61 protein-coding genes, 1 tRNA gene and 2 pseudogenes (2 of these 64 cut by a window edge) are annotated in these 53482 nt (G+C 68.2%); 29 read left to right on the top strand and 35 right to left on the bottom strand.

Annotation, left to right across the window (positions count from 1 at the left end):
- A protein-coding gene (locus ACIBG8_RS45420) for a GNAT family N-acetyltransferase (protein ID WP_397349495.1) crosses the window boundary here: on the top strand, window positions 1-263 show its 3' end. The gene continues 355 nt to the left of window position 1, outside the view; the window shows 263 of its 618 coding nt (coding positions 356-618); the start codon falls outside the window, past its left edge; its stop codon occupies window positions 261-263.
- Between the two features lie 388 nt (window positions 264-651).
- On the opposite strand, the gene trxA is transcribed toward ACIBG8_RS45420, so the two are convergent.
- The 8 genes from trxA to ACIBG8_RS45460 form a co-directional block, all read right to left on the bottom strand.
- Window positions 652-966, bottom strand: a complete 315-nt coding sequence (trxA, locus tag ACIBG8_RS45425; RefSeq protein WP_397349496.1) for a thioredoxin — start codon at window positions 964-966, stop codon at window positions 652-654.
- Window positions 967-977: 11 nt separating this feature from the next.
- Window positions 978-1910: a thioredoxin-disulfide reductase gene (gene trxB, locus ACIBG8_RS45430; protein ID WP_397349497.1), complete on the bottom strand. Its 933-nt coding sequence runs from the start codon at window positions 1908-1910 to the stop codon at window positions 978-980.
- 115 nt (window positions 1911-2025) lie between these two features.
- Window positions 2026-2871, bottom strand: a complete 846-nt coding sequence (locus ACIBG8_RS45435) for an anti-sigma factor family protein (protein WP_397349498.1) — start codon at window positions 2869-2871, stop codon at window positions 2026-2028.
- Window positions 2861-3478: an RNA polymerase sigma factor SigM gene (sigM, locus tag ACIBG8_RS45440; RefSeq protein ID WP_397349499.1), complete on the bottom strand. Its 618-nt coding sequence runs from the start codon at window positions 3476-3478 to the stop codon at window positions 2861-2863. Before sigM ends, ACIBG8_RS45435 begins: the two co-directional genes overlap by 11 nt.
- Before the next feature lie 15 nt (window positions 3479-3493).
- Window positions 3494-5002 (bottom strand): serine/threonine protein kinase, encoded by a 1509-nt coding sequence (locus ACIBG8_RS45445; protein WP_397349500.1) that lies wholly within the window; start codon window positions 5000-5002, stop codon window positions 3494-3496.
- Window positions 5003-5132: 130 nt separating this feature from the next.
- The gene (gene murJ, locus ACIBG8_RS45450) at window positions 5133-6719 is read right to left on the bottom strand and encodes a murein biosynthesis integral membrane protein MurJ (RefSeq protein WP_397349501.1); all 1587 of its coding nucleotides are present in this window, start codon (window positions 6717-6719) and stop codon (window positions 5133-5135) included.
- Window positions 6716-8767, bottom strand: coding sequence for a DUF6049 family protein (locus ACIBG8_RS45455; RefSeq protein ID WP_397349502.1), 2052 nt, complete (start codon window positions 8765-8767; stop codon window positions 6716-6718). The genes murJ and ACIBG8_RS45455 overlap by 4 nt, the downstream gene beginning before the upstream one ends.
- Before the next feature lie 47 nt (window positions 8768-8814).
- Window positions 8815-9336, bottom strand: coding sequence for an aminoacyl-tRNA deacylase (locus ACIBG8_RS45460; RefSeq protein WP_397349503.1), 522 nt, complete (start codon window positions 9334-9336; stop codon window positions 8815-8817).
- Window positions 9337-9484: 148 nt separating this feature from the next.
- Here ACIBG8_RS45460 and ACIBG8_RS45465 point away from each other — a divergent pair, with 148 nt between their 5' ends.
- Window positions 9485-10873 (top strand): CCA tRNA nucleotidyltransferase, encoded by a 1389-nt coding sequence (locus tag ACIBG8_RS45465; protein WP_397349504.1) that lies wholly within the window; start codon window positions 9485-9487, stop codon window positions 10871-10873.
- Here ACIBG8_RS45465 and ACIBG8_RS45470 read toward each other — a convergent pair.
- Window positions 10818-12128 (bottom strand): MFS transporter, encoded by a 1311-nt coding sequence (locus ACIBG8_RS45470; protein WP_397349505.1) that lies wholly within the window; start codon window positions 12126-12128, stop codon window positions 10818-10820. The genes ACIBG8_RS45465 and ACIBG8_RS45470 overlap by 56 nt on opposite strands.
- A gap of 98 nt (window positions 12129-12226) precedes the next feature.
- Between ACIBG8_RS45470 and idi the strand changes: the two genes are divergently transcribed.
- Entirely contained in the window at window positions 12227-12811 is a 585-nt protein-coding gene (gene idi / locus ACIBG8_RS45475) for an isopentenyl-diphosphate Delta-isomerase (RefSeq protein WP_397349506.1), read from the top strand.
- A gap of 46 nt (window positions 12812-12857) precedes the next feature.
- Here the strand turns inward: idi and ACIBG8_RS45480 are convergent, their stop codons facing one another.
- Together ACIBG8_RS45480 and ACIBG8_RS45485 are read right to left on the bottom strand one after the other, a co-directional pair.
- Entirely contained in the window at window positions 12858-13937 is a 1080-nt protein-coding gene (locus ACIBG8_RS45480; RefSeq protein ID WP_397349507.1) for an inositol-3-phosphate synthase, read from the bottom strand.
- A gap of 13 nt (window positions 13938-13950) precedes the next feature.
- The gene (locus ACIBG8_RS45485; RefSeq protein WP_397349508.1) at window positions 13951-14517 is read right to left on the bottom strand and encodes a helix-turn-helix transcriptional regulator; all 567 of its coding nucleotides are present in this window, start codon (window positions 14515-14517) and stop codon (window positions 13951-13953) included.
- Window positions 14518-14650: 133 nt separating this feature from the next.
- On the opposite strand from ACIBG8_RS45485, the gene ACIBG8_RS45490 reads away from it, so the two are divergent.
- From ACIBG8_RS45490 to ACIBG8_RS45505, 4 genes are read left to right on the top strand one after another with little or no spacing between them, the layout of a single operon-like run.
- The gene (locus tag ACIBG8_RS45490) at window positions 14651-15037 is read left to right on the top strand and encodes a DUF5318 family protein (protein ID WP_397349509.1); all 387 of its coding nucleotides are present in this window, start codon (window positions 14651-14653) and stop codon (window positions 15035-15037) included.
- A 34-nt stretch (window positions 15038-15071) separates the two neighbouring features.
- On the top strand, window positions 15072-17639 hold the full coding sequence (locus tag ACIBG8_RS45495) for a transglycosylase domain-containing protein (RefSeq protein WP_397349510.1): 2568 nt from the start codon (window positions 15072-15074) through the stop codon (window positions 17637-17639).
- A complete protein-coding gene (locus tag ACIBG8_RS45500) occupies window positions 17636-18964 on the top strand; it encodes a glycosyltransferase family 87 protein (protein WP_397349511.1) in 1329 nt (442 codons plus the stop codon). Before ACIBG8_RS45495 ends, ACIBG8_RS45500 begins: the two co-directional genes overlap by 4 nt.
- Entirely contained in the window at window positions 18961-20022 is a 1062-nt protein-coding gene (locus ACIBG8_RS45505; protein ID WP_397349512.1) for a mannosyltransferase family protein, read from the top strand. Before ACIBG8_RS45500 ends, ACIBG8_RS45505 begins: the two co-directional genes overlap by 4 nt.
- A gap of 59 nt (window positions 20023-20081) precedes the next feature.
- On the opposite strand, the gene ACIBG8_RS45510 is transcribed toward ACIBG8_RS45505, so the two are convergent.
- Window positions 20082-20825: a deoxyribonuclease IV gene (locus tag ACIBG8_RS45510; protein ID WP_397349513.1), complete on the bottom strand. Its 744-nt coding sequence runs from the start codon at window positions 20823-20825 to the stop codon at window positions 20082-20084.
- A 96-nt stretch (window positions 20826-20921) separates the two neighbouring features.
- Here ACIBG8_RS45510 and ACIBG8_RS45515 point away from each other — a divergent pair, with 96 nt between their 5' ends.
- Entirely contained in the window at window positions 20922-21074 is a 153-nt protein-coding gene (locus ACIBG8_RS45515; protein WP_397349514.1) for a hypothetical protein, read from the top strand.
- Here ACIBG8_RS45515 and ACIBG8_RS45520 read toward each other — a convergent pair.
- Window positions 21071-21379 (bottom strand): hypothetical protein, encoded by a 309-nt coding sequence (locus tag ACIBG8_RS45520; protein ID WP_397349515.1) that lies wholly within the window; start codon window positions 21377-21379, stop codon window positions 21071-21073. The genes ACIBG8_RS45515 and ACIBG8_RS45520 overlap by 4 nt on opposite strands.
- Window positions 21380-21556: 177 nt before the next feature.
- Here ACIBG8_RS45520 and rpsF point away from each other — a divergent pair, with 177 nt between their 5' ends.
- From rpsF to ACIBG8_RS45555, 7 genes are all read left to right on the top strand, one after another.
- A complete protein-coding gene (gene rpsF / locus ACIBG8_RS45525; protein WP_026214314.1) occupies window positions 21557-21847 on the top strand; it encodes a 30S ribosomal protein S6 in 291 nt (96 codons plus the stop codon).
- Window positions 21848-21928: 81 nt separating this feature from the next.
- Window positions 21929-22495, top strand: a complete 567-nt coding sequence (locus tag ACIBG8_RS45530; protein ID WP_397349516.1) for a single-stranded DNA-binding protein — start codon at window positions 21929-21931, stop codon at window positions 22493-22495.
- A 62-nt stretch (window positions 22496-22557) separates the two neighbouring features.
- Window positions 22558-22794 (top strand): 30S ribosomal protein S18, encoded by a 237-nt coding sequence (rpsR, locus tag ACIBG8_RS45535; protein WP_020543048.1) that lies wholly within the window; start codon window positions 22558-22560, stop codon window positions 22792-22794.
- 14 nt (window positions 22795-22808) lie between these two features.
- On the top strand, window positions 22809-23255 hold the full coding sequence (gene rplI, locus ACIBG8_RS45540; protein WP_397349517.1) for a 50S ribosomal protein L9: 447 nt from the start codon (window positions 22809-22811) through the stop codon (window positions 23253-23255).
- A gap of 428 nt (window positions 23256-23683) precedes the next feature.
- Window positions 23684-24529 (top strand): ABC transporter substrate-binding protein, encoded by an 846-nt coding sequence (locus ACIBG8_RS45545; protein WP_397349518.1) that lies wholly within the window; start codon window positions 23684-23686, stop codon window positions 24527-24529.
- A complete protein-coding gene (locus tag ACIBG8_RS45550; RefSeq protein ID WP_397349519.1) occupies window positions 24526-25368 on the top strand; it encodes an amino acid ABC transporter permease in 843 nt (280 codons plus the stop codon). The genes ACIBG8_RS45545 and ACIBG8_RS45550 overlap by 4 nt, the downstream gene beginning before the upstream one ends.
- On the top strand, window positions 25365-26108 hold the full coding sequence (locus ACIBG8_RS45555; RefSeq protein ID WP_397349520.1) for an amino acid ABC transporter ATP-binding protein: 744 nt from the start codon (window positions 25365-25367) through the stop codon (window positions 26106-26108). Before ACIBG8_RS45550 ends, ACIBG8_RS45555 begins: the two co-directional genes overlap by 4 nt.
- Here the strand turns inward: ACIBG8_RS45555 and ACIBG8_RS45560 are convergent.
- Window positions 26105-27550: an amino acid permease gene (locus ACIBG8_RS45560; RefSeq protein ID WP_397349521.1), complete on the bottom strand. Its 1446-nt coding sequence runs from the start codon at window positions 27548-27550 to the stop codon at window positions 26105-26107. The genes ACIBG8_RS45555 and ACIBG8_RS45560 overlap by 4 nt on opposite strands.
- A gap of 69 nt (window positions 27551-27619) precedes the next feature.
- Entirely contained in the window at window positions 27620-28921 is a 1302-nt protein-coding gene (locus tag ACIBG8_RS45565; protein WP_397349522.1) for an MATE family efflux transporter, read from the bottom strand.
- A 266-nt stretch (window positions 28922-29187) separates the two neighbouring features.
- On the opposite strand from ACIBG8_RS45565, the gene dnaB reads away from it, so the two are divergent.
- Window positions 29188-30543 carry a replicative DNA helicase gene (gene dnaB, locus ACIBG8_RS45570; RefSeq protein ID WP_397349523.1) on the top strand — a complete coding sequence of 452 codons (1356 nt, stop codon included), beginning with the start codon at window positions 29188-29190 and terminating at the stop codon, window positions 30541-30543.
- On the opposite strand, the gene ACIBG8_RS45575 is transcribed toward dnaB, so the two are convergent.
- Window positions 30540-31001 carry a MarR family winged helix-turn-helix transcriptional regulator gene (locus ACIBG8_RS45575; RefSeq protein ID WP_397349524.1) on the bottom strand — a complete coding sequence of 154 codons (462 nt, stop codon included), beginning with the start codon at window positions 30999-31001 and terminating at the stop codon, window positions 30540-30542. The two genes, dnaB and ACIBG8_RS45575, sit on opposite strands and share 4 nt — an antisense overlap.
- 91 nt (window positions 31002-31092) lie before the next feature.
- Between ACIBG8_RS45575 and ACIBG8_RS45580 the strand changes: the two genes are divergently transcribed.
- From ACIBG8_RS45580 to ACIBG8_RS45590, 3 genes are read left to right on the top strand one after another with little or no spacing between them, the layout of a single operon-like run.
- A complete protein-coding gene (locus ACIBG8_RS45580) occupies window positions 31093-31902 on the top strand; it encodes an NAD(P)H-binding protein (RefSeq protein ID WP_397349525.1) in 810 nt (269 codons plus the stop codon).
- Complete coding sequence (locus ACIBG8_RS45585) at window positions 31899-33224, top strand: MFS transporter (RefSeq protein WP_397349526.1); 1326 nt, start codon at window positions 31899-31901, stop codon at window positions 33222-33224. The genes ACIBG8_RS45580 and ACIBG8_RS45585 overlap by 4 nt, the downstream gene beginning before the upstream one ends.
- Window positions 33221-33607 carry a hypothetical protein gene (locus ACIBG8_RS45590; RefSeq protein ID WP_397349527.1) on the top strand — a complete coding sequence of 129 codons (387 nt, stop codon included), beginning with the start codon at window positions 33221-33223 and terminating at the stop codon, window positions 33605-33607. The genes ACIBG8_RS45585 and ACIBG8_RS45590 overlap by 4 nt, the downstream gene beginning before the upstream one ends.
- Here ACIBG8_RS45590 and ACIBG8_RS45595 read toward each other — a convergent pair.
- From ACIBG8_RS45595 to ACIBG8_RS45620, 6 genes are all read right to left on the bottom strand, one after another.
- Window positions 33596-34318, bottom strand: coding sequence for a class I SAM-dependent methyltransferase (locus ACIBG8_RS45595; RefSeq protein ID WP_397349528.1), 723 nt, complete (start codon window positions 34316-34318; stop codon window positions 33596-33598). The genes ACIBG8_RS45590 and ACIBG8_RS45595 overlap by 12 nt on opposite strands.
- Window positions 34306-34590, bottom strand: coding sequence for a DUF2218 domain-containing protein (locus tag ACIBG8_RS45600; protein WP_397349529.1), 285 nt, complete (start codon window positions 34588-34590; stop codon window positions 34306-34308). The genes ACIBG8_RS45595 and ACIBG8_RS45600 overlap by 13 nt, the downstream gene beginning before the upstream one ends.
- Window positions 34587-35828 carry an MFS transporter gene (locus ACIBG8_RS45605; protein WP_397349530.1) on the bottom strand — a complete coding sequence of 414 codons (1242 nt, stop codon included), beginning with the start codon at window positions 35826-35828 and terminating at the stop codon, window positions 34587-34589. Before ACIBG8_RS45605 ends, ACIBG8_RS45600 begins: the two co-directional genes overlap by 4 nt.
- Complete coding sequence (locus tag ACIBG8_RS45610) at window positions 35825-36289, bottom strand: ArsR/SmtB family transcription factor (RefSeq protein WP_397349531.1); 465 nt, start codon at window positions 36287-36289, stop codon at window positions 35825-35827. The genes ACIBG8_RS45605 and ACIBG8_RS45610 overlap by 4 nt, the downstream gene beginning before the upstream one ends.
- Before the next feature lie 78 nt (window positions 36290-36367).
- Window positions 36368-37078 (bottom strand): SDR family NAD(P)-dependent oxidoreductase, encoded by a 711-nt coding sequence (locus ACIBG8_RS45615; protein WP_397349532.1) that lies wholly within the window; start codon window positions 37076-37078, stop codon window positions 36368-36370.
- On the bottom strand, window positions 37063-38073 hold the full coding sequence (locus ACIBG8_RS45620) for a hypothetical protein (protein ID WP_397349533.1): 1011 nt from the start codon (window positions 38071-38073) through the stop codon (window positions 37063-37065). The genes ACIBG8_RS45615 and ACIBG8_RS45620 overlap by 16 nt, the downstream gene beginning before the upstream one ends.
- Window positions 38074-38170: 97 nt before the next feature.
- Between ACIBG8_RS45620 and ACIBG8_RS45625 the strand changes: the two genes are divergently transcribed.
- Complete coding sequence (locus tag ACIBG8_RS45625; protein ID WP_397349534.1) at window positions 38171-38599, top strand: MarR family winged helix-turn-helix transcriptional regulator; 429 nt, start codon at window positions 38171-38173, stop codon at window positions 38597-38599.
- 56 nt (window positions 38600-38655) lie between these two features.
- Window positions 38656-39036 (top strand): annotated as a pseudogene (locus tag ACIBG8_RS45630) (universal stress protein); the annotation flags it as partial.
- Here the strand turns inward: ACIBG8_RS45630 and soxR are convergent.
- Genes soxR through ACIBG8_RS45645 form a run of 3 tightly spaced genes read right to left on the bottom strand, consistent with a single transcriptional unit; the run spans window position 38977 to window position 40688 of the window.
- Window positions 38977-39540 carry a redox-sensitive transcriptional activator SoxR gene (gene soxR, locus ACIBG8_RS45635; RefSeq protein ID WP_397349535.1) on the bottom strand — a complete coding sequence of 188 codons (564 nt, stop codon included), beginning with the start codon at window positions 39538-39540 and terminating at the stop codon, window positions 38977-38979. The pseudogene ACIBG8_RS45630 and the gene soxR sit on opposite strands and share 60 nt — an antisense overlap.
- The gene (locus ACIBG8_RS45640; protein ID WP_397349536.1) at window positions 39537-40256 is read right to left on the bottom strand and encodes a metallophosphoesterase; all 720 of its coding nucleotides are present in this window, start codon (window positions 40254-40256) and stop codon (window positions 39537-39539) included. Before ACIBG8_RS45640 ends, soxR begins: the two co-directional genes overlap by 4 nt.
- Before the next feature lie 9 nt (window positions 40257-40265).
- On the bottom strand, window positions 40266-40688 hold the full coding sequence (locus tag ACIBG8_RS45645) for an Lrp/AsnC family transcriptional regulator (RefSeq protein ID WP_397349537.1): 423 nt from the start codon (window positions 40686-40688) through the stop codon (window positions 40266-40268).
- Between the two features lie 42 nt (window positions 40689-40730).
- Between ACIBG8_RS45645 and ACIBG8_RS45650 the strand changes: the two genes are divergently transcribed.
- Window positions 40731-41639, top strand: coding sequence for an SMP-30/gluconolactonase/LRE family protein (locus ACIBG8_RS45650; RefSeq protein WP_397349538.1), 909 nt, complete (start codon window positions 40731-40733; stop codon window positions 41637-41639).
- On the opposite strand, the gene ACIBG8_RS45655 is transcribed toward ACIBG8_RS45650, so the two are convergent.
- The gene (locus ACIBG8_RS45655) at window positions 41617-42351 is read right to left on the bottom strand and encodes an ABC transporter permease (RefSeq protein ID WP_397349539.1); all 735 of its coding nucleotides are present in this window, start codon (window positions 42349-42351) and stop codon (window positions 41617-41619) included. The two genes, ACIBG8_RS45650 and ACIBG8_RS45655, sit on opposite strands and share 23 nt — an antisense overlap.
- A complete protein-coding gene (locus ACIBG8_RS45660) occupies window positions 42348-43253 on the bottom strand; it encodes an ABC transporter ATP-binding protein (protein ID WP_397349540.1) in 906 nt (301 codons plus the stop codon). The genes ACIBG8_RS45655 and ACIBG8_RS45660 overlap by 4 nt, the downstream gene beginning before the upstream one ends.
- 110 nt (window positions 43254-43363) lie before the next feature.
- Between ACIBG8_RS45660 and ACIBG8_RS45665 the strand changes: the two genes are divergently transcribed.
- The 3 genes from ACIBG8_RS45665 to dnaN all read left to right on the top strand — a co-directional run bounded on the left by ACIBG8_RS45665 (window position 43364) and on the right by dnaN (window position 46676).
- Window positions 43364-44791 carry a histidine kinase gene (locus tag ACIBG8_RS45665; protein ID WP_397349541.1) on the top strand — a complete coding sequence of 476 codons (1428 nt, stop codon included), beginning with the start codon at window positions 43364-43366 and terminating at the stop codon, window positions 44789-44791.
- Window positions 44785-45450: a response regulator gene (locus ACIBG8_RS45670; RefSeq protein WP_397349542.1), complete on the top strand. Its 666-nt coding sequence runs from the start codon at window positions 44785-44787 to the stop codon at window positions 45448-45450. The genes ACIBG8_RS45665 and ACIBG8_RS45670 overlap by 7 nt, the downstream gene beginning before the upstream one ends.
- Before the next feature lie 125 nt (window positions 45451-45575).
- Window positions 45576-46676, top strand: coding sequence for a DNA polymerase III subunit beta (dnaN, locus tag ACIBG8_RS45675; protein ID WP_397349543.1), 1101 nt, complete (start codon window positions 45576-45578; stop codon window positions 46674-46676).
- 215 nt (window positions 46677-46891) lie between these two features.
- Here dnaN and ACIBG8_RS45680 read toward each other — a convergent pair whose 3' ends face one another.
- The 5 genes from ACIBG8_RS45680 to upp all read right to left on the bottom strand — a co-directional run bounded on the left by ACIBG8_RS45680 (window position 46892) and on the right by upp (window position 50883).
- Window positions 46892-47569, bottom strand: a complete 678-nt coding sequence (locus tag ACIBG8_RS45680; RefSeq protein ID WP_397349544.1) for a FadR/GntR family transcriptional regulator — start codon at window positions 47567-47569, stop codon at window positions 46892-46894.
- A 102-nt stretch (window positions 47570-47671) separates the two neighbouring features.
- A complete protein-coding gene (locus ACIBG8_RS45685; RefSeq protein WP_397349545.1) occupies window positions 47672-49012 on the bottom strand; it encodes a helix-turn-helix domain-containing protein in 1341 nt (446 codons plus the stop codon).
- Between the two features lie 119 nt (window positions 49013-49131).
- Window positions 49132-49662, bottom strand: coding sequence for a PH domain-containing protein (locus ACIBG8_RS45690; protein ID WP_214318985.1), 531 nt, complete (start codon window positions 49660-49662; stop codon window positions 49132-49134).
- Window positions 49663-49916: 254 nt separating this feature from the next.
- Window positions 49917-50141 carry a hypothetical protein gene (locus ACIBG8_RS45695; protein ID WP_397349546.1) on the bottom strand — a complete coding sequence of 75 codons (225 nt, stop codon included), beginning with the start codon at window positions 50139-50141 and terminating at the stop codon, window positions 49917-49919.
- A gap of 103 nt (window positions 50142-50244) precedes the next feature.
- The gene (upp, locus tag ACIBG8_RS45700; protein ID WP_397349547.1) at window positions 50245-50883 is read right to left on the bottom strand and encodes a uracil phosphoribosyltransferase; all 639 of its coding nucleotides are present in this window, start codon (window positions 50881-50883) and stop codon (window positions 50245-50247) included.
- A gap of 129 nt (window positions 50884-51012) precedes the next feature.
- Between upp and ACIBG8_RS45705 the strand changes: the two genes are divergently transcribed.
- From ACIBG8_RS45705 to ACIBG8_RS45720, 4 genes are all read left to right on the top strand, one after another.
- Window positions 51013-51522, top strand: a complete 510-nt coding sequence (locus ACIBG8_RS45705) for a tRNA adenosine deaminase-associated protein (RefSeq protein WP_397349548.1) — start codon at window positions 51013-51015, stop codon at window positions 51520-51522.
- A gap of 17 nt (window positions 51523-51539) precedes the next feature.
- Complete coding sequence (locus ACIBG8_RS45710; protein WP_397349549.1) at window positions 51540-52019, top strand: tRNA adenosine deaminase-associated protein; 480 nt, start codon at window positions 51540-51542, stop codon at window positions 52017-52019.
- A gap of 14 nt (window positions 52020-52033) precedes the next feature.
- Window positions 52034-52471, top strand: coding sequence for a tRNA adenosine(34) deaminase TadA (gene tadA / locus ACIBG8_RS45715; RefSeq protein WP_397349550.1), 438 nt, complete (start codon window positions 52034-52036; stop codon window positions 52469-52471).
- Window positions 52472-52481: 10 nt separating this feature from the next.
- Window positions 52482-52571: transfer RNA gene (locus ACIBG8_RS45720), tRNA-Ser, on the top strand.
- Window positions 52572-52612: 41 nt separating this feature from the next.
- Here ACIBG8_RS45720 and ACIBG8_RS45725 read toward each other — a convergent pair.
- From ACIBG8_RS45725 to ACIBG8_RS45735, 3 genes and pseudogenes are all read right to left on the bottom strand, one after another.
- A complete protein-coding gene (locus ACIBG8_RS45725; RefSeq protein WP_397349551.1) occupies window positions 52613-53035 on the bottom strand; it encodes a DUF6294 family protein in 423 nt (140 codons plus the stop codon).
- 80 nt (window positions 53036-53115) lie between these two features.
- Entirely contained in the window at window positions 53116-53247 is a 132-nt protein-coding gene (locus ACIBG8_RS45730; protein WP_397349758.1) for a hypothetical protein, read from the bottom strand.
- A gap of 53 nt (window positions 53248-53300) precedes the next feature.
- Window positions 53301-53482: pseudogene (locus ACIBG8_RS45735) on the bottom strand (nitroreductase/quinone reductase family protein) (its annotated part continues 4 nt past the right edge of the window); the annotation flags it as partial.

The following is a 53482-nucleotide window of genomic DNA, read 5'->3' on the forward strand; positions in this document are numbered from 1 at the left end:
TCCAGGGGGTGGCCAAGGACCTCACGCGGCGGGGCGTCAAGGCGATCGAGGCCTTCGGGGACCTGAAGTGGGAGGAACCGAGCTGCGTGGTGCCGGCGGAGTACCTGCTGTCGGTGGGGTTCAAGACCGTCCGGCCGCATTTGCGCTTTCCGCGGTTGCGCCTGGAGCTGAAGACGGCCGTGTCGTGGCGTGAGGACGTCGAGGTCGCCCTGGAGCGCCTTCTCGGCTCCATGTCCCCAGAGCGCGCCCTACGCCCGGTGTGAGGCACTTCAAGGGCTTTTAGGGGTACGGCGGAGCCGGCAGACACCCAGTCGCCGTAGACGGCTGGCGTCTGTCCAGGGACACGGTCGACGAGCGTGCCCCTGACCCGCCGCAACGCCCGCCCGCCCACCGCCGAGCACGTAAACCCATAAACCCAAAGGACCGCATGGGGCGTGCGGCAGGGCCGCTCGGGTGCTGCGCCCGAAATGGCCGCGCTGGGCTGCGCCACTAGGGGGTGCGCCAATAGGCCGCTCCCTGAGAAGGGACGCCCGCCCAAGAACACACCCGCCCGAAGATCACACCCGCCCACGAACGTGCCCGCCCCAGAATGCGCCCGTCAAAGGAAACGCCCGCTCAGGAGGCCTGAGCGGGCGGAAGGGCGTGCACCGGTTAGATGATGCCCTCGAGCTCCCGCAGGAGCATCGCCTTGGGCTTGGCGCCGATGATCTGCTTGACGACCTCGCCCCCCTTGTAGACGTTCATCGTCGGGATCTGCAGCACCCCGTAGTCCCGCGGCACCCCAGGGTTCTCGTCGATGTTCAGCTTGACGATCTCCAGCTTGTCGCCGTGCTCCGCCGCGATCTCCTCGAGGATCGGAGCCACCTGGCGGCACGGGCCGCACCACTCCGCCCAGAAGTCGACAAGCACCGGCTTGTCGCTCTTGAGGACGTCTGCCTCGAAGCTGGCGTCGGTTACAGCCTTCACAGGTGCGCTCCTTAGTTCTCAGTGTCAGCGAGCCAGCGCTCGGAGTCGAGCGAGGCCGCGCAGCCGGTGCCGGCCGCGGTGATGGCCTGGCGGTAGGTGTGGTCCACGACGTCGCCCGCCGCGAACACGCCCTCGATGTTGGTCCTGGTGGACGGCGCGTCCACCTCGATGTACCCCTCGTCGTCGAGCGTGATCTGCCCCTTGACGAGCTCGGTACGCGGGTCGTGCCCGATCGCGATGAACAGCCCGTCGGCCGCGAGCTCGCTCTCCTCGCCCGTCTTGAGGTTGCGCAGCTTGACCGCGGTCACCTTGTCCTCGCCGAGCACGTCGACGACCTCGGAGTCCCAGACGAAGCGGATCTTCTCGTTGGCGAACGCCCGCTCCTGCATGATCTTGCTGGCGCGCAGCTCGTCGCGACGGTGCACGACGGTCACCATGCGGCCGAACCGGGTCAGGAAGAGCGCCTCCTCCATGGCCGTGTCGCCGCCGCCGACGACCACGATCTCCTTCTGACGGAAGAAGAACCCGTCGCAGGTCGCACACCAGGAGACGCCGTGGCCGGACAGCCGCTTCTCGTTGGGGATCCCCAGCTCGCGGTAGCCGGAGCCCATCGTGAGGATGACGGACTTGGCGTAGTAGGTGTCGGTGTGGGTCTTGACGACCTTGGGGTTGGCGGCCAGGTCGACCTCGACCACGTCGTCGGCGACCAGCTCGGCGCCGAACCGCTCGGCCTGCTTGCGCAGGTTGTCCATGAGGTCGGGGCCCATGATGCCGTCGGGGAAACCGGGGAAGTTCTCCACGTCGGTGGTGTTCATGAGCGCGCCACCCGCGGTCACCGAACCCTCGAAGACCAGCGGCTTCAGTTCGGCGCGTGCGGAGTAGACGGCCGCGGTGTATCCAGCCGGGCCCGACCCGATGATGATCACATTACGGACGTCGCTCAACGCTCCACGCCTTTCGGTATCTGCTTGGCTAGTGCCGTCAACAGATCCTAGGCGTCTGTGATTCCCCGCTGCTCACCGAAACGTCAAGGGCCCGCCTAAGCGGGCCCTTGAAGAGTCAGTTCCAGCGACCGACGCTGGGTTTGCGCAGGTTCTTGCAGTTGAACGGATCCACCACATCGACGCGGACGCGGTTCTTGCCCTGGTCCTTCCAGGAGGCGATGATCGCTGCCTCCTGGCCGTTGTAGAGGCCCTGGTCGACGGCGAACGGCCGCAGATGGCTCCGGTTGGTCACCGTGGTCACACACCTGGCCAGCCGTGGATCGACCGACGACGCTCCCTCGACGATCGGAGCGGGCGCGAAGTAGCCCTGCAGCGGCTTCTTGAAGTCGGAGTCGCTGTAGGTCCAGTCGCTGTTGGTCAGGCTGTAGCCGAGGCCCAGGAGGTGCTCAGGCTGCGAGGGCTTGGCCACCGCGACGTTGCCCGTGCCCTTGGAGGAGCTGTCGCCCCCCGCCAGCAGGCCGACGGTGGCGACCGACGTCCCCACGACCACAGCGGCGGCCGCCGCTGCCACAGCGGGCATCGCCCATCTGCGCTGCCGTGCCGTACGCCGCCTGGCCGGAACAATGGTGCCGTCATCGGAGACCACCCCGAGAGCGGCTGGGGCTGTTTCCCACGGGGCGTCCCGCGAGAGCTCGTCCCAGTCCGGCATGGGCGGGTCCGCGAGCGCGAGGCCGCCCTCCCTGGCCAGTGCCTTGTCGATGCGCATAGCGACACCCATCGGCATAGCCGGGGTCGGTGTCGCCGCGAGCACCTCGCGAACCGCTGCCAGGTCGGCCAGGAGCTCCCCACATGGGTCGCATACCGCGAGATGCTCGCGTACCCGGCTGGCCGTGCCAGCGTCCAAGAGACCCTCGGCCAACTCGGCCAGGATCTCAAGATCGTAGTGCGTATCACCCGTCACGAAGTTCTGCTCCCTTCGCGGATGAGACGCGACTGAGGTCCGAACGGTTCCGCAGATGGGAAAGAATTGGGGCAAGTTTCGCGCGACCCCGTGCGCATCGGCTCTTCACCGTGCCGCTCGGGACCTCCAGCACCTGAGCTGCGTCTTCGACGGAATAGCCCATCATGTCGACCAGCACGAGCGCGGCGCGCTGGTCGGGAGGCAGCAGTTTCAGGGCGGCCGAAACCTCCATTGAGACCTCGCGCTCGACCGTCTGGTCGGGCATCGGAGTCTCGCGCTCAGCAGCCTCGATGAGCTCGTCGTCGGCTACCGGCCTGACAGATTTCCGGCGCATCCTGTCGAGGCAGGCGTTGACCACGATGCGGTGCAGCCAGGTGGTGACGGCCGCCTCTCCGCGAAAGCTGCCGGCTTTCCTGTAGGCGGAGACGAAGGCGTCCTGCACGGCGTCGGCCGCCTCGTCGGCGTCGCCCAGCGTCCGCAGGGCCACCGCCCACATACGGTCGCGGTGCCTCTTGACGATCTCGCTGAAGGCATGCGGATCCCCGTCGATGTGCGCGGCGAGCAACTCGGCGTCCGACGCTGAAGGTGTCTCGGGTGGGGAGTTCACAAGTGAGGTTCCTGATTATGCCGATCCGGGAGAATGCACCACTACGTCATAGATGGTGCCACGAAACTTGCCTTCGTCTGCCGGAAGACGCGTAAACCAGATCAAAACGTACTGACCGCTTGCGGCTTGCTCCGGTGTCAGGGTGATCTTCCCCGCGACGTTCTTCGCCTTCGCGACCGTCTTCAGCGCGGCCAGGTCAGGGGCGTCCCCGACCTTGAGCTCCACGCTCGCGCCCGGCGCCTGGGAGAGCGTCGCGACGACATCGGCGATCTTCGTGGACTTGCCCATGTCGACCAGCAGCCCCACGCCCTCCTTCAGCCTGCCGAGCTCCGAGCTGTTGTAGTTGGTGGTGTGCCAGAAGGTGTCCGGCTTGCCGTCGATGGCCAGCCCGGCCATCTCCGGGTGCTCGGCGCGGTCGTCGCCCAGGGGGTCGAACCCGTCCGCGCTCGCCGGCTTGACCACTTCAGGAGCGACGGCGGCCGAGGCCGACTGCGAAGGAGTGCTCTCCGCCTCGGTGACGCCGGGGGTGCCGAGGCTCCTGCCGATGGTCCAGGCGCCGACGCCCACGGCCGCGATCACCAGCAGCACGACGATCGTCATCAGCGCCCGGTTGAGCATGCTGGGCCTGGACTGCGGGCGGTGATGGTGGTGGTGGATCGGCTGCGGCGGGTGCGAGGAGGGCCGTTCCTTGGTGGTCAGCCCCTCGGAGTGCGAGGCAGCCGTTACGGCCGGAGCCGGGGTGTAGGACATCGGGATCGGCAGCGGCCTGGCCACGTCGCCCAGCGCCTCGGCCATCTCGGCGGGGCTGGCCAGCGGCTGCTGGCCCCTGCGCGACTCGGGCAGCGCCGCCCTGACGGTGATGGTGTCGAGGTAGCCGGGAACCCCGGCGGTCACCTGGCGCGGCGTGCAGAAGTGGCCGTCGGTCATGGGGGCGGCGGGCAGGCCGCCCTCCTCCTCGTCGCCGAGCCAGTGGCCGGTCAGCCCCGCGTAGAGGAGGCGGCCGAGCCCCTCAGCGTCGTCGAGCGCGGGATTGTCGGTGGTGAGCCCGGCGAGCGCGGCGTCGACGGCCAGGCCGAGGACCTTGACCGTGTTGCCCGAGGTCCAGATCAGGTGGCTGGGGCGCAGGCACAGGTGGTGGAGGTCGGCCTCGTGGGCGTGCGCGAGAGCTTCGGCCGCCTCGGCGACCAGCCCGGCGGCGCGCTCGGGCTCCAGCGGACCGGCGGCGAGCAGGTCGACGAGGCTCTCGCCGGTCACCCACTCGCTGACGACATAGGAGCGGCCGTCGTCCTCAGCGGCGTCGAACACCTGGGTCAGCCGGGGGTCGGTCAGCCGGGAAGCGGCCCGCGCCGCGGTGACCACCTCTTGCACGCGCGGGAAGTCGGGGGCGAAGGTGTGCACGGCCACCGGCCGGGCGAGGATCTCGTCGATGGCCTTCCACAGCGTGGCGCCCTCCGACTCGCTGACGCGGTCTTCGAGGCGGAAGCGTTCCGCCAGTCTGGTGCCTGGTTCAACCGCTGTGCTCATGACTCCATCACCTGCGTGGTGTCCCACGAAGGCGCGCTATGCCGGGTGGATCCGCCCACGCCCCTCCTGCTTCCATTCGCCGGGTGTCGCGCACCATGGTAGTGCCGTATTTACCAGAGGCGCGGTCGCATTAGCGGCCTACCCTCCCAGCGACCATTCCAACGATCGAGTTCACCTCGGGGATGCGCATGCGGTGCGCGACCGCCAGATAGAGCAGCCCGCCGAGCCCGCCGCCCACCGCGAGGATGATCAGCGCGTTGACGAAGTCCAGGTCGCCGAGCACCTGGCCGACGATCCACACGGTGCCGAGCGCGAGCAGGGCCATGGGCAGCGCGGCGACGTACATCCTGCTCAGCGCCGATCCGACCGCCCAGCCGCCGAGCCCGTGCACACGCCGGGAGGCGAGCATCCAGGCGACGATTGCGCCGAGGGCGTAGGCGATCGCGTAGGCCAGCGCGAGCCCCATGACGAGGTACTCGCCGGGCAGCGTCCAGTAGGCGACCAGCATCAGCAACGCGTTCACCGCGGTGGTGCCCGCACCGGCGTAAACCGGCGTGCGGGTGTCACCGAAGCTGTAGAAGACCCGCAGCAACATCTGGAAGATCGCGAACGGGACCAGCGCCAGCCCGTACACCTGCAGCACGTTGCCCATGTACATGGCGCTGTCCGTCGAGCCGGACCCGTGGCTGTAGAGCGGCACCGTGATGGCCGGGCCGAGCACCATGAGCATCAGCGACACCGGCACCATGACGGACCCGATGAGCCGCACGCCGGAGCCGAACTCCGACCGCACGTCGTCGAGGCGGCCCTCGCCCACGGCCCGGCTCATCCTGGGCAGCATGGCGGTGATCACCGACACGCCGACGATGCCGTAGGGCAGCTGGAAGAGCTGGAAGGCGATCGTGTACGCGGTGAAGCCGCGCTCGTCCGGCGCGGTGCTGGCCAGGTTGGTGATCAGGAGGAAGCCGAGCTGGGTGATGACGACGTACCCGATGGTCCAGATGCCCGCCCTGCCCATCTCGCCGAGCCTGGCGTTGCGCAGGTCGAAGCGGGGGCGGAAGGAGAAACCGACCCGCTTCAGCGCGATGATCAGCACGATCGCCTGGGCCACGATGCCGACCGTGGTGCCCACACCGAGCAGGGCCAGGTCGCGCGTGGTGACCTGCTCGATGTCGCTCGTACCCACGGCCACGTAGACCAGCAGCACGACGATGACGACCAGGTTGTTGAGCACCGGCGCCCACATCGGCGCGGCGAACCTGTCCTTGGTGTTGAGGATGGCGCCCGCGACCGCCCCGACACCGAAGAAGGCGAGCTGCGGCAGGATGAACCTGGCCAGCGTGACGGCCACGTCGTACTTGTGACCGCTCCAGTCGGTGTAGGCGTCGATGAGCAGGGGCGCGCAGAACACGGCGATCACCGCGACGACCGTCAGCGCGACCGCGGCGAGCGTCATCAGCCGCTGCTCGTAGGCGCGGCCGCCGTCGGGGTCGCGCTGCTGTGCCTTCACCACCATGGGCACGACGACGCTGCTCAGGACCCCAAGGAGCAGCAGGTCGAGGATGCTGTACGGAATTCCGTACGCGACGTTGTAGGCGTTGCCGAGGGCGGCGCTGCCGATCGCGTACACCAGCACCATCGACCGCACGAAGCCGGTCGCCCTGGAGACCATCGTGCCGGCGGCCATGATCGCACTGGCCCGCAACATCCTGCTCATACCGGCTCGCTCTCCCTCACCCTGACCGGCCGCGCGGCGCGCCGCTGGGATCTACGGCGCAGCACCCGGGTTACCACGGCCGCCAGCATGACCGTCAGAGCCGCGCCCACGATGACCAGCGCGATGCCCGTGTAGCCCGTCGTCCGTACGGTCAGCTTGACCGGATCGTCGTACTTGAGGCCGTCCCGCGTCTTGAGCTGGACGGTCACACTGGCGTCACCACTGCTGGTCGCCACGACCGGCAACTGCAGCGTGCCGTTCTGCTTGGCGCCGATCCGCAGCTCGTTGGTCGGGTTGTTCTCGATCTTGCCGATCTTCAGCACGTCGGGGTTGTTGGAGGTCACCTCGACCTTGACGATGATGTCCTGGTTGCTCTTGTTGCGCACGCTGATCGGCACGACGCCCTCGGATCCGGCGAGCGTGCGCACCTGGTCATGGCCGGGGACGGAGACCTGGTCGATGGAGTCGCCGAGCTTGTCGCCGACCTTCGCGGTGGCCGCCCTGGCCGCGGTGAGGCGGTTGCGCCACGCCGAGGAGGTCAGCCGCAGGACGGCCGCGTCCCAGTTGCCGCTCACCCGCTTGGTGGTGATCTGCGTCGTGAGCTTGGCCTGGTTGGCGACCTTGCGCACCCGGTCGAGGTACTTCTTGCCGAGCTCCTTCTCGCGGTTCTGCTCGGGGTAGGTCAGCTCGCCCCTGAGCGCGGGCGTCTTGCTCGGCTTGACCGAGGCGAGGTCCGTCATGCTCAGCCAGGGGAGCGTGCCGGCGACCTTGAGCAGCGAGGAGACGAAGGCCGGGTTGGGGTTCCAGCGCCGGGAGGGCGCCACGACCAGCGTCTTGGGCTTGGTCTGCCCAGGTTCCGCTGCGATGAGCGCGGTCTCGGCGATGAAGCGCTGCTTGTTGAGTGCGGGCGTGGTCGTCGAGTCGAGCTCGAACGCCTGGCTGAGCGCCTTGTCCGCGACGAGCGCCGTGACCGGCCCCGCGACGGTGTCCAGCGTGGTGGACGCGTCAGGGGTGGTGGTGACCGTGGGGTCGAGCGGCAGGTTGTCCGGGTTGAGCAGGACGGTGTCGACCTTGCCGATGCCCAGCAGGTCGAGGCCGTCGGCGTCGATCATCCCGTCGACCGGCCAGTACGCCTTGGTGGAGGCGTCCGCCTTGATGGTGGTCCTGGCCTGCTTGCCGCCCAGCTCGATGGCCTTGCCGGTCTGCTCGTCCAGGCCCTGGTGCGCGAGGGCGGCGATGTCAGGATCTGCGTACGGCAGAGCCACCACGGGCGAGTCGCTCAGCGCCTCCTTCATCCCGCTGATCCACTTCGCGGCCTCGGGCACGGCGGTGGTCGAGGCGGTCACGTCGTCGAAGAGCGACGGGTCGACGAACCAGGTGACGCTCTTGGGCGCGGTCTCGGCGATCTTCAGAAGGTCGGCCAGCCGGCCCTCGCCGGTGAGGTCGGCGCGCAGGTCGTCGTCCAGGAAGGTGTCGTCGGCGGCGCGGTGCGGCGGCCGCTTGTCGATCACCGGGAGCGCGACGGCCAGTTTGTTGCGCGGCAGCTTCGGCATCGTCTCCGGCGCGTAGGTGACGACCGTGTGCTGCACCGCGACCGAAACGCCGTTGGCCACGACCTCGACGCCCAGCGGGTAGACGCCGAAGTTGGTCATGCGCAGCTGGACAGGGGTGGCGGTGAGCGTCCAGGAGACTTGGCCGCCGGTCTCCACGACGGGGATGTCCATGACGGAGGTCTGCGACGCGTAGTCGCTGACCGGCCCGCCTTGGAGATAGGCGGCCATTTCGGTCCTGCCCAGGAGTGGGGAGCTCGAAGGGCGCAGTCGAACCTGCACGGTGCTCAGCGGTGCGCCGGTGCCGTTCTTGAACGTGCCGCTGAGCTTCAGCTCCTGGGTGGGCCCCGTGGGGATCTCCGGCGTGATCGACTGCACGGTGAGCCTGGTCGTGTCGCGGCTCACCCGTGTGGCGGCAGCCGTACCTGCCGTCGTCGCCACAACGGGGGCGAGCAACGCGGCGGAGAGGAGGGCGACCAGCGTGGCCTTTCCGATCACGCGTCAGCCCGGGGTGGAGTACGGCGCACGCCCGCAATGGTACGGGCTCAATATGGCAGCGCGACCGCCTCGCGCGATCCACGCTGGCTGGGAATCCTGAGATCCACCGTCTTTCCGGTAAGCACGCTGGCCAGATCGAGCGCGCGCAGTCGCAGCGCGGTGAAGCGCTCGCCGGTGGCGATGTACACGTGGTCGTCGTCGGCCGGCAGCCGGTCGTCGAGCAGGACGCGCAGGTCCTCGGGCAGCAGCAGCGGACCGACCAGGCCGGCCGCGTAGTCGGTGACGGCGTTGACGACGAAGGCGGAGGCGGGCCGCACGTTCCTGGCGCCGAGCTGGCCACCCACCACGCCGGGCAGCGGCGGAGACGACACGGGCGCGACCACGGCGACGGCCCCGCGGCCCATCCTGGTGGTGACCTCGAACACGGTGACGGCCACGCATCGCCCGGGAGCGGCGGAGATCATCCGAGGTAGCTCGTCCACGCACGTCATGGGGCGGGGAAGGCGTACGATCTCATGATGGACCTGGTGTGCGAGGAGCCAGCGGTGGATCGCGAGGGCGTCCTTCATATGCGCTCCTTTGCCTCGTTCCATGGCCCCCGACGGTCCTCTGACCGACGGTAACCCGGACCTGTACTGGCTCGGGGGATATGTTCCGGAATCGAAGGACCTACCCAGCTTGTCCGACTCAAATCTGACAGAGAACCAGCAGCGCGCCATGAGCGATCTGTTCCGCAAGATCGCCCCGGTGGCCGACGAGCTCGGCGAGCTTTTCGCAGCTCGCGGGCACGAACTCGCGCTCGTGGGCGGCTCGGTCCGCGACATCCTGCTGGGGCGCATCGGCAACGATCTCGACCTGACCACGGACGCCCGCCCTGAGCGGGTGCTCGAGATCGTCAGGGACTGGGCGGACTCGGTCTGGACCATCGGCATCGACTTCGGCACCGTCGGCGTGCGCAAGGGCGGCTGGCTGCTGGAGATCACCACCTACCGCAGCGAGTCCTACGACCCCAAGTCGCGCAAGCCGGAGGTGATGTACGGCGACACGCTCGAGGCAGACCTGGAGCGCCGCGACTTCGCCGTCAACGCGATGGCCGTGCGCGTCCCGGCGCACGAGTTCGTCGACCCGTACGGCGGGATGGCCGACCTGGCCGCCAAGCGGCTGCGCACGCCGGGCACGCCGGAGCAGTCGTTCGACGACGACCCGCTGCGCATGCTGCGCGCCGCCCGCTTCGCCTCCCAGCTCGGCTTCACCGTCGACCCCGGGGTGACCAGGGCGATGACCGCGATGGCCGAGCGCATCGAGATCGTCTCAGCCGAGCGCATCCGCGACGAGCTCGACAAGCTGATCTGCGGCGACAACCCGCGCGAGGGCCTGCGGCTGCTGGTCGAGACGGGCCTGGCCGACTACGTGCTGCCCGAGCTGCCCAAGCTGCGGCTGGAGATCGACGAGCACCACCGCCACAAGGACGTCTACGAGCACACCCTGATCGTCCTGGAGCAGGCGATGTCCCAGGAGGAGGACGGCAAGGCCGACCGCATCCTGCGCTGGTCCGCGCTCATGCACGACGTCGGCAAGCCCAAGACCCGCCGCCACGAGGAGGGCGGGCGCGTCTCCTTCCACCACCACGAGATGGTCGGCGCGCAGCTCACCAAGAAGCGCATGGCGGAGCTGAAGTTCCCCAAGGACGTCGTCGCCGACGTCTCCCGGCTGGTCGAGCTGCACCTGCGCTTCCACGGCTACGGCACGGGCGAGTGGACCGACAGCGCCGTGCGCCGCTACGTGCGCGACGCCGGGCACCTGCTCGACCGGCTGCACAAGCTGACCAGGGCCGACTGCACCACGCGCAACAAGCGCAAGGCGCAGGCGCTGTCGCGCACCTACGACCAGCTCGAGGAGCGCATCGCCAGGCTCGCCGACGAGGAGGAGCTGGCAAAGATCCGGCCAGAGCTCGACGGCAACGAGATCCAGGAGATCCTCGGCGTCGGCCCTGGGCCGCAGGTGGGCAAGGCCTACAAGTTCCTGCTGGAGCTCCGCCTCGACCAGGGCGTCATCGGGAAGGACGCGGCTCGTGAGGCGCTGCTGAAGTGGGCCGAGTCCGAGTGACCACGCGATAGACCAGGGCGGCGAGCAGGTAACCGCCCGCGATGATGCCGACGGCGAGATATGACTTGCCGTCGGCGGGCAGGATCAGCGCCGACAGGGCGGCGGCCAGCACGTACATGCCGTTGAACAGCATGTCGTAGATGGAGAACGCGCGGCCGAGGTAGGCGTCCTCGACGTCGCGCTGCACGCTGGTGTCCGCGCAGATCTTGATGGACTGCCCGGTGATGCCCAGGAAGAACCCGCCGACCCACAGGCCCCACACCTGGAAGGGCGCGATGAGCACGGCGGCGATCACGCCGGACGTGACGAGCATCGCCGGGACCCAGCGCTCGATCGGGAAGCGCGCGGTCGCCCAGGGGGTGACGAACACCGCGAGGAAGAAGCCGACTCCCGAGGTGATGACCACGATGCTGACGCCGCGCAGCGCCGCGTCGGTGTCGCCGGGGAAGAAGTAGTAGCGGTAGAGGATGATGCCGAGCGCGGTGGCCATGCCGTACATGAAGCGGTGTGAGGCCATGGCGCCCATCGCGGCCGCGGCCTTGCGGTGGCGCACCAGGTGGACGGCGCCGTCGGCCAGCCCGCGCAGCACGTTGCGCAGGGCCTCGCGCGTCTGCGGCCGGTCGGGGTCGTAGGAGGGGCCGAGCAGGTCGCGCTTCATGGTGCGGGCGATGAGCGCGCTCACCCCGAACACCACGCCTGAGGTCACCAGCAGCACCGCGACGCCGCCGTCGCCGCCACCGAAGATCTCCCGCAGCAGGAAACCGGCGCCCGCGCCGATGAAGGTCGCCACCGTGCCCGAGGTCGGCGTCACCGCGTTGGCCGCCATCAACCGCTCGCGCGGCACGACGTGGGGGAGCGAGGCGCTCAGCGCGGCCAGGAAGAAGCGGTTCACGCCGAGGACGCAGAGCGCGGCCCCGTAGAAGACCTCGTCGGGCACGTGCGCCGCCACGAGCACCGCGGTGACCAGCAGCAGCGCGCCACGCACCAGAGGCGCGACCACGAGGATCTGGCGGCGCGACCAGCGGTCGATGAAGACGCCGACGAACGGGCCGAGGATGCTGTACGGCAGCAGCAGTACGGCGAAGCCGGCCGCGACGGCCAGCGCGGTGGTCTTCTGGTCGGGGTTGAAGAAGGCGAAGCCCAGCGTGGCGAACTGGAAGATGCCGTCGGAGAACTGCGAGACCAGGCGGGTGGCGAACAGCCGTCTGAAGTCGCGGCCTTCCAGGACGACGCGGAGATCAGCGGCAAAAGACACGTTCGTCAGCCTAGCCGGAGTCATTCGAGCCGATACCTGGTGTGACAGGTGAGTAAACGTATTCCGGGGGAGACGAATGATCACGTACGCTACGTTGCGTGACTCCTGACGAACACGTGGTGCTGGTCGACGGCGAGGGAAATGCGATCGGCACCGCGCCCAAGACGTCGGTGCACGGCCTGGAAACCCCTCTCCACCTGGCGTTCTCGAGCTATGTCTTCGACGAGAACGGCCGGGTGCTGCTCACCCGCCGGGCCTCACACAAGATCACCTGGCCGGGGGTGTGGACGAACAGCTGCTGCGGCCACCCGCTTCCCGGCGAACCGCTCGACCACGCGGTCATGCGCAGGCTGTCCTACGAGCTCGGCCTCACGGTGGAACGTGCCGACCTCATGCTGCCCAGCTTCGCCTACCGGGCCGCCATGTCCAACGGCGTCGTCGAGCACGAGCTGTGCCCGGTCTACCGGGTGGTGGTCACGGGTCCGGTGCGGCCCAACCCCGAGGAGGTGGGGGAGGTGCGCTGGATGCCGTGGAAGGAGTTCGCCGACGGTGTCATGAGCGGGCTGCTCAACATCTCGCCGTGGTGCAGGGAGCAGATCCCGCTGCTGGAGGAGCTCGGCGCGGACCCGCTGGCGTGGGTACCCGCGCCCCTGAACGAACTCCCACCGGCGGCACGGGTCTAGACGCGCGAACGGCCACCCGCGTCGGCGGGCGGCCGTTCTACAAGCCTCAGCGCTCTACTTCGCCGCGGATGAACTTCTCGACGTAGTCACGCGCCTCGTCGTCGGAGTACTGCTCCGGCGGAGACTTCATGAAGTAAGAGGAAGCCGACAGGATCGGCCCCCCGATACCCCGGTCGAGCGCGATCTTGGCGGCCCGCACCGCGTCGATGATGATGCCCGCCGAGTTGGGCGAGTCCCAGACCTCGAGCTTGTACTCCAGGTTCAGCGGCGTGTCACCGAACGAGCGCCCCTCCAGCCGCACGTAGGCCCACTTGCGGTCGTCCAGCCACGGCACGTGGTCCGACGGCCCGATGTGCACGTCCGCCTTGCCCATCTCGTGCGGGATCTGCGAGGTCACCGACTGCGTCTTGGAGATCTTCTTGGACTGGAGCCGCTTGCGCTCCAGCATGTTCATGAAGTCCATGTTGCCGCCGAAGTTGAGCTGGTACGTGCGCAGCAGCTCCACCCCGCGGTCCTCGAACAGCTTGGCCATCACGCGGTGCGTGATGGTCGCGCCGACCTGCGACTTGATGTCGTCGCCGACGATCGGGACGCCCGCCTCCTCGAACTTCGCCGCCCACTCCGGGTCGGAGGCGATGAACACCGGCAGCGCGTTCACGAACGCCACGCGGGCGTCGATGGCGCACTGCGCGTAGAAGCGGTCGGCCTCTTCCGAGCCCACCGGCAGGTAGGAGACCAGCACGTCGACCTGCGCGTCGCGCAGCACCTTCACGACGTCGACCGGCTCCTCGTCGGACTCGTCGATGATCTCGCTGTAGAACTCGCCGAGACCGTCGAAGGTGTGGCCGCGCTGGACGACGACCCCGGTCGGGGGCACGTCGCAGATCTTGATCGTGTTGTTCTCGCTGGCGACGATCGCCTCGGACAGGTCGCGGCCGACCTTCTTGGCGTCGACGTCGAAAGCCGCCACGAACTCGACGTCACCGACGTGGTAGTCGCCGAACTTGACGTGCATCAGGCCCGGAACTCGTTTGTCCGGGTCGGCATCCTTGTAGTAGTGCACACCCTGAACCAGCGACGACGCGCAGTTGCCGACACCGACAATCGCTACGCGAACCGAACCCATCGCACTCGCTCCTCTAGTCATCAGTGGGCTCCTGAGAAGCCCGTCGTTCTGTGGCAATCAGTTCATTCAGCCAACGCACTTCACGTTCGACCGATTCCAGACCGTGACGCTGAAGCTCCAGCGTGTAGCTGTCCAGCCGCTCTCTCGTCCGCGCGAGTGCGGAGCGCACGTTGTCGAGGCGCTCCTCCAGCCGGCTGCGGCGCCCTTCGAGGATGCGCAGCCGTACCTCTGCCTCTGTGTGGCGGAAGAAGGCGAAGTGGACGCCGAAGCTCTCGTCCTCCCAGGCGGACGGCCCGGCCTGGGTCAGTAGTTCCTGCAGCCGCTCCTTGCCCTCCGCCGTCAGTTTGTAGACGATCTTCGATCGTCCGCCCACCATGGGAGGGACCGCGGGCTGTTCCTCCACGATAAGCCCCTGCTCCAGGAGCGATCGCAGGCAGGGGTACAGCGAGCCGTAGGAGAACGCCCTGAACATGCCCAGCAGTTCGTTGAGCCGTTTGCGCAGCTCATAGCCGTGTAGCGGCGTCTCTTGCAGCGACCCGAGCACGGCCAGTTCCAGCACTCTGCCCTGTCCGCTGACCATCGGAACCGCCCCCTCTCGCGTCGATGTATCGAGCCGATACATCCTGAGGATACGTCGAACCGCTATATGTCCGCAATTAACGGTTTTCCCAAGAGGTTGGGAGCAAACGGTAAAAAGCCGTAGTCTGGCGCTCATGTGGTCACAGCGAGGGGTGGTGGACTACGGACTCGCCAAGCGGGCTGCGGTCCGCTCACTTCGGTCTGGACGGCTGAGAAGCGGTGACCTCTGTGACGCACAGCCCTATCTCCTTCGCGCCGCGAAGTTCTTCGGTGAACCCACCGAACGCACTTGCCCGGTATGCGAGAGGGAGAACGTCACCAACGTGACCTATGTCTACGGTGATTGCCTGGGAAGGCATGCCGGTCAAGCAAAGGCCACGTCAGAGCTTGCCGAGATGGCTCATGATTACGACGAGTTCCGGGTCTACGTCGTCGAGGTCTGCCAAGGTTGTTCCTGGAACCACCTGACGGTCTCGTTCGTCCTCGGCAACGGACCGCCTGACCTCGTCGCCAACCCGTGAACCTGACGAGCAATCGACGACGATGCGAGGACGTGTGAGTAACAGTAGCTACAACCCCGAGCAACCCGACGGGACGGCTCGCCCGGGGCGGCGCCGTCGCTCAAGTTCTCCCCGTTCCGTCCCCCAGAGTGGACAGCCGCAAACCGGCTGGGGAGCGGCGCAACCGCCGCAGCGCCGTCCAGAGGCCGCATACGAGGCGACCGGCACGATGCCCGCCCAGCCCGGCCCGCTGCAGCAGGCCCACCAGCAGTCCGCCCAGCAGCAGCCCCCGCGCCGCCGCGCCGCGGAGGAGACCGCGGTCTCCGAGCCCGTACGCCGGAGGCGTCCCTCGGGGCCCGGCGGTCCCGGTGGCCCCGGCAAGGGTGGCGGCGGCGATGAGAAGGAGCGCCCGCGCTGGCGCCGGTTCATCCCGAGCTGGAAGATCGTCCTGGCCGGTTTCGCGGTTCTGGCCGCCGGTCTCTTCGGCATGATCGCCGTGGCGTACGCGGGCACGCCCGTCCCCGAGCGGGCGCAGGCGGACGTCGACGACCGCGGCAGCACCATCTATTACGCCAACGGCGAGCCCATGGCGAAGCTGGGCACCAAGCGCACGCCGGTGACCATCGACAAGATCCCGCTGCACGTCCAGGACGCGGTGATCGCCGCGGAGAACAGCTCCTTCCGCGAGGACTCGGGCATCTCCTTCTCCGGCATGGTCCGCTCGGTGTGGAGCACGGCGACCGGCCAGCAGGTCCAGGGCGCCTCCACGATCACCCAGCAGATGGCGCGTAACTACTACGACGGCCTGAGCAAGGAAGTGAGCATCCAGCGCAAGATCAAGGAGATCTTCGTCGCGGTCAAGCTCAACAAGTCCAAGTCCAAAGAGTGGATCCTGGAGCAGTACCTCAACACCATCTACTTCGGTCGCGGCGCCTACGGCATCGGCGCTGCAGCGCAGGAGTTCTTCGGCAAGAGCGTCGGTGAGCTGACGCCCGAGCAGGGCGCCTACCTGGCCGGTCGCATCCAGAACCCCGACGCCTTCGACATCGCGGAGAAGAAGGGCAACAACGGTCCGACCGACTTCCGCTACACCTACGTGATCGGCCAGATGGCCAAGCTGGACCCGGCCAAGTACGCGGGACTTCCGGCGAAGTCGCCGAAGTCGCCGAAGCGGACGAGCTACAAGGTCAAGGACTACTTCAAGGGCATCAAGGGCTACATGGTCAGGGCCGTGCTCGACGAGCTGGAGAGCCGGGGCATCACAGAAGAGGCCGTCAAGACCAAGGGCCTGAGGATCGTCTCGACGTTCGACGCGAAGCTGATGCGCGCCGCCAAGGCGGCCGTGCACCAGCACATCGACGGGCTCACGAAGGAGATCAACGCCAGCCTCGCCGCCGTCGACCCGACCAACGGCCGGATCGTGGCCTTCTACGGCGGCGACGACTTCAGGTACGACGAGTGGAACGACGCCTTCCGCTCGCAGAAGCAGGCGGCCTCGGCGTTCAAGCCGTACGTGCTGGCCGCGTGGCTGGAGTCCGGTTACAGCCTGAAGAGCTACCTCCCGGCCAAGGGCCCGGTCAAGCTCCCGAACACCACCGACATCAACAACGACCACTCCTCCGCGGCCGCCTCCGTCGACGTCGTCCACGCGACCTCCGCGTCGGTCAACACCGCCTTCGCCAAGATGGGGGAGAAGGTCGGCCTCGACATGGTGATCGACGTCGCGTCGCGGGCGGGCATCAACAAGCAGCGCCTCGAGGACGTCCGTGCGAAGCAGAACTTCCTGCTCACGATCGGCTCCAGCGAGGTCACGGCGGTCGAGCAGGCAGGTGGCTACTCGATCTTCGCCAACCACGGCAAGCACTTCGACAACCACGTGATCATCGAGGTCAAGGACAAGAACAAGATCACGATGTTCAAGGAGGACCAGACCCCCACGCAGGTCATCTCCGAAACGTCCTCGGCCGACGCCCTGGTCGCCCTGCGGGCCGTGGTCACCAGCGGCACCGGCAGGAACGCCGCCCTCTACGACCGGCCGGTGGCCGGCAAGACCGGGACGAACAACGAGAACAAGGAAGCGTGGTTCGTCGGCTTCGCCCCGCAGTTGTCCACCGCGGTCGGGATGTTCCGGCAGGAGTGCAGGACCAAGAGCGGCAAGGTCGTCAAGCCGCGCTACTCGCTCTGCCCGTGGTACCGAGGCAAGGACGCGGCCAAGGAGACGAAGTACACGCCGCAGAACCCCTACTCCACCGCCTACGAGGTCCCGCTCGGCTCCGGATTCCAGGGTGCGACCTACCCCGCCGCGATCTGGAAGAGCTTCATGACCGAGGCCATGAAGGGCAAGAAGGTCGAGCAGTTCCCGCCGGCGGCGAACGCGGGCACGGAAGAGGACCTGGCGCCCAAGCCGGAGCCCAAGAAGACCAAGACCCCTGAAGAGGACCCCAACGAGCAGTGCGGGCCCTTCGACATCTGCGACAACCCCAACCCGGACGACACGGGCGACGTGACCAACGACGACATCGGCACCGACACGACCGACGTGCAGGGCGGTGACGGCGGCCCGACCCGCCAGGACATCGCCACGGTGCCCGACCCGATGCCGACGCGGCGCGAAGACGGATGACCACGGGATTCGAGGCACGGCCCTCGCTCGCCATGAGGGCCGTGCCGTACCTCCCTCTTGGCCTCTTCGCGGCCATGGGCGCGATCCTGGCCTATCTCATCCGGATGCCCTGCAGGTCGGGCGGATGGGTCGACCAGGTCAAGATCTACACGAACTTCTGCTACACCGACATCTACCCGCTGTACTTCGACCGGCAGCTCGGCACCCAGAACCCCTACTTCGCCGTCGTGCCCGTCGACAAGCAGGTCGAGTACCCGGTGGTGCTGGGCGAGGTCATGCAGTTCGTGGCGTGGATCGCCAGGTGGCTGCACCCGGGCGAGGAGCACATCGGCGAGCAGGCCGTGGCGTTCTACGACATCACGGTCATGCTGCTGGGCATCTGCCTGGTCATCGGCGTCCTGCTGATGGCGGCCGTGGCCGGGCCGACCAGGCGCTGGGACGCGTTGTGGTTCGCGATCTCGCCCGCCGTCGTGTTCGCCGCCTACATCAACTGGGACCTGGTCGCGGGCGCGCTGTCCATGGGCGTGCTGCTCGCCTGGTCGCGCCAGCGTCAGGTGCTGGCCGGCGTGCTGCTGGGGCTGGCGATCGCGACGAAGTTCTATCCGCTGATGTTCGTCGGCGCGCTCTTCCTGCTCACGTGGCGCACGGGGAAGTGGAGACCGTTCCTCGTCACGCTGGCCTCGACGGTCGGGGCGTGGCTGGTGGTGAACGTGCCGTTCATGCTGCTGGCCTGGGAGGGCTGGCGGCGGTTCTACGTCTTCTCCCAGGAGCGCGGCATCGACTGGGGTTCGCCGTGGCTGTTCTTCATGAAGAAGGGCTGGCCGATCCTCGGCGACACCGACGTCAGCCTGCTCGGCATGATCTCGCTGGCCGTGCTGCTGCTCGGCGTGGCGCTCGTGACGCTGGCCGCGCCGCAGCGGCCGAGGCTCGCGCAGATCTGCTTCCTGGCGCTGGCCGCTTTCATGATGACGAACAAGGTGTGGTCGCCGCAGTTCGTGTTGTGGCTGGTGCCGTTCGCCGTGCTGGCCAGGCCCAACTGGAAGCCGCTCGCGCTCTGGCAGGCCGCCGAGGTCTGGTACTTCATGGCGATCTGGCTCTACCTGCTCGCCCAGTCGCCGGTCGACCGGCCTGACCTGGGCATCGGCGACGACACCTACTTCACCGCCGTCTGGGGCAGGATCATCACGATCGCGATCATGATGGCGTTCGTGGTGCGCGACATCCTGCGGCCCGAGCATGACGTGGTACGGCAGGGCGGCATCGACGACCAGATCGGCGGCGTCTTCGACGAGGCGCCCGACAGGTTCACGCTCCGACCGGCATGACCCGGTCCACGGTCCTGCTGTGGACGAGCTCGCGGCTCGGTCTGCTGATGGTCGGGCTGTTCGGGGTGGCGTGGCTGGCTCCCGGGCAGAGCTTCCTGGATCGGGCCAAGCAGTGGGACGCCGGGCTGTTCGTCACCATCGCCGAGCACGGTTATGACGGCGACCCGGCCAAGCCCGTGGATCCGGGGCTGCCCGCCTTCTTTCCCGGAATGCCCATGGTGTTGCGCGTCGTGCACCTGGCGGTGCCCGACTGGTCGCTGGCCGGGCTGATCATCTCGCTGGTCGCCGGGGGAGTGGCGATGGTCGCGCTGTCGCGGCTGGCCGACTTCGAGGGCGTCTCCGGCTGGGCGGCCGTGCTGGCGGTGATCTGCTTTCCCACCGCGGTGTTCCTGGCGGCCGGGTACAGCGAGCCGCTGTTCCTGGCCTTCGCCATCCCGGCCTGGCTCGCCGCGCGCAAGGGGCAGTGGCATTACGCGGTGCTCCTCGCGGCGGGCGCTTCCTGCGTCCGGATCACCGGGCTGTTCCTGGGCGTGGCGCTGATCGCCGAGTTCTTCCTGGGCAAAGGGCAGACGGTACGGCTCAGCCGCATGCCGCTGCTGGTGGTGCCGTTCCTGCCGCTCGCCGCCTACTCGGCCTTCCACTACTCCCGCAGCGGTGACTGGCTGGCGTGGAAGCACGCGCAGGAGGCCGGGTGGGGCAGGGAGATGGTCTGGCCGTGGGACGCGTGGAGCACCACCTGGGGTTCCACGATGGGCACGGACGACTTCGCCGTGGCGTTCCGCATGGAGATCGTCGGGGCCGTGGTGGCCGTGGGAGTGCTCCTGTGGCTGCTGTTCCTGCGGCGGTGGAGCGAGTTCGTCTACTGCGGGTTGCAGGCGGGCGCGCTCATGACGTCGGCCTACTACCTGTCGATCCCGCGCTCGCTGCTGCTGTGGTTTCCGCTGTGGGTGCTTCTGGGACGGCTCAGCCGTACCGGCATCGGGGTCTACGCCCTGGTCTTCGGGCCGCTCATGGTGGTGAACACGCTGCGGTTCCTGACCGGCGCCTGGGCGGGGTAGAAGGCTCTACCCGCTTCCGGCGCTCGGTAATCCAGGAAAGTTATCCACAGGCTGTGTGTTTAGAGGTTCTTTCTGAGAAGCGCGATGTCATCGGCCTGGCCCTCGCCCGGGGTCTCCACGATGATCGGCGCGTTCGCCGCCCTGCAGACCGCCAGGATCGCCTCGACGTCCATCTTCCCGCTGCCGAGGTTGGCGTGCCGGTCGGCGCCAGAGTCGAACGCGTCGCGCGAGTCGTTGCAGTGGATCAGGTCGATCCGGCCGGTGATGGCCAGGACCCGGTCGACCAGGTCGACGAGCTGCTCGCCGCCGGCGTGCGCGTGGCAGGTGTCGAGGCAGAAGCCCACGTCGAAGCCGTCCAGCTTCTCCCACAGGCGGGCGATGTTGTCGAGCTTGCGCGCCATGGCGTTGTCGCCGCCCGCGGTGTTCTCGATGAGCACCGGGATCGGGCACTCCATGCGCTCGAACACCTTGCGCCAGTTGTCGAAGCCGATCGCCGGGTCGTCGTCCTTGCCCATGTGGCCGCCGTGCACGATCAGGCCCTTGGCGCCGAGGTCGGCCGCCGCCTTCAGGTGCTGGGCGAGCAGCTTGCGGCTGGGGATCCTGAGGCGGTTGTTCGTGGTGGCCACGTTGATCAGGTAGGGCGCGTGGATGTAGAAGTCGATGCCCTCGACCGGCTTGTCCGGCAGCACGGGTCCCTTGTAGCTCTGCGGGTCGCCGAGGAAGAACTGGACGATCTCCGCACCGACCTCTTCCGCGTGCGCCGCTGGGTCGTCCTGGCCGACGTGAGCTCCGATTAGCACCATCACACGAGCCTATCCGTTTGCCGGGCAAGCAAAAGGGCAGTCGCGGGGCAGCCCCCCGACCCCTAGGAGCCACGGATGCCCCGGAGAGTCTTCAGTGTGATTTTCCTGATCTATATCCTCATCGGAATCTACGTAGCCTGGATCTACGGATACATCACAGCGCCCCTGCTGAAGCGCATAGCAGAGGCGCTGCTCGCGGTCTTCCTGTGGTTCGTGCTGCCGCTCGGCGGCAGCCTGCACATCAGTTAGAGGAACCCGCCGTGCGCGATCCCCAGCGACACGCCGACGAACGAGGCGACGATGCCGATGATGTTGAGCGTGCGCTGCGGGGTCGTCGCCGAGATGTACTGCGAGTAGAGCCCCATGCCGAACCCGAGCGCCCCGAACCACGAGGAGATCGCGTGGGCAGCGGGGAAGAACGTCGCGACGAATGCCACGAGGCCACTGACAAGAGTAGCCACGGCAAGGATGTTCTCGACCGGGTGTGCGCGGCCGTCACTGTTGAGTGTGAGCTTGACCGGTTCGTTGTCCGAAGGCTGGAGAACGTGTGGCACAGCTACCACCTCCTCGATTCCCTACATGCCTTCCCATCCGTGAGCGGCTGGTAACCTGGGCAGGCTGCGTTGTGATGACCCTTGGCGTCGATATGGACGCCGAGTGGCAAACGCAGCGTCCTCCTGTCACGACAGATCGTCGTGACCGCAAGAGTCCAGAGGAGGTTGGAGTCCCGCATGCGTCGTTACGAAGTAATGGTCATTCTGGACCCTTCGCTCGATGAGCGCACTGTGGCGCCGTCCCTCGACCAGTTCCTCACCGTCGTCCGCAATGACGGCGGCACCGTGGAGAAGGTCGACGTTTGGGGCCGTCGCCGTCTTGCCTACGACATCGACAAGAAGTCGGAAGGCATCTACGCCGTCATCGACCTGTCCGCCGAGCCGGCGACGGTCAAGGAGCTCGACCGCCAGATGAACCTCAACGAGGGCATCCTGCGCACCAAGGTTCTCCGCCCCGACGTGCACTAACCGGCTCGTTGCCCGGCTTTTTGTCGGGCGCGGACCGTAGTCTGAGCCGTAACCCAAGAGTGTTCAGGAAAGGCTCCAGCCATGGCAGCAGGCGACACCGTAATCACGATCGTTGGCAACCTCGTCGACGATCCTGAGCTGCGCTTCACCCCTACGGGTCAAGCCGTGGCTCGGTTCCGCATCGCATCCACTCCGCGGTTCATGGATCGACAGACCAACGAATGGAAGGATGGCGAGAGCCTCTTCCTGACCTGCAACGTCTGGCGACAGGCGGCGGAGAACGCCGCCGAGTCGCTCCAGCGCGGCATGCGGGTCATCGTTCAGGGTCGGCTCAAGCAGCGGTCCTACGAGACCAAGGAAGGCGAGAAGCGCACCGTGTACGAGGTCGAGGTCGACGAGGTCGGCCCGTCCCTGCGTAACGCGACGGCCAAGGTCAACAAGTCCTCCCGTCAGGGTGGCGGCGGTGGCGGCGGCTTCGGCGGCGGTCCCGCAGACGACCCGTGGGCCTCCGCGTCGCCCGCCCCCTCCTCCGGAGGTGGCTTCGGTGGCGGCGGCGGCGGTTTCCAGGGCGGCGGCGGTGGCGGCGGCCAGCAGCAGGGCGGCGGCTTCAGCGGCGGCAACGACTTCAGCGACGAACCGCCTTTCTAACATCCAGACATCCACCCCGGTCCATTCCCGCGTGACAGCGGGGCTCTGAAAGGAGCACCACGATGGCTAAGCCGGCACTGCGCAAGCCCAAGAAGAAGGTTTGCCTGTTCTGCCACGACAAGATCTCCTACGTCGACTACAAGGACACGGCGTTGCTGCGGAAGTTCATTTCCGACCGCGGCAAGATCCGTGCCCGCCGGGTGACGGGCAACTGCACCCAGCACCAGCGCGACGTGGCGACCGCGATCAAGAACGCCCGTGAGGTAGCGCTGCTGCCTTACACGAGCACCGCGCGCTAAGGAGGCCTTGCGACATGAAGCTCATTCTCACGACCGAGGTCTCCGGCCTCGGCGCCCCTGGTGACATCGTCGAGGTCAAGGACGGCTACGGCCGTAACTACCTCGTCCCCCGCGGCTTCGCGATCCTCTGGACGCGCGGCGGCGAGAAGCAGATCGCATCGATCAAGAAGGCGCGCGACGCCCGCGAGATCCGCGACCTGGGCACGGCCAAGGAGGTCGCCGGCCAGCTCGGCGCCCTCAAGGTGAAGCTGACCACGCGCGCCGGCGAGTCCGGCCGCCTGTTCGGCTCGATCACCACCGGCGACATCGCCGACGCGGTGACGAAGGCGGGCGGGCCCAAGCTCGACCGTCGTCGCATCGAGATCGTCAACCCGATCAAGAGCGTCGGTAGCCACAAGGTCAGCGTCAAGCTGCACCCGGAGATCTCGGCGTCCGTCGACGTCGAGGTCGTGGCCGGCTAGCACCACGCATTCCAGAGAGCCCCTCTCCCGTCACAGGGAGAGGGGCTTTTTGCGTTCCATGAACGTGACAGCTCCCTGACCAGGGGGAACCCTCACCTCGAGAGCGCCCAGAAAGCCCCAGAGAGGAGACTCTCTCCTTTGAGGAGAGGGGTGTATGAGGTCCTTTTAAGAACCCCAGCCCGCGCAGGCCCGCACGACTGGGCGGTGGGCCGTGGTGTCCCTGGGAGGGGCGGTTCGTGCGCCGTTGCGGCGCCCGGCCACGTCCGCTCGGTGAGCGTCACCCTCCCGAGGAGCCCAGCCCCGTGCGGCGGGTGGCGCGTCCCACGGCTCCGCCGTACCCACTAAGACAAAAGTCACCTGGTCAGGGCATATAGAATTTGGGGGTTCTTTCGTGCTCCCCTGGAGGCTCACCCGTGGTCCGACCCTCGATGTTGCTTGCTGTCGGTGCGCTCGCGGTTGCGGCCGTAGCCTGTGCCCCCGCCGACAAGACGGCCACCAGCGCCGCCCCCACCAGCGCTGCCTCCTGCACGAAGAACACGCTGAAGCTCGTCAACGCCGGCAAGCTCACCATCGGCACCGACAAGCCCGCCTACGAGCCGTGGTTCAAGGACGACGACCCCGCCAACGGCAAGGGCTTCGAGAGCGCCGTCGCCCACGCCATCGCCGGTGAGCTGGGCTTCGACCGCACCGAGGTGCAGTGGCAGACGGTGAAGTTCGACACCGCCTTCGCCCCTGGCCCCAAGAAGTTCGACTTCGACGTCAACCAGGTCTCCATCACACCCGACCGCGCCAAGGTCGTCGACTTCAGCAAGGGCTACTACACGGTCCAGCAGGCCGTCGTCGCCGTCAACGGCACGAAGTTCGCCGACGCCAAGAGCCTCGCCGAGCTGAAGGGCGCCAAGATCGGCGTGCAGGTCGGCACCACCTCGCTGGCCGCCGTCAAGGACGTCATCAAGCCCGACCAGGAGCTCAGCGTCTTCAACGAGCAGATCGACGCGGTCAACGCGCTGAAGAACAAGCAGGTCGACGCGCTCGTGGTCGACCTGCCGACCGCCTTCTACGTCACCGCCGCGCAGGTCGACAACTCCAAGATCGTCGGCCAGTTCAGCTCGACCGGCGGCACGCCCGAGGAGTTCGGCGCGGTCATGCAGAAGGGCAACCCGCTCAAGTCCTGCGTCGACAAGGCCGTCGAGTCGCTCAAGACCAAGGGCGAGCTGGCCAAGATCGAGCAGGAATGGCTGGGCTCCGCCGCTGGTGCGCCGGAACTCAAGTGACGACGGAGTGGGTCAAGAGCGATAGGCAGATCGAGCGGGAGCGGGTCCGCAGGCAGCGTTCCCGCCGCTCGATCTCCGTGGCGTCCGCCTCGACGATCATCGTGCTCGTCCTGGTGGTCGTGGGAACGACCAACGCGCCCGGCTGGTCGTCGGTGCAGGAGACGTTCTTCAGTCCCGAGCACTTCGTCAAGGCGCTGCCCGACGTCTTCAGCGGCTTCCTGCTCAACATCAAGATCTTCCTGATCACCGAGCCGCTGATCCTCATCGTCGGGTTGCTCGTCGCGCTCGCCAGAGGGCTGAAGTCGCCGATCTTCTTTCCCCTGCGCGCGCTGGCCGTCATCTACACCGACATCTTCCGCGGCATTCCCACGATCCTGCTGATCCTTCTCATCGGCTTCGGGCTGCCCGCGCTGAACCTCCAGGGCGTCCCCGAGTCCCCGGTGACGCTGGGCATCATCGCGCTGACCCTGTCCTACGGCGCGTACGTGGCCGAGGTGTTCCGCTCCGGCATCGACTCCATCCACCCCAGCCAGGTGGCCGCCGCCAGGTCGCTGGGGCTCAACCACGGCAAGACCATGCGGTTCGTCGTGCTGCCGCAGGCCACCCGCAGGGTCGTGCCGCCGCTGCTGAACGACTTCATCTCGCTGCAGAAGGACACCGCGCTGGTCGCCACGCTCGGCCCGCTGGAGGCGCTGCGCCAGGCGCAGATCTACGCGGCCAGCACCTTCAACTACACCTCCTACCTGGTGGCCGCGCTGCTGTTCATCGCGCTCACCGTCCCGATGGCCAGGTTCACCGACTACCTGGCCGCCCGATCGCAGAGGCGGCGCGGAGCATGAGCCTGCTGACCATCGAAGGGGTGTGGAAGAACTTCCACGGCAACCACGTGCTGCGCGGCATCGACCTCGAGGTCGACACACACGAGGTGGTCTGCCTGATCGGCGCGTCCGGGTCGGGCAAGTCGACGCTGCTGCGTTGCGTGAACCTGCTGGAGACCGTCGACGACGGCGCGATCTTCCTGGACGGCCAGGAGATCACCGACCCGCGCATGGACGTCGACGACGTGCGCAAGCGGCTCGGCATCGTCTTCCAGGCGTTCAACCTGTTCCCGCACATGAACGTGCTGGACAACATCACGCTCGCGCCCAAGCAGGTGCACCGGACACCGGCCAGGCAGGCGGAGGAGCAGGCGCGCGACCTGCTGTCCAGGTTCGGCCTGGCTGACAAGGCGGGCGCCTACCCCGACCAGCTGTCCGGCGGCCAGCAGCAGCGGGTGGCGATCATCCGCGCGATGGCCACGCAGCCCAGGCTGATGTTGCTCGACGAGGTGACCTCGGCGCTCGACCCGGCCCTGGTGGTCGAGGTGCTCGGCGTCATCAGGGAGCTCAAGCAGTCGGGCATGACGATGATCCTGACGACGCACGAGATGAGCTTCTGCCGCGACATCGCCGACACCGTCTGCTTCCTCGACGGTGGCGTGCTGGTGGAGAAGGGCCCGCCGGAGAAGATCTTCACCGAGCCCGACCATCCGCGCACCAAGGAGTTCCTGCGCAGCGTGCTCGACTCCGGGCGGTTCTAACGCCGGTGCTTGCCGCCCCTGTTGTGCTCGGCGAGGTGGCTGTGGCTCTTGCCGTACGCGAGGTAGATGACCAGGCCGAAGGCCATCCAGAGGCCGAAGTACGCCCAGGTGATCACCTGGAGGTTCACCATGAGCCAGAGCGAGGCGATCAGCGAGCATGCGGGCAGGATCGGTGACAGGGGTACGGAGAACCCGCGCGGCAGCTCGGGCATCCTGCGCCGCAACACGATGACGCCCGCCGCCACGAACAGGAACGCGAACAGCGTCCCGATCACCACCAGCGGCTCCAGCGTCAGGACCGGCACGAACTCGGCGAGCAGCACCGCGATCGCCCCGATGACCAGCGTTGTCGTCGAGGGGGTGTGGTAGCGGCGGCTGATCACGGCCAGCGCGCGGGGGAGCAGGCCGTCCCTGGCCATGGAGAACAGCACGCGGGTCTGGCCGACGATCAGCACGAGGATCACCGTGGTCAGCCCCAGGACGGCGCCGATGTCGATGACGTGCACCATCCAGTCGGCTTTGACCTCGCGGAAGGCGCTGGCCAGCGGCGCGACCGTGGAGATCTGGGTGTAGGGGACCATGCCCACCATCACCACCGCGACCGCGATGTAGATCACCGTGGCGATGACCAGGCTGCGGATCATGCTGCGCGGCACCGCCCTGGGCGCGTCGATCGTCTCCTCCGACGCCGTGGCCAGCAGGTCGAAGCCGATGTAGGCGAAGGCGATCGCGGGCGCTGCGGCGAACACGCCGAACCACCCGAACGCGTGGCCCTCGCCGAACACGACCCCGATCACGGTGTCCGGCGGCGTGGTGGTGGGACGCGGCGGCACGTAGAAGTCGCCGAGGTTGGCCGCCTTGAAATGGAGCGCTCCTACGACGATGACCGCGCCGATCGCGACCAGCTTGGCGGTCACCATGACCCACAGCGCGCGCAGGCCGATGCGCGAGCCCATCGCGACGGTGCCGGTGATGACGATCAGGATGACGGCCGTGAACGCGTCCCCGTACGGCGCGCTGATCCCGAAGTCGGCCAGCGTCTGGACGGCGTAGATGGACCACGCCCTGGCCACGACCGCCGCGGCGAGCTCCATCTCCAGGATCAGCGCCCACGCGATGATCCACGCCCACACCTCGCCGAAGATCACGTAGGTGAAGGTGTAGGCGCTGCCCGAGGTCGGCATCGTCGATGCCAGTTCGGCATAGCAGAGCGCCGCCAGCATGGACGCGATGCCCGCGATCATGAACGAGATGATCACGCCGGGGCCGGCCGTGGTGGCCGCCTGGCGGCCCGCTATGGTGAAGATGCCCGCGCCGATCATCACTCCGAGCCCGAGCACCACCAGGTCTGCGGGCCGGTAGACCTGGGCGAGCTGATGTCTGGCACCGGTGCGCAGCCCGGTGGCCTCTTCAGTCGGTAATCTCCGCAAAATCGTGGACAACGGGCACACTCCGCTCACGGAACCCGCCCACAGTGCCTCACCGCTTGCGTCACCACAAGCACGGGAGGGTTACGCCCCGGTCACCAGCCAGGCGTTACCGTTCGCCCGCCGTACCAGGGTGATCATGCGGGCGACCATCCACACGCCGAGCGCGCACCACAGCGCCACCAGGCCGCCGCCAGAGGCGAGCAGTGCGGCGGGCAGGTAGGCCAACGTCGTCCACACCCCGGCCCAGGCCAGGTAGCGCTGGTCGCCCGCGCCGATCAGTACGCCGTCCAGCACGAACACCACGCCGCAGATCGGCTGGAAGAGCGCGACCGGCCACAGGGCGGCGAGCAGCTCGGTGGTGACCTGGGGGTCGGCGGCGAAGATCCCCGGGATCAGCGGCTTGGCCACGATGACCAGCACCCCGAAGACGACGCCCGAGCCCACGCCCCACAGCACCATCCGCTTGGTGGCCGCCCTGGTGGCCGCGACGTCTCCGGCGCCGAGGGTCCTGCCGGTGATGGCCTGCCCGGCGATGGCGATGGCGTCGAGGGCGTACGCCAGGAGGCTCCAGACCTGCGCCGCGATGGCGTAGGCGGCCAGCGAGGCCGGGCCCATCCTGGTGGCCAGCACGGTGGCGACCAGGAGGACGATCCGCAGGCAGATCGTCCGGATGAGCAGCGCGAAGCCCGCCGTGCCCGCCTTGGTCATCCCCTTCAGATCGGGAGCCAGGCTTGCGCCTATTTTCCGGGCGCCCTTGATCACGACGGCCAGGTAGACCGCCGCGCCCAGCGTCTGGGCGAGTACGGTGCCCCAGGCCGAGCCCGCGATGCCCCAGCCGAGACCCAGCACGAACCAGGCGTTGAGCGCCGCGTTGAGCGCGAACGAGCCGATGGAGACGGCCAGCGGGGTGACCGTGTCGAACATGCCGCGCAGGACACCCGTCCCGGCGAGCACGATCAGCATGCCCGGGGTACCGAGCAGGCTGATGCGCAGGTAGGTGACCGCTGCGGCGGTCTGCTCCGGCGTGGCGCCGAACAGCCCGACGATCGCGGGGGCGAGCGGCCAGCAGACCGCGATCAGCACCAGGCCGATCGCACCGGCCAGCCAGACGCCGTCCACACCGCTGCGCATGGCCTGCGCCTGGTTGCCCGCGCCCATCTGGCGGGCCACCGACGCCGTGGTGCCGTAGGCGAGGAAGACGCAGAGGTTCAGGAGTGTGGCGAGTACGGCTCCCGCGACGCCCAGCGCGCCGACCGCCGTGGTGCCCAGGCCGTGCCCGACGATCGCGTAGTCCGCGAGCAGGAAGAGCGGCTCCGCGACCAGCGCACCGAAGGCTGGTACGGCTAGCCGTAGAATCTCCCGATCTTGGACCGTAATGGGCATTTACCAATTATGCACCTTACGTCTGGATGGGTTTCCGACTTTCTTTCCTCCACAGTCGGTGGACATTGTTTCCGCAGGTCAGACGTTGATCCAGAGTTATGCACAGGACTTATCCCCAGGGCTGTCCACAGAGCTCCCACACCTTGGGGGCAGTCCTGCACAGCTTGACCACAACCTTGTCCACAGGCCGCGTTGCCGTAGTTGGGGATTCCGGCGAAACTGTCACTCCGGTCAGCTACAAGTGGGGGGAGTGCTGAGGGGGCGCTGTGGCTACGGACGATGAGGGGCCCGTTGGGCCAGGCTTCGAGCGCACACCGCCGAACAACATCGAGGCGGAGCAGTCGGTGCTGGGCGGCATGTTGCTGTCCAAGGACGCGATCGCCGACGTCGTGGAGATTCTTCGCTCCGACGACTTCTACCGGCCCGCGCACCAGATGATCTACGACGTCATCACCGACCTCTACGGCAGGGGCGAACCTGCCGACGCGGTGACCGTCTTCGACGACCTGCAGAAGCGCGGCGAGATGGCCAGGGTGGGCGGCGCCGCCTACCTCCACACGCTGACCGCCGTCGTCCCCACTGCCGCCAACGCGGGCTACTACGCCAAGATCGTGCGCGAGCAGGCCATCCTGCGGCGCCTGATCGAGGCGGGCACCCGCATCGTCTCCTTCGGCTACGGCGGGCAGAACGAAGAGGTCGACGACCTGGTCGACCGCGCGCAGGCGGAGATCTACAAGGTCACCGAGCGGCGGACGTCAGAGGACTACCGCCCGCTTTCGGAGATCATGCCCGGCGCCCTGGACGAGCTGGAGGCGATCGGCAGCCGGAGCGGCCACATGGTCGGCGTCCCGACCGGCTTCCAGGACCTCGACGCCCTGACCAACGGCCTGCACCCCGGCCAGATGATCGTCGTAGCCGCCCGCCCCGCCATGGGCAAGTCGACGCTAGGGCTGGACTTCGCCCGGTCTGCGGCGATCAAGCATGGGATGACGACCGTCATCTTCTCGCTGGAAATGTCGCGCAACGAGATCACCATGCGACTGCTGTCCGCCGAGGCGCGGGTGGCGTTGCACGCGATGCGCTCGGGCATGATGAGCGACGACGACTGGACCAGGCTGGCGCGCCGCATGAGCGAGGTCGCCGAGGCGCCGCTGTTCATCGACGACTCGCCGAACATGTCGATGATGGAGATCCGCGCCAAGTGCCGGCGCCTGAAGCAGCGCCACGACCTGCGCTTCGTCATCATCGACTACCTGCAGCTGATGAGCTCGCCGAAGAAGACCGAGAGCCGCCAGAACGAGGTCTCCGAGATCTCCCGTGGCATCAAGCTGCTGGCCAAGGAGCTCGAGGTCCCGGTCATCGCGATGTCCCAGCTCAACCGTGGCCCGGAACAACGCACCGACAAGCGCCCCGCGGTCAGCGACCTCCGCGAATCCGGCTCCATCGAGCAGGACGCGGACATGGTCATCCTGTTGCATCGTGAGGATGCGTACGAGAAGGAGTCGCCGCGGGCGGGGGAGGCGGACCTGATCGTGGGCAAGCACCGTAACGGTCCCACCGCGACCGTCACCGTGGCGTTCCAGGGTCACTACAGCCGCTTCGTCGACATGGCCCAGCACTAGGAGTCGCTGGCGAGCCCGCGCTCTCGCAGGGACGCCAGCGAGTCCACATACTTCAGCATCAGGCGGGCGAACTCCAGCCGGTCCTCCACCGTCCAGTCCTCGGTGATGTACTCGAACGCCGACCGCTGGTGCCGGCGGAAGCGTTCCATGAGCTCCATGCCCTGCGGGCTGAGCTGCAGCACCGTGCGCCTGCCGTCCTGCTGTGAGGCGGCACGCACCAGGTAACCGGCCTTGATGTTGTCGCTCACCATCCGGCTCGCCACCGAGGGGTCCACGCCGAGGAGTTCGGCGACCCCGCCGACGGTGAGCTCCCGGTCGGCGTGTTCGAGCACGTGGTTGAGCACGAGCGTCCTGCTCAGGTCCTTGGCCGAGATCGGGTTCTCGACCTCCAGCAGCGAGGTGCGGCGCAGCTTGCTGAACGCGGGCCCTACGGCGTCCAGGAGCTCATCGGGTGTCATGCGTTTCATCGTACTCCAAAGGACATGTGTTGACATGAATTTATATGCATGCAAGCATACATGTGTCGAACACCACGAACGGAGAAACGAAATGACCATCCTCATCACCGGCGCCCGCGGCAAGATCGGCCAGGCGATCATCGCCCGCCTCCACACCGCCGGCCTCCCTGTCCGCGCCGCCAGCGCCAACCCCGCCGAGCTCACCGTCCCCGACGGCGTCGAGAAGACCGAGCTCACCTCAGCCGCCTTCGACGGCGTCAGCCAGGTCTTCCTCTACCCCAGCCCCGACGGCGTCGCCGCCTTCATCAAGAACGCCCAGGCCGCAGGCGTCGAGCACGTCGTGCTCCTGTCCTCCGCCTCCGTCCTCGCCCCCAACGCCGACAACGACCCGCTCGCCCTGGAGAGCCTCCTGGTCGAGCGCGCCCTCGCCGCCTCCGACCTGACCTGCACGTTCCTGCGCCCCGACGCCTTCGCCACCAACGCCCTCGGCTGGGCCTACCAGCCCAAGCCGATCCACCACGCCTACCCCGACGCGACCATCGCCCCGATCCACCCCGAGGACATCGCCGACATCGCCGTCGAAGCCCTCACCGGCACCGCGCTCAGGGGCCGCCACATCACCCTCACCGGCCCAGAGCAGCTCAGCTTCCGCGAGCAGCTCGCCGTCATCTCCGAGGTCACCGGCCGTGACTTCCCCATCGTGAAGATCACGCACGAGGAGGCCGAGATCCAGATGGGCAGGTTCATGCCGCCCAACATGGCCGGCTCCCTGCTCGCCCTCTGGGCCGCCGCCACCGAGCACCCCGTTGCCATCGCAGAAACCACTCACTCCCTGCTCAACCGCCCCACGCGCACCTTCCGCCAGTGGGTTGCGGAGAACTCCGGAGCCTTCCTTTCATGAACAGAAATCGCTGGGCCATCCTCGCGGTGGTCCTGTTCGCCGCGATCCTCGACCTTCTCGACTCCACGATCACCGACATCGCCGCCCCGACCATCGCCGCCGACTTAGCCGGCGGCCCCGCCCTCACCCAGTGGCTCGGCGCGAGTTACGCCCTGGCCATGGGCGTCCTGCTCGTGGTCGGCGGACGCCTCGGTGACAGGTACGGCAGGCGCCGCCTGTTCCTCGTCGGCATCACCGGCTTCACCCTCGCCTCGATCGCCTGCGGCCTGGCCTTCGACCCGGCCTCGATCGTCGTCTTCCGCCTGCTCCAGGGCGCGTTCGGCGCCCTGCTCATCCCGCAGGGGTTCGGCATCCTCGGCGCGGTCTTCCCCCGCGACGAGATCGGCAAGGCGTTCGGCGTCTTCGCCCCGGCGCTCGGCCTGTCCGCCATCGGCGGCCCCATCCTGGCGGGCTTCCTCATCGACGCCGACCTGTTCGGCCTCGGCTGGCGCTCCATGTTCCTCATCAACGTCCTGCTCGGCGGCGCAGCGATCGTCCTGGCGGTACGGCTCCTGCCGCACGACTCGGGCGACCGTACGGTCACCATCGACGGACTCGGCTCCCTCCTGCTCGCCGGCACGATGTTCGGCCTGCTCTTCGGCCTGATCAGCGGGTACGGCTGGGCCCTTGCGGCGGGCGCCGCCTTGTTCGTCCTGTTCTGCCTGCGCCAGCGCTCGGCCGCCAGCCCGCTCATCGAGCCCTCGCTGCTGCGCAACCGCGGCTTCACCTCCGGCCTGCTCCTCGGGCTGGTCTTCTACGCCGCGGTGTCCGGCCTGCTGTTCGTCCTGTCGCTCTACCTCCAGGACGTGCTGCGCGACTCGCCGACCCAGGCGGCTCTCGGGCTCACGCCCATCGCGGTCGGCATCATCGTCGCCTCGATCGCGGCTCACCGGCTCATCGCCAGGCTCGGCCGTACGCTGATCGTCGCCGGGCTGGGGCTGACCCTCGCCGGCACGCTCGGCCAGCTCGTCCTCATCCAGACCAGCGCCACGTGGCTGCTCGCCCTGCCTGTGTTCGTCGCCGGGCTCGGCCTGGGCACCTGCTTCGGCACGATCTACCAGGTCACCCTCGGCGACATCGACCAGAAGGAGTCGGGCAGCGCCAGCGGCTCGCTCTCCGCTGTCCAGCAACTGGCCAACAGCCTCGGCGCGGCCGCCGTCACCACCATCTACTTCCAGAGCTCGGGCGCGCTCAGCCTGGCCGTCGTGGCCGCCGCCGTCCTCGCCTGCCTCGCCCTCGTCCCTCTCATGCCTCGCAAAGCCGCTCAGGAGCACGCATCATGAAGCCCATCGGTTACTGGCTCAACCGCACCGACCAGGCGCTCACCCGCTACATGGACACCATGCTGGGGGAGTTCGGCCTCACCAGGATCGCCTGGCAGGTGCTCAACGTCGGCAAGTCCGATGCCGAGGTCCTGTCGGTCCTCAGCGCGAACGCCGACGCCGCCACGCTCACCGCCGCCATCGAGACCGTCCTGTCGGACGGCTGGGCGCACCGGCCCGCGCCGGGCGAGCTGGCCCTCACCGCCGAAGGCGCCGAGCGCCTGGCCGTGGTGGCCGAGCGCGTCGACGCCTTCCGCGAGCTGTCCATGTTGGGCATTTCCCGGGATGACTACCGCACCGCCGTGCAGGTGCTCGAGCGCATGGCCCGCAACCTAGAGGGCTAGCGTGGCCCTGAGCGCGAACCTGTGGGCGGTGGCCTCGAAGGGCATGGGCAGTGCGCGCAGCTGCTCCGCGTATCGGGTGACGTCGAAGTCGGGCACCTGCCACGGTGTGATCCGCAGGAACAGCACGAGCGCCCCGACGTCGTGGAAGACCGTGGGCACGCGGGCCTCCTCCTGCCACTGGACCTCGAACCCCGCCTCGACCAGCTCCTCCACCGCCTCCTTGAGGTTCCACGAGAGGTACCCGTGCGACGGCGCGCCCAGCGCGCTGTTGATCTCGGCGAGGTCGAGGCCGCCCACCTGCTGCGTGACGAAGGTCCCGCCAGGGGTCAGGACGCGCCGGATCTCGGCAGGGTCGTACGACTCGTGCCTGCTGAGGATCAGCTCGAACGACGCGTCGGGGAAGGGCAGCACGTCGTCGTCGCCGACCTCGCGCACCTCCACGCCGAGCGGCTCCAGCCGCTTCCTGGCGATCGGCACGTTCGGCTCATATCCCTCGGTAGCCGCCGTCCTGGCAGGCAGCGGCGCGAACGTCGACAGCAGCTCGCCACCTCCCGTCCCCAGGTCGAGCAGCGAGGACGTCCGCGGCAGCCGTTCCCGCACGATCCGCTCGTAACTCCACGGCGGCTCGCCGGTGACCATCCGCCCGGCGAACACGCCGAAGTCCCAGCCCTCGAACGGCGTCGCCAGCGCTTCGGCGATCAGCTCGTCCACGTGACGGTCAGCTCCTCCTGGCTCGCGAAGCGGACGAGGTGCCTGGCGACGACGTCCTGCACGTCGGCCAGCTTGTCGAGGTCCTCGGCGGTGGCGCGCAGGAGGATGTGGCCGGGGAACGGCGTCAGCGTGCACTCGCCGTAGGACAGCGTGATGGTGCCCAGCCCGTCGTCGTCCAGCTTCGTGCTGACCTTGTGCCCCATGTGGGAGACCAGCTGCTTGATATAGCGCTCGGCCCGAGGGGTGTCCACCTGGGCGGTCGAGTCGATCACGGTCGTGCTCCTTCTTCCAGTGCTTCTTCGATGCGGCTGTTACTCGTCATCCGCATGGTCACCAAGGTCATGATCAGCAGTACGGCGGCGCCGAACAGGTAGGGGGCGGCGAGTCCGACCTCCTGCGCCAGCCAGCCGCCGAGCACCGCGCCCACCGGCGCCGCGACGACGGCAAGGATACGTCCGGCGGCGCCGACGCGGCCCGCGAGCTCCTGGGGAACGATGGCCTGGCGCACCGAGGGGCCGAGCACCATCGTGGCCGACATGGCCCCGCCGCAGACGGCCATCGCCAGCCCGGCGGACACGGGGGAGTGCGACAGCCCGAGCCACAGCTGCGAGGCCGCCTCGATGGCGGCGGTGACGGTGAGCGCGGTGCCGGTACCCAGGCGACCGCCCAGGTGCCTGGCGGCGACCGTACCCGTGAGGCCGCCGATGGACATCACGGTCAGCAGCAGGCCGAACCCGAACGTGCCCAGCCCGAGCTGCTTGGTCGCGAACAACACCAGCACCGCGCCACCCGCCGAGAACGCCAGGTTGCCGACGGCCGGGCGCAGGCTGAGTCCGAGCAGGACGCGGTGGCCCAGCAGGTACCGGACGCCTTCCCGCATGTCGGCCACGAGCGAGGTCGTCCTGGCAGGTGCGGCGGGGCCTCGCTCAGCCGGAAGCGACCTGATCAACAGGGCGCTGAACAGGAACGACACCGCGTCCACTGCGAACGGCACGGCCCTCGCGAGGGCGAACAGCGCGCTTCCCGCTGGGGGCCCGGCGAAGTCGTGTCCCACCAGGCCCGCGCCGTGCATGCGGCTGTTGGCCCGCTGGAGGAGCGCGGGGTCGCGGCCGACGAGCTGGGGGAGGTAGGACTGGGCGGCGGTGTCGAAGAACAGCTGGCCGATGCCGAGCAGGAAGGCCACGGCGATCAGCAGGGGCATGCTGATCGATCCCGTCATCGCCGCCACCACGGGGATGGCCACCAGGGCGGCGCGGGCGAGGTCGGTGATCCACATGGTCCTGCGGCGGTCCCAGCGGTCGACGAGCGCGCCGCCGAGGAGGCCGAACAGGAGCCAGGGGAGGGTGGCCGCCGCCGTGATCAGGGAGAGGACTATGGGGCTGGCGGTCAGGTTGACGGCGAGGAGGGGGAGGGCGGCCAGGTAGATGCCGTCGCCGAGGGAGGAGACGGCGGAGGCGGCCCAGAGCCGGTGGAACGCGGAGGGAAGCCTTGCGGGGGCGAGTACGGTCATGCGCCGGGCGTGTCCTTCGGGCGGAACAGGGCGACGGCCATGGTGGCGGCCTGGTGGTCGTTGTCTCTGGCTGCGCCGAGCTCGTCCATGAGCGCTTCGAGGCGGTCGACGAACTCCTCGAACCGGTCGTCGGGGATGCGGGTGTGCTGCATTCGGACGAAGCGCCTGGACCCCTCAGGGGCCTCGGCGAGGTCCGCGATGGCGTGGCCCAGGAGCACGTCCCGCTGGCCGGGGGCGGGGTCGGGGAGATGGATGTTGCGCACGGCCCGGTCGTAGTAGCGCTCCATGACGCCACGGACCTTGTTGGTCCTGACCACCTTGACGAGCCCGGCCCGCTCGAGCAGCCGCATGTGGTAGCTGGAGCTGCCCTTGGCCAGCCCGAGCTTTTCCGCCACCTGGGTGATGGTGGCCGGTCCGTCCCGCAGGACGCCAAGAATGCGATGCCTCACAACATTGCTCATGGCTTTGAGCTGTTCGTCGCTTGTGAGGTGTATGTCCTCTGTCACGGGACCCAATGGTCAACAGTTCTTGTCCATTTGTCAATCCGTGAGGACCCGCCGTCGGGTGAGCGGGGCCGTGGCGAAGCGGAGGAAGGCCTTGCGCCTGGTCAGCCAGCGCACGTGCGCGCCGTTGGCGGCCCGGTTCACTGCCTGCCGGGCCAGCCACGGGGTGACGGTCTCCACCCGGTCGGCCAGGATGTCGTAGACGCGGCGCGATCGCGGTGTGAGGTCCTTCGTCAGCAGGTCGGTCACCACCATCCCCGGGCTGAGCAGGCCGATGGAGACGCCGTCCGGGACCTCCTTCGCCAGAGCCAGAGTGAGGTAGGTGAGGGCGCGCTTGCTCGCGCCGTACACGGCCAGCCCGGGTACGGCCCTGCCGTCGCTGCCCAGCCCCTCCATGTTCCAGACGTGCCCGTGGCCCTGCGCGGCCATCCCCCCGAGCGCCACCGCGCAGCCGTTGATCACACCGACCAGGTTGACGTCGACGACGTGCCGCGCCTCACCCGGGTCCAGCTGCCACAACGGGGTCCTCGTGTGGGAGACGCCGGCGTTGTTGATCCACATGTCGACCCGCCCGTGCGCCTCCACCGCCAGATCCCAGACCCTCTGCACCTGGTCGCGGTCGGTGACGTCGGCCACCACCCCGTCCCCGCTGGTGCCGCAGTGGATCACCTGATGCCCCATGGCGAGGAACGAGGCGACCAGCCCCTTGCCGATCCCGCGGGTGCCGCCGGTCACGACGATGACCATGGGAGCCTCCTCCTGTCGCGGACGCGCCGGGCGAGGACCAGGCCTGACCAGGTCAGCAGGGCGAGGATGCCGACCAGGAGGTAGTCGATCGCCGGGATCCTGATGATCTCACCGGGCGCGCTGCCGAGCTCGCCGCGCAGGCCGTACGCGATCATGATCGAGCCTGCGTAGCAGGCGGCCAGGAGCCATCGCACGGTGCGCGACAGGCCGAGCCCGTGCATCTGGGTGAGGACGAAGACGCCGAGGAAGCCGAACAGGAACATCGGCCACATGCCGTCGGGACCCGACGTCATGACGGCCACCATGGTGCCGTGCACCGCGACCGTCAGTTCCAGGGTCAGCGTCCACCAGCGGTTCGTGTGCGCCCGGGTGAGGAACAGGCTGCCCTGCAGCAGCAGGAGGAACATGTAGAAGAAACCGACGAGGTGCCCGGTGGTCGACTCCGCCGGGTGGTACCAGAACGTGTAGACGGCCGCCCAGCTGAAGAGGTACCCGTGGTAGCGGCGAGCGAAGTCGACGACCTGCCTGCCGATGGGCGCCGGCCTGCCGAGGAACAGGCCGCGCCGCCGGTTCTCCATGATCAGCACGACGACCAGCAGGAGGACGACGGAGCCCTGCGAGCTGAAGATGGAGACGTCCTGGGCCAGCCCGTCGTAGAACAGGTGGGTCTGGAGCACGTGCAGGGCGATGAATCCGGCGTTCACCGCGAGGGCGATGACGTTGATCGGATGCAGGCCGGTGGAGTAGCGGCGCACCCTGGTCTGGGCGTAGAAGATCATTCCCCAGAACGCGAGCTGGTGCGCCGCGTATCCCGCCCATGCCGAAAGCCTGGTCCAGACGGTTGGATGGGGGAGCTTCCAGTAATACCAGGCGACACCCTGGTCGGGGAGCAGGGTGATGCCGTGCAGTCGCTGTCCGAGCAGCCAGATCACCGCGGTCAGGGCGGCGCTGGCAGCTGTGCCGAGGGCGAGCGTGCGGCCCGGGCTGATGTTCATCCCTTCCATAATGGAATATTTCCATTGTGGAAGGGAATAGGCGACAGGGGAGAAAGTGATACCGGAAACACCAGACGCCTTCCAGCTGATGGTCGCGATGCGCCGTCTCAACATGGAGAGCGATCGCTTCGTCGAACGGTTCGCCACCCTGCACGGGCTGCACAGGACCGACCTGAACGCCCTGGTCGTCATCCTGGACGCGGTCAATGCCGGCCACGCGATGTCCCCTGGCGAGCTCGGCGCCGCGCTCATGCTCAGCCCCCCGGCCACCACGGCCCTGCTCAACCGGCTGGAGCAGGCCGGTCATGTCGAGCGTCGGCGTAGCTCCACCGACCGGCGCAAGGTGGAGGTGGCGATGAACGAGCAGGCCGCCGAGCTCGCCAGGCAGTTCTTCGCGCCCCTGGGCCGTCAGCTGTCCGAGGTGATCGGTGGCTTCAGCGAGGAGGAGCGACGGGTCATCGGCCGGTTCCTGGCCGGCAGCATCGAGGCCACGGTCGAGGCGAGCAAGCTCGCCCGCCCAGAGTGACGCAAGAGACAGAAGGGCCCTGGAATGCGTGCAGCCAGCCCGGTGCTGCACCAAGCATGAGTATTTTGATTGCGTACGACGGTTCTGACGACTCCCGGCAGGCGATCGCGTTCGCCGCCAAACATCTCGCAGACGAGCCCACCGTTGTCCTGAGCGTCTGGGAACCCCTGCTCGTCCAGCTCAGGCACCACCCTCTTGCCAGCGCCGCCGTCCTGACCAACGACGCGGACACCGACGCGGGCCAGCAGGCCCTCGCCGAGCAGCAAGCCCAGGAAGGCGCCGAGCTCGCCAGAACGGCCGGCGTCACTGACGTCACCTACCGCGCCGTCGCCGACAAGGAATCCATCTGGCAGACCATTGTCGACGTGGCCGACGAGCTAGACGCAGCGGTGATCGTCACCGGCTCCCGCGGCCTGGCAGGCGTACGTTCTGTCCTGCTGGGCAGCGTTTCCAACCACGTGCTTCACCACGCCAAGCGCCCGACCCTGATCGTTCCTCCGGCGCTCGGTTAGCAACCGCCGGGCCCCAGGGCCCTCCTGGCCCAGCCTGTCGTGCGGGTTGGCCAGCGCGCACCTGTCCAGCGACAGGCAGCCGCAGCCGATGCAGTCGGTCAGGTCGTCCCGCAGCCGCTGGAGCTGCTCGATGCGGTCGTCGAGCTCCGTGCGCCAGGCCGCGGACAGGCGGGCCCAGTCGTCCCGCGTGGGCGTGCGCCCCTCGGGGAGCTCGGCGAGCGCCGCCTTGATGGTGTCCAGCGGGATCCCGAGCCGCTGCGAGGTGCGCACGAACGCCACCCGCCGCAGCGTGTCGCGGGTGTAGCGGCGCTGGTTGCCCGCCGTACGCCGGCTGCTGATCAGGCCCTTGGTCTCGTAGAAGTGCAGTGCGGAGACGGCCACGCCGCTCCGCTCGGCGACCTGCCCCGGCGTCAGCTCCTTGGTGATCATGTGATGACCGGCCGGAAGTGGGTGATCAGCGACCCGTCGAAGAAGTGCAGCGCGTAGGCGGGCGGCAGGTCGTAGCTGACCGGGATGCGCTCGACGGACTCGGTGGTGGTCAGCGCCGTGGAGAGGACGCCCGGCGCGATGACGAGCGGGCGCCCGTGGAAGGTGGTGCTGACCGCGGTGTGGGCGTGGCCGACGAGGACGCCCGCCACGTTGGAGTGCCGGTCCAGGAGATCGGCGAGGCGCGACGGCGAGTGCAGCATGATGTCGTCGAGCAGAGGGATGCCCAGCTTGACGGGCGGGTGGTGCATGCCGACGAGGGCGGGCACGTCGGGGCGTTCCGCGAGCACCTCGTCCAGCCAGGCGATGGCCGCGTCGCCCAGGTAGCCCTCGTTGTGGTGGGCGATGCTCGAGTCGGCAAGCGCGATCGTGACGTCGGGCAGCCGCAGCGCCTGGTTGGCCGGGCCGAGCACCTTCTCGAACTCCACGACCAGGTCGTGGTTGCCAGGACAGATGATGAGCGGGATGTCGCAGGCCAGGACGTCGCGCGCGATCTCGTACTCCTCCAGGAGCGCGTGGTCGGCGATGTCGCCGGTCACGATGATCGCGTCGAGCCGTCCGGGGAACGAGGTCAGGTGGCGCATGACGCGCCTGGCGCGGTCGACGCTCGCGTCGGAGCCGCCGATATGGATGTCGCTGATGTGCGCGATGACCGCCATGTCTGAACTTTATCTTTCGAAGAAGCTCTCCAGCACGACGATCGTCTGCGTGCCGGTCACGCCGTCGACCTCGAAGATCCTCCGGAGTACGGCCTGCAGCTCCTTGGTGCTCGCCGTACGGACCTTGACCAGGACGGAGGCCGGTCCGGCTATGACGTGCGCCTCCTCGATGTCGGGGATGGCGCGCAGCGCCTCGGCGGTGTCGCCCATCCAGGTGCTGCCGTCGACCATGACGTAGGCGAGCACGCCGCGTCCCATGGCCACGGGGTCGACCTCGATGGTCGTGCGCAGGATGACGCCGCGTTCGCGCAGTTTGCGCACCCGGTCGTGCGCCGAGGCCCCGGACAGCCCCACCGCCTTGCCGAGCGCCGCGTAGGACTGGCCCGCGTCCTGCTGCAACAAGCCGATCAGCTTCAGGTCCGTTTCGTCCATGGCCTAACACTATCAGGCAAAGAAGCGGTATAACCTAATGATATGACGGACTACATCCCCGCGACGTTCGAAGCGTTCGACGAGCGCTTCGACGGCATCGGCGGCGACGACGACATGGAGCGCCTCTTCAGGGGCTCACGCTGGGCCGAGGGGCCGGTGTACTTCCCGGCCGGCCGCTACCTCGTCTGGAGCGACATCCCCAACGAGCGGATGTTGCGCTGGGACGAGATGACCGGCCACGTCGGCCCGTTCCGCCAGCCGTCCGGCTACACCAACGGCAACTCCCGCGACCGCCAGGGCCGCCTGATCTCCTGCGAGCAGGGAAACAGGCGGGTCACCCGCACCGAGCACGACGGCTCGATCACCGTCCTGGCCGACAGGTGGGAGGGCAAGCGGTTCAACAGCCCCAACGACCTGGTTGAGCACTCCGACGGCTCGATCTGGTTCACCGACCCGCCCTACGGGATCACCAGCAACTACGAGGGCGTCAAGGCCGAGCAGGAGATCGACGGCTGCCACGTCTACCGCGTCCTCGACGGGGAGGTCACCAAGGTCGCCGACGGCTTCGTCCGCCCCAACGGCCTGGCCTTCTCCCTGGACGAGAGCCTGCTCTACGTCGCCGACACCCGCGCCAACCACATCAGGGTCTTCGACGTGCACAAGGACGGCACGCTCGACGGCGACCGGATCTTCTGCGAGGGACCTGGCGACGGCAAGTACGACGGACTCAGGCTCGACGACACCGGCAGGATCTGGGCCGCGTACGGCAGGCAGGTCCACTGCTACGACCCCGACGGCACGCTGATCGGCAGGCTGGTGATGCCCGAGGCCGTCGCCAACCTGACCTTCGGCGGGCTCAAGCGCAACCGGCTCTTCATCGCCGCCAACACCAGCCTGTACACGCTCATGCTCAACGTCACCGGAGCCCCTACTCCCAGCGGAACAGCTTGACCGCGAGCCCGCCGAAGACCAGCAGCCCGACGACCATGACCACGATGCTCGACACCTGCGGCGCGTGCCCGGCCCAGGTGTCGCGCAGCGCCTGAGCGAACGGGCCGGCGACGGAGTAGTCGCTGATGGTCTTCAGCGCGGCGGGCATGATGTCGCGCGGGATCCACATGCCGGCCACGAACAGCAGCGGGAACATGATGATCGAGCCGATCGCCGGCGCGACCTTCCCGTTGGGCGCGACGGAGGCCACGACCAGGCCGAGCGCCAGCAGCGCAGCCGTACCGAGCAGGAAGACCAGGACGAAGCCGAAGATCTGGCCGGGCAGGCGGGAACCGAGCACCAGGTGACCCATGACGACCAGGATCAGGGCCGAGACGACCCCCACCGCCAGGTTGATCACCAGCTGGGCGGCGAGCAGCCTGCTGGGATGCACCGGCGTGGTCGACATGCGCCTGAGCACGCCCTGCTGCCGATAGGTGGCGAGTACGGCGGGCAGCACGCTGAACGACAGCGTCATCAGCGCGAGCAACACCATCTGCGACGGCAACTGGGTGTCGACGAACCGCTCGCCCCCGAGCTGCGGATCGGCCTTGGACAGGTCGGGGATGCTCCCGATGACCAGGAGCAGGATCAGCGGCAACCCGATGGTGAAGGCCAGGGACGGCCACTCGCGCAGGTGCAGCTTGGCCTCGACGGCCAGGATCTTCTTCATGCGAGCCTCTTTCCGGTGAGCGCGAGGAAGGCGTCGTCGAGCGTCGTCTGCTCGATGCGCAGGTCGGTGGCGATGACGTCGTGCTGGGACAGGCCGATGGTGACCACGTGCGGCAGGTTGCCCGTGCCCTCGACGGTGATCTGGTCGCCGGTGCGGCTGACGGAGATCACTCCGGGCAGGGCGAGCAGCACGTCGTCGGACACGGGGGCGGAGGGGCGGAAGCGCAGCCGCTGCTCGCTCGCCACCTGCGCGACGAGCCCGGCGGGCGTGTCGGTGGCGACGACGCGGCCGCCGTCGATGAGCGCGACGCGGTCGCAGAGCCGTTCCGCCTCTTCCATGAAGTGCGTGACGAGCACGATCGTGACGCCGGAGTCGCGCACCTGCTCGACCAGCTCCCACGCGTCCCTGCGGGCCTGCGGGTCGAGGCCGGTGGTGAGCTCGTCGAGGATGGCGACCCGTGGGCGGCCGACGAGCGCCAGCGCCACGGACAGCCGCTGACGCTGGCCGCCGGAGAGCTTGGCGAAGGCGGTGTCGCGCTTCTCCTCCAGGCCGACCTTGCGCAGCAGCTCGCGCCAGTCGGACGGGTTCTCGTAGAAGGAGGCGTAGAGGTCCAGCGCCTCCCACACCTTGATCTTGTCGGGGAGCACGGCGCTCTGGAGCTGCACACCGACCATGCTCCTGACCGCGTCGCGGTCGGTGCGGGGGTCGAGCCCGCCGACGCGGATCGTGCCGCCGTCCGGGACGCGCAGCCCGGCCAGGCACTCGACCGTCGTGGTCTTGCCCGCGCCGTTGGGGCCGAGGACGCCGAAGATCTCGCCTTCGTCGATGGCGAACGACACGTCTTCCACCGCGACCTGCTCGCCGTACCGCTTGTGGAGGTTGCTGACCTCGATGACCTTCATGCCGACAACGTTAGAAATCTTGGCGTTTTGCCGGAATCCGGCTGCGTGCACTCCTGGGGTGTACCTAGGTGCAGTGTGCTGAGGCGTTTCCTTCACGCACACTGGAGGGCATGTTGCGGAAGGTTGGTCAGGGTTTGGCGTTGCTCGCCCTGCTTTTTGTCGAGCTCCCCGTCATCGTCCTGGCCTTTCTCACCGTCCTGCTGTCCTTCGGACTCGGCGCGGTCCCGCTCTTCCCGCCCATGGTCCGGCTCGTCAGGCGGCTCACCGGGCTCACCCGCAGACTGGCGGGCGAGTGGTGCGGCGTGGAGATCCCGGCGCCCTACCGGCCGATGCCGCCGCGTGCGGTGCCGATGGCCGACGGGTGGTACCGCTCCGACCGCACGCTCTACAAGACGCCGCGCATCCCCGAGTGGAACGCCAGGTGGAAGTGGCTGTTCGGCGACCCGGCCACGTGGCGCGACCTGCTGTGGCTGTTCCTCGACCCGCTGGTGAAGCCGGTCATCCTGGTACTGCTCGCGCCGTACGCCCTGCGCGTCTACGGCCGCTGGTGCGCGCTCCTGCTCGCGCCCACGGCCAGCGTCAGGCTGGCCGGGCAGGTGCGCAGGCTCACCCAGGTGCGCAGCGACACCATCGACTCGCAGGCCGCCGAGATGCGCAGGATCGAGCGCGACCTGCACGACGGCGCCCAGGCCAGGCTGGTCGCGCTGGGCATGACGCTCGGCGCGGTCGAGCAGCTCATCGAGGACAACCCGGCGGCCGCCAAGGCGCTGGTCGGCAAGGCCAGGGAGGTGTCCGCCGACGCGCTCACCGAGCTGCGCCGGGTGGTGCGCGGCATCCACCCGCCCGTGCTCGCCGAGCGAGGGCTCGGCGACGCCGTACGGGCCATGGCCCTGGACAGCCCGCTGCGGGTCAGCGTCGAGGTGGACCTGCCGCACCGGCCGGAGTCGCCGGTGGAGGCGGCCGTGTACTTCTCGGTCAGCGAGCTGCTGTCGAACGCCGCCAGGCACGGCGGCGCCGAGCAGGCCACCGTCGACATCAGCGGTAACGGCAAGGACCTCACGATCGTCGTCACCGACGACGGCATGGGCGGCGCCGATCCGTCCAAGGGGAGCGGGCTGCACGGCATCGAGCGGCGGCTGGCCGCGTTCGACGGCCTGATCGCGCTGTCGAGCCCGCCCGGCGGGCCCACGACGGTCAGCATGTTCATTCCCGGCGTGCTGCCGGACGCGCGCGGGGGCGTGCTGCGGCGGATGCCGTTGTGGAAGAGCTCGATCGTGGTGTTCTGCTGGGGGCTGGCCTGGTTGCCGCTCTTCCCGCAGGGGATCGTCACGGCGGTCTTCAAGGCGCTCGACCTGTCCGAGCGGTCGTGGTTCTACGCCCTCTACCTGCCTGAGGCGTGGCAGTGGCCCGCCATTATCGGAAATATCATCCTTGGGATGGCCATGTACGGCATAGCCATGTACCTGCCGATCCAGCACTCGCGGGAGCGGTGGATGGCTGAGGCCGGTCCCACCCGCCTATGGTTGACCCGATGCTGAATCGTGTTCTGATCGCCGAAGACCTCTACCTGCTCAGGGACGGCCTGGTCCACCTGCTGCAGGCGCACGGGTTCACCGTCGTGGCCGCCGTGGAGAGCGGGCCCGAGCTGCAGAAGGCGCTGCTGGAGCTCCGTCCTGACGTGTCCATCGTGGACGTACGGCTGCCGCCGACGTTCACCGACGAGGGGCTCCAGGCTGCTCTGCAGGCGCGTAAGGAGGTGCCTGGGCTGCCGATCCTCGTGCTGTCGCAGCACGTGGAGCAGCTTTACGCGCGCGAGCTGCTCGCGGACGGGTCGGGGGCGATCGGGTACCTGCTCAAGGACCGGGTGTTCAACGCGGAGCAGTTCATCGACGCGGTGCGCCGGGTCGCGTCCGGCGGGACGATGATGGACCCCGAGGTGATCGCCAAGCTGCTGGCGAGCACGGCCCGCCACGAACCTCTCGCGCGGTTGACCCCGCGTGAACGCGAGGTCCTGGAGGCGATGGCCGAGGGACGGTCCAACGCGGCGATCTCCCAGCGGCTCTTCCTGAGCGACAGCGCGGTGGCCAAGCACACCGCGAACATCTTCGCCAAGCTCGACCTCGCCCCCTCCGACGACGACAACCGCCGCGTCCTCGCCGTCCTGACCTACCTGAACGCCGCCCGACGATCCTCCTGACCGTCTCTTAGAGCTCTTCAGGTGTTCCGAGTCCTGGTCCCCGGGGTCCGTGGGCGGGGTCGGGGGTGACGGGTGGTGGTTCTGTCGGTCGGGCAGGCTACCTTTTGCCATGGAGGTGTTTTCAGGTGAAGATTCGGGTCAACCGGGATGTTCTTGCAGACGCGGTGGCGTGGGCGGCCAGAGTCCTGCCCAGCCGACCTGTGGTCCCCGTGCTCGCCGGGCTGCTCCTTGAGGCCGGAGAAGACCTGACCCTGTCCGCCTTCGACTACGACGTCTCCGCCCAGGCGAGCGTCGAGGCCGACGTGGCGGAGCCGGGCAGCGTGCTCATCCCTGGCCGCCTCCTCGCCGAGATCACCCGCAGCCTGCCGGCCGACACCGTGGAGATCGTCACCGAGGGCGCGGAAGCCGTCCTGACGTGTGGAAGCGCCGAGTTCGGCCTGATCACCATGCCGGTCGAAGACTTCCCGACCCTCCCGCAGATGCCACCGGCCATCGGCGCGATCGGCGGCGGCGTGTTCGCCTCCGCCGTCACCCAGGTGGCCCCGGCGGCCAGCCGCGACGACACGCTGCCGATGCTCACCGGCATCCGCGTCGACATCGACGGCGAGGGCGTGGCGATGGCCGCGACCGACCGCTACCGGATCGGCGCGCGCGACTTCACCTGGCGCCCGGAGAGCCCGGACGTCGCCGTGTCGGTGATGATCCCGGCCAGGGTGATGGTGGAGATCGCCAAGTCGATGCGCGGCGGCGAGGTGTCCGTCGCGATGGGCGACGGGGTGGCGGGCTTCGAGAGCATCGGGCGCAGGACGACCGTGCGCCTGCTCGACGAGCAGTTCATCGACTACCGCGCGCGGCTCACCCACGACTGGTCGATCAAGGCAGACGTCCGGGTGGCGCCGCTCATCGACGCGATCAAGCGGGTGGCGCTGGTGGCCGAGCGCAACACGGCGATCCGGCTGTCGTTCTCGCAGGGGCAGCTGCTGGTCCAGGCGGGTGGCGGCGACATCGGGCGCGGGGCGGAGTCGCTGGAGTGCGAGCTGCGCGGCGACGACATCCAGATCGCGTTCCAGTCCCAGTGGCTGCTGGACGGGCTGGCGGGGGTGGAGACGGAGTTCGTGCGCCTCAACATGGAGGGCCCGAGCCGCCCGGCCATGATCACCGAGGTGACCGGCGACGCCGACCCGGCCTTCCGCTACCTGCTGATGTCCCTCCGCCGACCGGCCTGACCCACGAAGAGGGGTACGGCGGAGCCGAGGGAGACCGTGGCTGGGCTCCATCTGCCCACGCCACTCCAGGCCCACGTGACCGGCCACCGCTACATCTCGGCGGTGACCGTGCGGGCGTAACGGCGGTTAATGTGCACGCTCGTCGGCTGTGTCCCTAAAAAGAGCCCAGCCACCAACGGTGGCTGGGCTGTTCACGGCTTCGCCGTAAAAAGATCTCAGACCTGCTCGGTCAGCGCGATGAGGATGTGCTCCATGCACGCGTGCCCCGCCCGCTCGGCGGCGGTAGCGTCGCCCGCCGCGATGGCGCGGGCGATCGCGTCGTGCGGGATGTAGCTCTTGTTCAGCGACGTCCCAGCAGCCGTGATGCTCGCCCGGAGCGCCGCCGAGAAGTCCTCGTAAAGGTCGATGAGCACCAGGTTGTGCGTCGCGTAGACCACAGCCACGTGGAACGCCAGGTCGGCCTCGACGAACTCCTCGGCCGTCCCAGACTCCCAGGCGCGGTCGCGTGCGGCCAGCGCCGCCTCGATGCGCAGGATGTCGTCGTCGTTGCGCCTGGTCGCGGCCAGCCGAGCCGACTCGACCTCCAGCGCCCGCCGCACCTCGAGGATCTCGAGCTGCTCGGCCTGGCGGAGCCGGCGCAACATCGCGCCGGACAGCTCGCTCGTGGCGCGCACGTAAGTGCCGTCGCCCTGCCTGCACTCCAGCAGCCCGGCGTGCGTGAGCGCGCGCACCGCTTCGCGCACGGTGTTGCGGCCCACGCCCAGCTGCTCGGCGAGCACGGTCTCTGTGGGGATCTTGGCGTTCATCGGCCATGACGCGGTGGTGATCTGCTCCTTGAGCTGATCGATCACCTGGTCGACGAGCGAAGCCCGCTGCGCCGTACGCAGACTCACAGTCCGCCTCCTCCGGGGAAACCAATCATCCTATGAGTCAATGACTGGTAGACCCTAATTATTCCAGACGCCAAAAGACAAATCTGGAGCTCCCGGAAGAATTTACTGTGACACCGTGGACTCGACCGTTACCCCGGCCATGGCCGAACGGACACCCGCTGCCTCGAGCGCCCTACGATACGCCGCGGTCTGCTCGCGCTGCGCGCCGGCCTTGCCGTACAGGTCGCCGAGCTCGCGCCATGACGCGGCCGCCAGCCTGTCCGACCCGAACACCGGACCGTTGAGCGCGGACAGCAGCTCGCGAGCCGTGTCCAGGTGGGCACGAGGCTCGTCGCCGAGCGCCATCGCGGACCTGGCGAGCACGAGGTGCGCGGCCGCCGGGACCGTTCCTGGAGCTCCATGAAGCAGCTCCAGAGCCGCCTCGGCCAGCTCGCCCGCCGCCCGCGGCTCGTCCGCGCGCAGCTTGACCCTGGCGTGCGCGATCATGCTCTCGCCGTGCTCGTGCGTGGCGTCGGGCAGAACTGAGAAGACGCGGCCCGCAGCGACGACGAGCTGTTCTGCCTCGTCAGCGGGTGCGAGCTCGAGCCTGGCCCAGCCCATGGCGGCACGTGCGAGCTGGCGCGCCTGGCGGCCCGACCTGCCCGCGGCGATGGCGTCGTCGGCCAGCCGTACGGCCAGCGCAGAGTCCTCGCCTGCGGCGGCGACGATGCTCGCCTGCCACAGCGCGTGGATCTCTCCGGAACGGTCCACAACCTCAGGGACCCCGCCGGAAAGCACCTGGCGTACGTACGCGAGCTCCGCCGAGTCGCCCTCGCGGTCACCGCGCATCTCGACCAGAGCGGCGGCCAGGTCGACGGCGATCTCGCCCTGGACGATGGACAACCGTGTGGCCTGCTCGAGCGCGACGGCGCCCAGGTCACGGGCGCGCAGCCGGTCGCCGGCACGCTGGTAGCAGCGCGCGAGCGCCACGGTCAGCGGCAGGTCGGCGAGCCGCTCGGGGTGCGCGGCGGCCTCCCTGCGCAGGCGCTCGAAGGCCTCGACCGCCTGGCCGAGCCTGCCCTGCGCCTCGAGGGAGCGGGCCCTGCCCAGCCGCGCGTGCGCGGCGAGCATGGCGTTCTCCTCGCCGGCCGCCTTGACGATCTCGGTGAAGCGGTCGGCTGCAACGGACGGGTCGCCGTGACGCAGCTCGAGTTCCGCATGGCGCAGGCCGAGTTCGGTGTCGATACGCTGACGCGGCTCGATGCCGTGAAGAAGGAACTCGGTCGTGCAACCCAGCCTCTCGGCGAGCAGGCGGGCGACGACCGGCGTGGGCGTGCGCTTGCCTGACTCGATGAGGGAGACATAACTGTCAGACAGGTCGGGGCCGGCCAACTGGGCCTGGGACATCCGCCTGTTCAGCCGCAGTCCACGGACGCGGTCACCGATGGTTCCCTGACTCGGCATCTCATCTCTCAAGGCGGGGAAGGGTCAACATCTCGTCATGATTGCATGAAGCAGCCGAAACGGGTATCCCCACCTGAAGAATCCAGGTAACAAGTCTCTACACGAAGGGCGTATGGGGGTTAATCATCCCCTTCGTCCTTGCTGGGGAAAAGCATCTGGCAGACCTCTAGATAGAGCGTCTCCGGATACGGAATGTACTCGACCGTCGAGAGTGCCTGATCCTGACCGGCCGACTCGAGGATGAACTCGCCGTAACCCAGCATGCGTCCGAGCAGCGAGCGCTGGAAGCTCATGTCCGTGACCTTCTGCAGGGGCATCATCGCGACCTTGCGCGTGATGAGCCCCGTGGTCAGCAGCATGCGCTTGGAGGTCACCACGAAGTAGTCCACGGACCACTCGGCGACCTTCCACACGAAGCGGATGAGCAACAGCAGCCACAGCCACCACACGACGACAAGGGCGGTACCCCCGCCCTTGTCGCCGAAGAACTTGCTGAGGAGACCTGCGATGATCAGGCCGCCGAAGACCTCGGCGACCGGACGCAGCAGCACGGCTGGGTGACGCCGTACCATGATGACCTGGTGTTCGTGGGGGAGTAGGTAACGGTTGACCGACGACGGAGCAGAGTCCCCGTGGGTCACAAGTCTCATGCGATGCTGTTCACAAATTGCGCCAGAGAGTCTGCTGCGTTGAACACCGTGTCGATCGCGCCTCTTACCGCGTCAGCGGCGTCAGCTGGTCGCGCGAACAGGTAGTACGCAACAAATGCGATACCACCGTATGTGAGGACCTTTTTGACCTGCACTGTCGCCTCCGATACCCCATACCCACTACACCCGCCGTATACATTACCCACCCGAGTGGCCGGGTAAAGCGTAACTACGCCGGTTAGTTCTGATCTTGTTTAGCCGCGTTCGCTCGCGACGAGAGCCAGCACGTGAAGGTGCTTGCGCGCGATCCGCTCGACCAGGCCGGGCGGCGCGTATCCGGTGACCTCAAGCGCCCCATAGTGCGCCGCCTCGACGCACCGAGTGACGGTCGTGGCGGAATGGACACCGGCGAACTCGTCGCGCAGCGCCGTCTCCACCTCCGCGTACGGGCTCGCTTCCGCCTCGTTCGACTCGCTCACCGGAACCCTCTTCGCTCGCTCATGTGATGCTGTCATTACTCTTCGTACCCGCACAACTACATTATGTAACGAAGAGCTGAGCCTGCGTGAGGGAAAGTCTTGCTCAGACGACGCCGTAGAGACGGTCTCCCGCGTCGCCCAGTCCAGGCACGATGTAGCCGTTCTCGTTGAGCCGCTCGTCGAGCGCCGCGGTGACGACGCGGATGGGCTTGCCCGAGTTGGCGAACACCTTGTCCATGTAGGCCAGGCCCTCGGGCGCGGCCAGCAGGCAGATGGCGGTGACGTCGATCGCGCCCCGGTCGAACAGGAACTGGATGGCGGCGGCGAGCGTGCCCCCGGTGGCCAGCATCGGGTCGACCACGTAGCACTGGCGCCCGGACAGGTCGTCGGGCAGCCGGGTCGCGTAGGTCTCGGCCTGCAGCGTCGACTCGTTGCGGATCATGCCGAGGAATCCCACCTCGGCCGTCGGCAGCAGCCGCGTCATGCCGTCGAGCATGCCGAGCCCGGCGCGCAGGATCGGCACCACCAGCGGGGTCGGGCGGGCCAGCCGTACGCCGTGGGCCTCGGCCACCGGAGTCTGGACGGTCACGTCCGTGACCCGGACGTCGCGCGTGGCCTCATAGGCCAGCAGAGTCACCAACTCGTCCGCGAGTCTGCGGAAGGTCGGTGAATCGGTGCGGACATCCCGCAGCGCGGTCAGCTTGTGAGCCACGAGGGGATGGTCGACGACGAGGGTCTCCATAAGGGATAACGCTATCTTGTCTGGTAGGTACCGGCACGCCGCGTACTTGGATTTGATCACAATTTGGTCGGAGCAGCCCACGCTCGGTGTGCGGTTCTGGAACCATTGGAGCCCGGTAGAGGGGGACTGATGTCAGACCAGGACGCGCTCGACTTCGCCATCGTGGTCTACCGCGAGGATGAGTGTTGGAACGCCGACCTCATGCCCGTCGCACTCACTTCTGATCTCCACGGGCTGATTCATGCCCTTCGTCAGCAGCCGAGCGAGAGCGGCACGATTGGCCTGATCGCCGTGGGGGATGAGTTCTTCGTGGCGCTGCGGGTGCTGGGTGAACGGGTCGATGTCTTCCTTTCGGACATCGCCGCCGCACTCGACTTCCCGCTGGCACAGCAGGTGCTGGAGTATCTCGACGTGCCGATCCCCGACGAGGACGAGCTCGACGAGATCCTTCAGGACGAGGAGACGGTGCTCCCGGCGGGAGACCTGTCGATCTTCGTGGACCTGGGGCTCGACGAGATGGAGCTGGGCATCCTGTCCGGCGACATCGACCTGCTGCCCGAGGACGTGCTGTCCAGCATCGCCGCACGGCTCGGGTTCTCCGAGCCCTTTGAACGCGCAATCGAATCGGTCTTCGGCTGACTCTCGGGAGCACTGGCATGGCCTCCAGCGCTATTTTCTCGGCAGCGTTCGTCAGGACACCTGACGGTTGGAGTGGCGCGGAGGTCGATCTGAGCAGCGCCGAGATCGTCGACGATCTCGGCGACGCCGTACAGGAGAGCCTCGGCCTGACGGGTGACGAGCTGGCCCTGCTGTGCGTGGAGGTGGAGGACGAATGGTTCTCCATCGCCCGCTACATGGGCGACTTCGAACCGCGCGTGTTCCTCTCCGACGCGCACGCGGTGATGTCCGACGTGCTGGGCGAGCTGTTCGCCGAGTTCGCCGGCGTCGCGCCCGACAAGGAGAACGGTGACCTCGGCGTACGGCCGGCAGGCGACTTCGAGCTGCTCGGCGACCTCGGGATGAGCTCGGAGGAGCTGCTCGAACTGTCCATGGAGGAAGGCGTGCTGCCCGCCGACATCCTGTCGGTGATCGCCGAGAAACTCGGGTTCGCCGACGAACTCGACCGGCTCAGGTGATGTACACCTCCTTCATGCGGGTCGCGCTCTCCTTCGCCCGATCCGCCGCGGACAAGGGCGAGGTGCCGGTCGGCGCCGTCGTGGTCAGCGAGTCTGGCGACCTGATGGCAGCGGCGGGCAACGACCGCGAGGCGGCGTCGGATCCCACCGCGCACGCCGAGGTCCTCGCCCTGCGCGCTGCCGCGTTCTCGCTGGGCTCCTGGCGGCTGAGCGGCTGCACGCTGGTGGTGACGCTGGAGCCCTGCACGATGTGCGCGGGCGCGGCCGTCCTGGCCCGGGTCGGCAGGATCGTGTACGGCGCAGCCGATCCGAAGGCCGGGGCGGTGGGGTCGCTGTGGGACGTGGTCAGGGACCGGCGGCTCAACCATCGGCCGGAGGTCGTCTCCGGGGTGCTGGCCGAGGAGTGCGGTGCGGTCCTTAAGGAGTTCTTCGGTACTCGCCGGATCCGGTAAGCTGCTCCACGGTGGTGTCGCGTAGTGGCCGAGCGCGCACGCCTCGAAAGCGTGTGATGGGGCAACTCATCCGTGGGTTCAAATCCCACCACCACCGCCACGCGGAAGAGCCTCTGACCATGTCAGAGGCTCTTCGTGTTTTCAGCAGTGGTTCGACAGCGACATGCCCTTGATGAGCGGGTACAGGGCGGGGTTGAAGTGCCCCTTGGCGAACCATCTGTACGTCTGCGCCTCGGCGGGGATGTTCTTGACGAACTTCGTGCTGGTGCTTCCGGACACCTGCACGTCCTCCAGGATGGCCCCGCTGGCATCCTTGAGATGCGCCCACATCAGCCAGGCGTCGTCGTCGTCGACGCTGAACAGGCGGCCGTCGAAGTCGGCCGTGCCGTCCGGGTACAGGGTCCAGGACGCCCCGCCGTACATCCAGCAGTCGCCGACCCTGAAGGACTTGTTCCACGAGTACCGCTTGTAGGCGGTGGTGGACGCGTCCGCCGGCAGCGCGAGTCCGGCGATGACGACGCCTGCTGCCGCCGCCATGGCCATCGCCCTTCTGATGCCTCTCATTTCGTTCTCCCCTCCCATGGAATGCCTTCCTGGGAGCAGGATCCGCCGCGGGCATTGCACTGCGCTTGAGTAGGCCCTACTCAAGCGGGATGCAGGAGCTCGAAGCCCGGGTGGTCGTGTGCTTCCGCGACGAACTCCGCCACCGGGGAGTCCTTGGCGGCCCGGAAGTAGGGGCGGGTCGCGGCGGCGATGGCGACGTAGCGCTTGAGCACCGGGCCGGCCTCCTCGGGAGCGACCTCTCTGATGGTGAACAGCGGCGGCCGTCGCGCTCGACGACGGTCACCGGGGTCGTGCGCGGGCGGCCGGTCTTCCGGCCACGGGTGGTCAGCAGGTAGGAGTGGGGGACCAGGCCTGCTCGGATGAGCACGCCGATGACCGCATCGGCTATCTGGCGGCCGCGGCTCGGCCGGTAGCGTCGCGGCTGTCGGGGATCGGGCGTCGTGTCAG

The sequence above is a fragment of the Nonomuraea sp. NPDC050556 genome (genome assembly GCF_044457355.1).
Lineage (GTDB): Bacteria > Actinomycetota > Actinomycetes > Streptosporangiales > Streptosporangiaceae > Nonomuraea.

Excerpts from the sequence above, each read along its gene's own strand:
- ACIBG8_RS45445 (WP_397349500.1), bottom strand. The coding sequence starts at position 5,002 with ATGAGCACAGCGGTTGAACCAGGCACCAGACTGGCGGAACGCTTCCGC.
- murJ (WP_397349501.1), bottom strand. The coding sequence starts at position 6,719 with ATGAGCAGGATGTTGCGGGCCAGTGCGATCATGGCCGCCGGCACGATG.
- ACIBG8_RS45460 (WP_397349503.1), bottom strand. The coding sequence starts at position 9,336 with ATGAAGGACGCCCTCGCGATCCACCGCTGGCTCCTCGCACACCAGGTC.
- ACIBG8_RS45465 (WP_397349504.1), top strand. The coding sequence starts at position 9,485 with ATGAGCGATCTGTTCCGCAAGATCGCCCCGGTGGCCGACGAGCTCGGC.
- ACIBG8_RS45480 (WP_397349507.1), bottom strand. The coding sequence starts at position 13,937 with ATGGGTTCGGTTCGCGTAGCGATTGTCGGTGTCGGCAACTGCGCGTCG.
- ACIBG8_RS45485 (WP_397349508.1), bottom strand. The coding sequence starts at position 14,517 with ATGGTCAGCGGACAGGGCAGAGTGCTGGAACTGGCCGTGCTCGGGTCG.
- ACIBG8_RS45490 (WP_397349509.1), top strand. The coding sequence starts at position 14,651 with ATGTGGTCACAGCGAGGGGTGGTGGACTACGGACTCGCCAAGCGGGCT.
- ACIBG8_RS45500 (WP_397349511.1), top strand. The coding sequence starts at position 17,636 with ATGACCACGGGATTCGAGGCACGGCCCTCGCTCGCCATGAGGGCCGTG.
- ACIBG8_RS45505 (WP_397349512.1), top strand. The coding sequence starts at position 18,961 with ATGACCCGGTCCACGGTCCTGCTGTGGACGAGCTCGCGGCTCGGTCTG.
- ACIBG8_RS45510 (WP_397349513.1), bottom strand. The coding sequence starts at position 20,825 with ATGGTGCTAATCGGAGCTCACGTCGGCCAGGACGACCCAGCGGCGCAC.
- rpsF (WP_026214314.1), top strand. The coding sequence starts at position 21,557 with ATGCGTCGTTACGAAGTAATGGTCATTCTGGACCCTTCGCTCGATGAG.
- ACIBG8_RS45530 (WP_397349516.1), top strand. The coding sequence starts at position 21,929 with ATGGCAGCAGGCGACACCGTAATCACGATCGTTGGCAACCTCGTCGAC.
- rpsR (WP_020543048.1), top strand. The coding sequence starts at position 22,558 with ATGGCTAAGCCGGCACTGCGCAAGCCCAAGAAGAAGGTTTGCCTGTTC.
- rplI (WP_397349517.1), top strand. The coding sequence starts at position 22,809 with ATGAAGCTCATTCTCACGACCGAGGTCTCCGGCCTCGGCGCCCCTGGT.
- ACIBG8_RS45545 (WP_397349518.1), top strand. The coding sequence starts at position 23,684 with ATGTTGCTTGCTGTCGGTGCGCTCGCGGTTGCGGCCGTAGCCTGTGCC.
- ACIBG8_RS45555 (WP_397349520.1), top strand. The coding sequence starts at position 25,365 with ATGAGCCTGCTGACCATCGAAGGGGTGTGGAAGAACTTCCACGGCAAC.
- ACIBG8_RS45565 (WP_397349522.1), bottom strand. The coding sequence starts at position 28,921 with ATGCCCATTACGGTCCAAGATCGGGAGATTCTACGGCTAGCCGTACCA.
- ACIBG8_RS45575 (WP_397349524.1), bottom strand. The coding sequence starts at position 31,001 with ATGACACCCGATGAGCTCCTGGACGCCGTAGGGCCCGCGTTCAGCAAG.
- ACIBG8_RS45580 (WP_397349525.1), top strand. The coding sequence starts at position 31,093 with ATGACCATCCTCATCACCGGCGCCCGCGGCAAGATCGGCCAGGCGATC.
- ACIBG8_RS45585 (WP_397349526.1), top strand. The coding sequence starts at position 31,899 with ATGAACAGAAATCGCTGGGCCATCCTCGCGGTGGTCCTGTTCGCCGCG.
- ACIBG8_RS45590 (WP_397349527.1), top strand. The coding sequence starts at position 33,221 with ATGAAGCCCATCGGTTACTGGCTCAACCGCACCGACCAGGCGCTCACC.
- ACIBG8_RS45605 (WP_397349530.1), bottom strand. The coding sequence starts at position 35,828 with ATGACCGTACTCGCCCCCGCAAGGCTTCCCTCCGCGTTCCACCGGCTC.
- ACIBG8_RS45610 (WP_397349531.1), bottom strand. The coding sequence starts at position 36,289 with ATGAGCAATGTTGTGAGGCATCGCATTCTTGGCGTCCTGCGGGACGGA.
- ACIBG8_RS45615 (WP_397349532.1), bottom strand. The coding sequence starts at position 37,078 with ATGGTCATCGTCGTGACCGGCGGCACCCGCGGGATCGGCAAGGGGCTG.
- ACIBG8_RS45620 (WP_397349533.1), bottom strand. The coding sequence starts at position 38,073 with ATGAACATCAGCCCGGGCCGCACGCTCGCCCTCGGCACAGCTGCCAGC.
- ACIBG8_RS45625 (WP_397349534.1), top strand. The coding sequence starts at position 38,171 with ATGCGCCGTCTCAACATGGAGAGCGATCGCTTCGTCGAACGGTTCGCC.
- soxR (WP_397349535.1), bottom strand. The coding sequence starts at position 39,540 with ATGATCACCAAGGAGCTGACGCCGGGGCAGGTCGCCGAGCGGAGCGGC.
- ACIBG8_RS45640 (WP_397349536.1), bottom strand. The coding sequence starts at position 40,256 with ATGGCGGTCATCGCGCACATCAGCGACATCCATATCGGCGGCTCCGAC.
- ACIBG8_RS45645 (WP_397349537.1), bottom strand. The coding sequence starts at position 40,688 with ATGGACGAAACGGACCTGAAGCTGATCGGCTTGTTGCAGCAGGACGCG.
- ACIBG8_RS45650 (WP_397349538.1), top strand. The coding sequence starts at position 40,731 with ATGACGGACTACATCCCCGCGACGTTCGAAGCGTTCGACGAGCGCTTC.
- ACIBG8_RS45655 (WP_397349539.1), bottom strand. The coding sequence starts at position 42,351 with ATGAAGAAGATCCTGGCCGTCGAGGCCAAGCTGCACCTGCGCGAGTGG.
- ACIBG8_RS45660 (WP_397349540.1), bottom strand. The coding sequence starts at position 43,253 with ATGAAGGTCATCGAGGTCAGCAACCTCCACAAGCGGTACGGCGAGCAG.
- ACIBG8_RS45665 (WP_397349541.1), top strand. The coding sequence starts at position 43,364 with ATGTTGCGGAAGGTTGGTCAGGGTTTGGCGTTGCTCGCCCTGCTTTTT.
- ACIBG8_RS45670 (WP_397349542.1), top strand. The coding sequence starts at position 44,785 with ATGCTGAATCGTGTTCTGATCGCCGAAGACCTCTACCTGCTCAGGGAC.
- ACIBG8_RS45685 (WP_397349545.1), bottom strand. The coding sequence starts at position 49,012 with ATGCCGAGTCAGGGAACCATCGGTGACCGCGTCCGTGGACTGCGGCTG.
- ACIBG8_RS45690 (WP_214318985.1), bottom strand. The coding sequence starts at position 49,662 with ATGAGACTTGTGACCCACGGGGACTCTGCTCCGTCGTCGGTCAACCGT.
- upp (WP_397349547.1), bottom strand. The coding sequence starts at position 50,883 with ATGGAGACCCTCGTCGTCGACCATCCCCTCGTGGCTCACAAGCTGACC.
- ACIBG8_RS45705 (WP_397349548.1), top strand. The coding sequence starts at position 51,013 with ATGTCAGACCAGGACGCGCTCGACTTCGCCATCGTGGTCTACCGCGAG.
- ACIBG8_RS45710 (WP_397349549.1), top strand. The coding sequence starts at position 51,540 with ATGGCCTCCAGCGCTATTTTCTCGGCAGCGTTCGTCAGGACACCTGAC.
- tadA (WP_397349550.1), top strand. The coding sequence starts at position 52,034 with ATGCGGGTCGCGCTCTCCTTCGCCCGATCCGCCGCGGACAAGGGCGAG.
- ACIBG8_RS45725 (WP_397349551.1), bottom strand. The coding sequence starts at position 53,035 with ATGAGAGGCATCAGAAGGGCGATGGCCATGGCGGCGGCAGCAGGCGTC.